Raw genomic sequence first — 56,666 nt, 5'->3', positions numbered from 1 at the left:
CAGGCGCACCGGGACGACTCCGGCCGTGTTCAGGTCCGCCAACCGCCGACCGGGTGAGTGAGTGTGCCGTCGACGCCGAACGCGCTCATGCCGTCGCCCCTGCTGCGTGACGTGGGCACGGTGGACGACTTACTTGCTCTAATAGCACCATGGAGGCCGCTCTCGCCCTGGCACGTACCGCCTATGAGCGCCACGCGTGGCGTGAGGCGCATGAGGGCTTCCTGGCACTGCACGAGAGCCTGATCGCCGATGACCTCGAGCGTCTTGGCGTCAGCGCCTACATGGTGGGGAACACTGCCGTCAGCGACGACGCGTGGGCGCGTGCCCACCAGAAGCGGCTCGGCTCCGGCGACGTTTCCGGAGCCGTACGTTGCGCCTTCTGGTTGGCCTTCCGACTCGTCAACGCCTTCGACCGGTCCGAGGGCAACGGCTGGATCGCACGCATCGAACGTCTCACCGAGCCGGGCTCGCCGGACTCGATCGAGGCGGGGCGGCTGGCCTACCTGACGGGACTCCGGGCGGCCTTCGAGAACGACCTTGAAACCGCCGCGAGGGACTTGGCAAGATCCGCGGAGATCGCCTCGTTGCGGCTCGACGACGAGCTCGCGGCCCTGGCCCGCCTCTCGCTGGGTCGGGTGCGGATCTTCCTGGGCGAGATCACGCCCGGCGTCCGACTGCTCGATGAGGCGATGCTCGCCATCCGGTGGGCGGCGATGTCGCCCATCGCCGTCGGCGACAGCTTCTGCACGGCGATCGACGCGTGTTACGACCTCTTCGACGTGCAGCGTGGACAGGCATGGACCAAGGGGCTCACGGACTGGTGCGCCCGACAACCAGACCTCGTACCCTTCGCGGGCGTCTGCCAGGTCCATCGATCGGAGTTCCTCCAGCTCGAAGGGGCTTGGGTCGAGGCGATGACCCAAGCCGGCTTGGCAAGGGCCCGTCTGGAGCAGCCGTTCCGACAGCTGCAGTACGGTGCCGCGGTCTACCAACAAGGTGAGCTGCACCGCCTGCTCGGCCAGTTCGACGCAGCGGAGGTCTGCTATCGGGAGGCGAGCAGTGCCGGGCGAGATCCACAACCTGGGCTGGCGCTGCTGCGCCTGCGCCAGGGCCGTTGTGAGGAGGCGGCCCAGGCCATCGACCGCGCCCTGGCCGAGGCCGAGGACCCCATCGGCCGCTCCTGGCTGCTGGACGCGTACGTGGAGATCATGCTGGCCAATGCCCGGGTGGCTGACGCGGCGTCAGGCGCAGCCCAGCTCGCGGAGGTGGCGTCCGGTCTCTCCTCACCGATGCTCGAGGCGGTTGCCCGACGAGCCAGTGGGGCTGTACGGCTGGCCGAGGACGACCCGAGAGGCGCGTTGGGCGACCTGCGGAAGGCGAGCGACGGTTTCCGCGAGCTGGCCGCGCCCTACGAGGTAGCCAGGTGCGGGGTCCTGATCGGTCGCGCTCGCCGGTCCTTGGGCGACGACGAGGGTGCTCGGCTGGAGACCGATGAAGCGCGGACGACGTTCGATCGTCTCGGCGCCCACCCGGATCTGGTGGCTCTCACTGGCGATCGGCCGACACAGCTCACGGCGCGGGAGCAACAGGTGCTGCGGCTGGTGGCCGCCGGCCACACCAACCGGTCCATCGGTGCCGAGCTCGGCCTGAGCGAGCGCACCATCGACCGGCACATGAGCAACATCTTCACCAAGCTGGGCGTCTCCTCGCGCGCTGCAGCGACAGCGTTGGCCTACCAGTCCGACCTGCTCTGACGGCGGTACCCACATCAGCGCGTCAAGAGTCGTGGGTGACTTCGCCGATGCCGCGATCCGCACGTAGGTCTAACGTCGCGAAAATCGGGAGAAGGCGGACTCGATGCCCACCGGGGCCATCGTCCAGCGATCGTCACCGAAGGAGATCAGCGATGAGCGTTTTCTACAAGATGTCGTACCGAGTCGGCTTCCACCCCTGGGAGGACCTCGCCGATCACAAGCCCTTCTCCGACGCGCTCATGGAGCTGTTCGAGAATGAGGAGCGGGGCAAGGAACCGCCGTACGGCAAGGCCCTGGACCTCGGCTGCGGTCGGGCGACCTGGGGCGTCCCCCTGGCTGAGCGGGGTTGGCAGGTGACCGGTGTCGACAACGTCCCGAAGGCCGTGGCACGCGCGCAGGAGTACACCCGCGAGGCCGGGGTCGGCATGCGCGTCGTGCTCGGCGATGTGACCCACGACCTCGAGTCGGCAGTCGGCTCGGGCTACGACCTGGTGGTCGACACCGGAACGTTCCACGGGCTCACCCCGGAACAGCGGCTGGCGATGGGACGTGAGGTCACTGCCATCACGTCGAATCACGCCACCGTGATCCTCGACTGCTTCTCACCGCGCAACCGTGGCCCGCTGCCTCGAGGATGCACCCGGGGTGACGTCGAGGAAGCATTCGCCGACTGGATGATCACGGACGTCGTCGACGCCGACACTGACCCGGACCCCATCGCCAAGGTCTTCAAGTTCGACGAGGTGTTCTACCGGCTCAGCCGTGCACCACAACCGGGAGATCGATGATCACGACGGCAACCTTCCGGCCCGGGGCTAGCTCGGGCTCAGGGTGCTCAGAGTGGATGCGTACGTCTTGGGGCAGGTGCTGCCCGAGCAGGCGCGATACTTCGCATCGAGTGCCTTCAGATGGGCGACGACCTTGGTGTACCTCCGGTCCCCAGCCAGGTTGCGCGTCTCGTACGGGTCGACAGCGCGGTCGTAGAGGACGGGCACACCGGTCGCGGTGACGGTGACGTAGGTGTAGCGCCCGTACCGGATGCCGCGATACTTGCTGGTCGTCCCGCCCAGGGTCGGCCAGGCAGCAACCGGGATCGGCCGGTAGAGCGTCTTACCCGCCTTCACGCTCGATGCGAGCACCCGGGTGATGTCGACCCCGTCCTGGGCCCGCCCCGGTGTCGCCCGCCCGAGCGCGGCGACGGTGGTGGCGATGTCCGGGTTGCCGACCGCGGAGCCGACCTTGATGTTCTTCGGGATCCCGGGGCCGACCATGATCAGCGGGATCCGCATCGACTGCGAGGACTCCCACAGCTTGCCCAGGCGGTTGTGGTGCCCGGTGGTGTAGCCGTTGTCGCCGGAGAAGATGATGACGGTACGCCGGTACTGCCCGCTGTTCTTCAGGTGGGCGACAGTGCGGGCGACGGCCCGGTCGACCGACTGCGCCGCCTCGATGCGCTGCTGGTAGACGTAGCGCATGACCCGCTTCTGGGCTGCCGTGTAGGGCTTCCCTGCGGTGACCTGGCCCGGCCCGGCGTAGAACATGTCGGGCGTCTTCGGCAGCTCGAGGCCGCTGAAGCGTCCCTTGTCCGCACCCATCGGCCGGGTGTTCTCCAGCCACAGCGAAGGCTGGTTGGGATAGCGCTTCTTCGGGTCACTGGCCTCGACCGGGCCGCCCGCGTGCGGCGCCACGTAGTTGACCCAGAGGAACCACGGCTTCTTGCCACCCACATTGGTCCCGGCGTTCTTGATCATCTTGATCGACCGGCTCTGCAGCGCGACCGAGCTGTAGAGACCAGGACTCTGGATCGTGCCGTTGTTGTTGAACTTCGGACTAAGGAAGTTGTAGGTCGAGGGATCGACCGTCGCCTGCCAGTTATCCCACCCGGGCTCGCCGCTGGAGTAGCGCTCGGATCCCTTGCCGTAGCCGTTGAGGTACTTCCCGAGGAACATCGTCCGATAGCCGGCCTTGTCCATCCATACCGGCAATGTGTTGCGCCGCCCCGTGAAGCCCTTGTAGCCGCCGTTGGTCCCGGAGATCGACCAGTTCTTGTGGTTGTGGGCGTACTTCCCGGTCAACAGGCTCGCCCGCGCCGGCACGCACAACGGCGTCGGCGCCACCGCATCGGTGAACGTCGTCCCCTGCTGCACCAGCAGCCTCTGCACGTTCGGCATGTACTTGATGTCGGTCGCCGCCAGGTCATCGACGTTGATCATCAACACACTCGGCCGCCCCGATTCCAAGCGTCCCGGAAGCGCCGCCGCCTCCGCCGTGGTCGCCGGACCGCAGAACACCGCCACCGTCGACAGGATTGCCGCCGTCGCGATCGACGCCCGCCTCCGCCGTACGCCCACGGGGCCATTCCCAGGCTTCATTGCCCGGCCATTTTCGGGCGCTACACGAGGGCAGGGGTGGTTCAACGAGACTCCAAGCAAAGATCGGACAGCTAGAAAACGCTTCTCCGATCCCGAGCCGGCGAGCAACACGGAACTTTACCCCTGAGGGCATCTTGCCGCAGCCATTCGGGCCCCTGTTGACCGGTTGTACACGTCAGCCAGCGTCGCTAGGCCTTGCCTGGTTCCGCGGGGAACATTCGGTCTCCTGGCGCGGTGTTCTGTGCCAAGGTTCCGGTCATGAATCAAGGTCGGATCGCCTCGAAACTGCTTGGCTGGAGCGCGCTTCTGCTGCTCGTTGCAGCAGCAGTTGCCTTCGTCGTACCGGTCACCCTGTTCGCTTTCGCGTCGGGCGATGAAGGGGTTGCGGTCACCGATACGCCCGTCGTGGTCGACGCACCGGCCCACCGGGCGTGGGGCATCTACTTCCATGACGTCGACAACTCGGGCTACAGCGGATACTGCTCGGTCAACGACAGCGCGGGACGTCCGGTCGAGATCCGCGATTCCGGCGCCACGGTCTCGTCGTCAGATACCGAGGACCTCAACCACGTATTCACCACCCCTGAGGACGGGAGGTTCACTGTCGAGTGCCAAACGGACAACGCATCGGTACGAGTTGGCCCGGTAGGCAACCTGCCTTCGGTTCTCATCGGCACTGCGATCGCGGCTGGGCTGGGAGTTACTGGATTCGCGCTGGGCATCATGTGGCTGATCAGAAGAGTGGCTCGGCCGACGTACTGACGCACGCGGCATGACGTCGACCCCGTTATGCCCGGGCGTGAGCGAGAGTTGCTGTCATCGCTCATCGAACCTCCGGAGGGCACCAGGGGGAACACATGACGAGGAGACCGGCGAATGACAGCAAGAAACCCGGCCCTCGCTGCGATGAAGATGCAGGTCAGAACCGGGTTTCAGGTGGTGGAGCTGAGGGGATTCGAACCCCTGGCCTTCTCATTGCGAACGAGACGCGCTACCAACTGCGCCACAGCCCCAAGCGATGAGAAACGTTAGCATCTCGTCGCGGGTGTTACCCAATCAGTATGGCCTCAGGAGCCCGTGGCGCGGCCGCGCGCCGCCTCGGTGGCCTCGGCCGCGGCGCGCTCGGCCTCCTCGGCCTGGCGGACGAGCTCGGAGTCGGCGGCGTTGCGACCCGAGCTCCACACGCCGGTGGCGTCCAGGTCGATGGTGCGGACTGTGCGGCGCGGCGCCGCCTCCTTGGAGACGTACGTCGGCAGCGGTGTCTCCACCGGCTTCCAGGAACCCGCGGGGAGGTGCTCGCCGGTGTCGTCGTGCTCGACGACGGCCACGAGGTCGCCGGTGTCCTGGTCGATGTCGAAGGTGACCCGGGGCGGGGCGACCGGCTCGGGCTCGGGAAGGTCCTCGGGGAACGGGATCCGTGCCCAGACCTCACGCTGGTGGCGCACACTGAACCGGCAGGTGACCAGCCAGGCGGCGACCAGCACGCCCGGGATCGCGATCCACACCGGCCCGAAGACACCGAAGCCGGCGAGCGCGCCGACCACGGCCAGACCGAGGACGAGCACACCGAGCACGATGCTGCGGCGCTTGGCCGCGGCGCGAGCCGCGCGGCGGCGTACGGCCATCGGGACGGGTCGCGGAGCAGGCTCGTCGGTCGCCTCGACCTCGGCCTCAGGCTTCTTCGGCGACTTCTCGGTCACCAGGTCGGTGGAGTCCTTGCCGGTGGCTTCTCGCCGTGCAAGGATCCGGCGGGACTTGGAGATGGCGGCGCTGGCCCGGCTCTTCGTTCCGTCCTCGGCCGTCGCCGTCTGCTCGAGCGCTTTGGGCACCAAGTACACCGCCCACGCCACGGCGAGGGCGACGAAGATGAGTGCGCTCGGGTCCACGTTAAGAAGCGTAGGAGCCATCACCAGCCCGTAGGCGGACGTGCAGTGGTGTGTCGCGTGTGACTTGTGTGATTTCAGCAGGACACGCCGAGTCAATGCCTCATTCAGGTGACAAACCGAGCCTGGCCAGCATTCCTTGGTGACATTCTTCAACCGTTATCGCGAAGATACGGTGATCTCTCCAGGCACCGTCGATATGCAGAAATCGGGGCGCATATCCGATCTCGTTGATGCCCAGTTTCTCCACGACGCGGAGCGAGTTGGAGTTCTCCGGCCGGATGCAGATCTCGATCCGGTGCAGCCGCGCGGCGGTGAAACAGTGGTCGATGACCAGCGCCACCGCCAGCGGCATCACGCCGCGGCCGGCGAAGCGCTGGTCGATCCAGTAGCCGATCGAGGCGAACTGCGCAGAACCGCGCACGATGTTGTTGACCGTGACCTGACCAGCGAAAACACCGTCGACCTCGATCGCGAACGGATAGGTCAGGCCGCGCTTGGCCTGGCGCCTGAGACGACGTACGAGGCTGGCGAACGTCGTGGGCCGCGCGCTCGATCCCGGGGGCACGGTCGCGTCCCACTGGTGCAGCCAGGCCGCCGAGCGGCGGCGAGCCTCGGTCCATGCCTTGGCGTCGAGACGGTCGAGAGGGCGTAGGGTCACCGCGCCGTGGGAGAGGACGGCGGGCCAGCCGGGATCGGTCACCGGTGGTCGCTTCCCACGGACTGTTCGACGGCGTGGGGCAGCACCGGACGCAGCACGTCGATCGCGTCCTTCACGCCACCCCGGGACCCGGGAAGGTTCACCACCACACACGCTCCGATCTGACCGGCCAGACCGCGGGACAGTAGCGCCGTCGGGATCCCTTTCGCCACTCCGGCCGCCCTGATGCCCTCGGCGATGCCGGGGATCTCGCGATCGAGCAGCGGGCGTGTGACCTCGGGGGTGCGATCGGTGGGGGTCAGCCCCGTGCCGCCGGTGGTGAGGACGACCCGCGCACCCTCCTCGGCCGCGCGGGCGATCGCCTCGCCGACCGGGTCTCCGTCGCGTACGACCTCAGGCGGGCCGACCAGAAAACCGAGCTCTTCCAGAAATGCCACCAGGAGGGGTCCGGTGGTGTCCTCGTAGACGCCTGCCGAGGCGCGGTTGGAGGCGACGACGACGGTCGCTTTGAGGCTCATCGCTGACTCTGCCCGATTTCCCAGGTGCCCGACTTTCCGCCGGTCTTTTTCTCGACGCGGATATCGGTGATGACCGCCCTCTTGTCGACGGCCTTGATCATGTCCACCACGGTGAGGCCGGCGACCGCGACCGCGGTCAGTGCCTCCATCTCGACGCCGGTGCGATCGGTGGTCTTCACGGTCGCGGTGATCTCGACGGCGTCGTCGGCGACGCTCAGCTCGACCTTGACTCCCGAGACCGCCAGCGGGTGGCACAGCGGGATCAGGTCGGGGGTCTTCTTGGCGCCCATGATCCCTGCGATGCGGGCGACGGCGAGCGCGTCACCCTTGGGTACGCCCTCGCCGCGGAGCAGCTCGATGACCTCCGGCGCTACCAGAACCCGTCCAGACGCGGTCGCCGTACGAGCCGTGACCGCCTTCTCGGAGACATCGACCATCCGGGCGGCGCCGGTCTCATCGACGTGGGTCAACCTGTCAGCCATCAGAACTCCACGTCCAGCTCGATCACGTCCACCTCGGCGTTCTTGTCCAGCGAGGTCGTCTCCGGCGGAATCACGATCAGACAGTTGGCGCCGGCGAGGTCCCCGATCAGGTGGGACCCCGGGCCACCGATGGGCGAGACGCCGGCGCGGGAGCCGTCGTACCAACCGCGGAGGTACTGCTCCTTGCCCTTCGGGGACCGCACCGGATGGGTCAGGGCGGCGCGGCGTACGGGCCTGGCCTCGGGGGTCATGCCCATCAGCCGGCGCAGCGCCGGGAGCACGAAGAGCTCGAAGGAGACGAACGAGGAGACCGGGTTGCCGGGGAGACACATGACCGGCACGCGCTCCTCACCGATCCGGCCGAACCCCTGGGGCTTGCCAGGCTGCATGTTCACGGGGCCGAACCAGACACCCTCCGGCGTCAGCGCCTCCTTGACCACGTCGTAGTCGCCCATCGAGACGCCGCCGGAGGTGACCACCAGGTCGGCACGAACGAGCTGGTCGGAGAGCGCGGTCATGAACGCCCGCGGCTCGTCGGGGACGATCCCGACGCGGTACGCGATCGCGCCGGCCCGGCGGGCAGCGGCGGCCAGCAGGAAGGAGTTGCCGTCGTAGATCGAGTCGTGGCCCAGGGTCTCGCCGGGCTCGCGCAGCTCGGTGCCGGTCGAGAGCACCACGACCCGGGGCCGAGGCCGCACTGCGACCTGGGCGCGGCCGACGGAGGCGATCAGGCCCAGATGGCGCGGGCCGAGCACCGTGCCCGCGGGGATGAGCAGGTCGCCCTTGGCGACGTCCTCGCCCGCGTAGCGGACGTGCTGAGCCTCCTCCGGCATCTGCCGGATCTCGACCTCGGCAACGCCGCGGTCCGTCCACTCGTACGGCACGACCGTGTCGGCACCCGCCGGCAGCGGAGCACCCGTCATGATCTTCGCCGCCGCGCCCGGCGGGAGCGCCAGCAGCGAGGCCTGCCCGGCACCGATCTCACCGAGCACCGGCAACCGCACCGGAGCCTCTGCCGAAGCGGTCGCGACATCGGCGTAGCGGACCGCGTAGCCGTCCATCGAAGAGTTGTCGAAGCTCGGCAGGGCGACCTCGGCATGGATGTCCTCCGCCACCGCCAGCCCGAGGCAGTCCATCAAGGGCTGCGGGTAGGCCGGCATCGGCTCGAGGTCAGCCAGGATTCGGTCGCGGTACTCGGCGGGGGTCACACGCCGAGCCTAGTCGTCACGCCCGATGGTCGAGCCGCCGGAGCCGCAAGGCGAAGGCGTGTCGAGCGATGTATCGAGCTTGTCGAGATGACCAACACAGTCCTATCGAGCCCCGAGGGGACTGTGTTGGTCTCGACACGCTCGGCCGCAGGCGGCCTCACGGCTCGGCCAGCGGCGTCAGTCGGAGAGGACGGTGGCGGGCGCGACGCGTTCGGCGTTGGCGCCGTCGAGCGAGACCGCGCCGATGACCTGGACGCCCTTGCCGAAGGTCCAGTCACCGTTGACGGTGAGCGAGGACGCCTTGCGCAGCGACGGAGCGCCCTCGGGGAAGCGCTCGTCGAAGTTCGCGACGTACTTGTAGTAGTCCCCGTCGAGGTCGATGAACGGCACCTCGTCGGCGATCTGGTCGAGCACGAAGTTTTCGCCGATGTCGTAGACGTCGGAGCGGAGGACGAGCAGGTCGTTGGTGGTCTTGACCGGCACGAACCGGTCGCGGCCGACCTCGATCAGCTGCGAGCTCTCGAAGACCTCGATCGCGGCCCCCATGGCGGTCTCGATCTGGACGACCTTCGGGGTCTTCGGGTCGGCCGGGTCGACGGTCTTCTCGTTGCGGATCAGCGGCAGACCGAGAATGCCGTCGCGCTCGGAGAGGACCTTCTTGAGCGCCTTGAGGTCGAACCAGATGTTGTTGGTCGAGCAGTACTTGTGGCGGTTGAGGTCCTGCAGCGCCACCTTGTCGTCGTCGAGCGTCTGCGCCGTCTCACGAAGGATGAGGCGGCCATCGGACTTGCGGCGCGCGAAGTGACCGCCCTTGCGGTCGCTCGGGGTGCGGCGTACGGCCTCGATGGCGAAGGGGGCACCGGACTTGGCGAACCAGCCGGCGACCTTCTCGTCGGGGACGGCGCCGAGGTTGTCGGAGTTGGAGACGAAGACGCGCTCGTAGCCCTGCTCGATGAGCAGGTCGAGGAGCCCGGTGTCGAGCAGCGCGGTGTAGATGTCGCCGTGGCCCGGCGGGCACCACTCGAGCTCAGGGTCCTTGGGCCACTCGACCGGAGTCAGGTCGTCGACGAGCAGGCGCGGCTCACGGTTCTGCAGGAACTCCAGCGGCAGGCCCTCGACCGGCAGGTCCTGGTAGCGCTCGAGCGCGGCCAGGCTGTCCTCGGAGGTGCGGAAGGAGTTCATCAGCAGCAGCGGGAGACGTACGTCGTACTTCTGGCGCATGTGCAGGATCTGACGGGCGATCACGTCCAGGAAGCTCAGGCCCTTGCGCACGCACAGCAGCGACTTCGCGCGGTCCATGCCCATCGAGGTGCCGAGGCCGCCGTTGAGCTTGATCACCGCGGTGGTCGAGATGGCGGCGTGCGCCTCCTCATCGGTGACCGCGACGTCGCTGATCGACGGGATGTCGACCGGCTCAATGGTCTCCTCCGGGATCATCCCGGTCTCACCGTGCTCGAGCTGGCGGTAGTAATGTGCGAATGTCTGCACCGCGACGTCATCTACGCCGGCATCGCGCATCTTCGCCATTGCCTTGGCCAAACCTGGGCTACCCATAGAGGAAAGCCTAGGCTGTCGTTGTGTCGGGTTCACACACCCCTCCGGGTTCTGATAGTCCAGCCCCCGCTGACTTCGTGGGGCGCAAGACTGCCTTACGCGACCAGTTGCTGACTACCCGGGGGCGCATCGGGCTCCCCCAGTTGGGCTCGCTCGCGCGTGCCCTGTCGCAGGTGGTCACTGATATTGAAGACGTACGAAGCGCCGCAACGGTTGCGCTCTACGTCTCGATCGGCACCGAACCGGGCACCGGACCTCTTATCGACGAGCTGGACGCAGCCGGGAAACGCATCCTGCTGCCCTGCCTCCTGCCGGACAACGACCTGGACTGGGCCGTCTACGACGGAGATCTGGTCCGAGCACCTCGCGGGCTGCTGGAGCCGGGCGGGGAGCGGTTGGGCACCTCCGCGATCGCCGGCGCCGACGTCGTACTCGTCCCCGGCCTGGCCGTCGACTCGCGGGGCCATCGGATGGGACGGGGCGGCGGCTCCTACGACCGCATCCTGGCTCGGGTGCCGGCAGGAACCTTTACCTGCGTACTTCTCTACCCGTGGGAAATCGGTGTCGCGGTACCGGTCGAGGCGCACGACCGGGCGGTCGGAGCGGCCGCGAGCGCGGAGGGAATGCAGCGCTTCTCCTAGGCGTTCGCTAATATTGGCAGTCGCGCCCGTCGAGTGCCAGATTCTGTTCTAGGAGAAACGTGCCCACCTATCAGTACGCCTGCACCGAGTGCGGCCACGCCTTCGACCAGTTCCAGAGCTTCAGCGACGCCTCGCTGACCGAGTGCCCCGAGTGCGGCGGCAAGCTGCGCAAGGTCTTCAGCGCCGCCGGCGTCGTCTTCAAGGGCTCCGGCTTCTACCGGACCGACTCCCGCTCCGGGTCCTCCTCGTCGACGCCCTCCACGTCCTCGACGACGTCGTCCTCGAGCACCTCCTCCCCGGCGCCCGCTGCCTCCAGTTCCTCGGACTGAGACCACCCACAGCAGCGGGTTATCCACAGGGTCATCCACAACGTGACCTGGGCTGTGGATAGCGAGATGCGGGAATCTCGCGGGCGACTTAGCGTGCCCGCATGTTCACTCGAATCACGTCCTTCTCCCGCCGCGTACGCCGCGGGGTCCTCGCCCATCGCCGCCTGCTGGCGTTCCTGCTGACCGCCTCGGCGGTCGCGATCGGGTTCTCGGCCACCCGGCCGGACCCACCCGACACCTCGACGATGGCGGTCGCCTCCCGAGATCTGCCGGTCGGCACGGTCCTCACCGCCGCCGACCTCACCGACGTCTCGACCGACCCCGCCAACATGCCCGTCGATCTTGCCGAGGCGCCGCTCGGTGAGCGCCTCGCAGCGCCCCTGCGGCGCGGCGAGCCCGTCACCGACGTACGTCTCGTGGGTCCTGCGCTGACCGAGGGCCACCCCGACCTGGTGGCCGTCCCGGTCCGGCTCCCCGACGCCGAGATGGCGGGGCTGCTCCACGTCGGCGACACCGTCGACCTCTACGCCACCGACCCCGCCACCGCCGAGACCGCCCTCGTCACCACCGACACGCTGATCCTCAGCCTCCCTCAGGCCGCTGAGCCGAGCCGGGATGATTCCATGGCACAGGGAAAGACCGAGGGGTTTGGCGTCACGAACACTTCGGCGGGGCGTCTGGTCATCGTCGGAGTCGCCGAGAACAGCGTCGAGGACGTCACATCGGCAGGGGTGGGTGGCTACCTCACCTTTGCGTACTGACGGCCAACGCACGCCACATCCGGGGTCTCCTTCACCTCACACAATGAGCAACAGGAGAAAAGCAAGAAATGAACGGTTTCAAGAAGTTCCTGCTCCAGGGCGACCTGATCAAACTAGCGGTCGCGTTCATCATGGGTGCCGCGTTCGCCTCGGTGGTGACAGCCACCGTCGCGGTGATCATGGACCTGATCGGCAAGCTCGGCGGCACGCCTGACTTCTCCAACTGGAAGCCCTATGGCATCCACTTCGGCGACTGGTTCACCGCGGTGATCTCCTTCGTCATCATGGCTGCGGTCGTCTACTTCATGATCGTCAAGCCCTACACCGCCGCCAAGGAGCGCTTCTTCCCGGAACCCGAGCCGGGCGAGACCGAGATCGACATCCTCAAGCAGATCCGCGACCGCCTCAGCGCCGCCCGCTGACCCATTCGCACCCAGGTGCCGTCTCACCCACCGTGGTGAGGCGGCACCTGCGATTTCAGCCATCGATCCGACGCCGACTCCTCCGACTCCGCCGACGAATCCCGCTCGTCGTTGGTCGTCTCGGGAAGTACGTCACCGAAGATCCGCGCCAGCCTCTGCTTGCGCTTCCACTCCGGCTCCTTCGGTTCGTCCGGCGCTTCCGGTTCGGATGAGGTGTCCTCAGCCATCAGCAGAGTCCCGCACGCTCGCGCTCAGCCTTGGCCTGCTCGGCGATCGCGGCGAGCTCCTCCTCGGTCGCTCCGCTGCTGGCATTGCCCGACGCGTCGCCCGAGGAGTCGCTCGAGGCCGCATCGTCGGAGGGCTCCGAACCAGCGGTCTCGCCGTCGGTGCCTTCGCCGGAGCCTTCGGGCTTCTTCTTGTCCTTGTCGCCCGCGGCCTGCCCGGCATCAAGCGAGCCCGCCGCGATCTTCTTGGTCAGCGGCTTGTCGTTGGCGATGGCCTTGAAGACGTTCTTCGCCTTCTCCTTATCGAGGACGACTCGGTTTTCGTTCTGCGGGTCCGTCGCCACCGGGATGGTGAGGAACTTGATGTTCTCCATCCCGATGCTCTGGAAGCCAGCACCGATCTTGGCCATCGTGTCGAGGTTGTCCTTGAGGCCTTCGTCCATCGTCAGGCCCTTCGTCGCCGCGTTCAGGAAGCCGAGCACCTTCGTCGGGCTCGACAAGGTGTCGCCGGAAAGCAGCTTCGCCGCCATCGAGCCGATGAACGCCTGCTGGCGCTTCGCCCGCAACAAATCGCTTCCGTCACCGAAGACGTGACGCATACGAACGTACTGAAGGGCTTCCTTGCCATTGAGCTTCTGGGGTCCAGCATCGAACTTCGCCCCTGAGAAACTGTCGTCGACAGCCTCGGGAAGGCAAACGTCGACACCGTCGATGGCATCGACCATCCCCTTGAAGCTTCCAAAGTCGACCACGACGAGATGATTGATGGTGATGTCGCACTTCTCACCGCACATCTCAGCGGCTACTGCCTCGACCTGCTCAACGGTGCAGGTCGGACCTCCAGTCTCGTACGCAGCGTTCCACTGCACATAGTCGGCCGGGGCGGTCTTTCCATCCTCCGTCTTGCAGGAAGGTCGGTTGACCATCGTGTCGCGCGGGATGGAGACGCCATAGGCGAACTTTCGGTTCGCCGAAAGGTGCAACAGGATGGTGGTGTCCGAGCCGCCACCGTTCTGGCCGTCCAGGCCGCAGCCCTTGCAGTCGCGGCTATCCGAACCCATCACGAGGATGTTGATCGGTTCCTTCGGGCCGACGTCAGCAGCCTTCTCGCCGAGACTGACGGTGCTGATGTTCGACCGAAGGTCGCGGTAGGTGTAGACCGCGAACAGTCCGACGATCAGCGCCAGCACGAGCAAGGTCGAGCTGAGCACCTGCCACACAACGTTGCGCGGCTTGTCGCGATCCGTGCGCTCGTCGTCCGGGTAGGGGGCGTACGGCTCCTGGTAGCCATCCTGGGGCGGATAGTCGTCGTAGGACTCGTCGTCGTAACCCGCTGCGTACGCAGCGCCTCGGCGGCCCGGGGCGGGATAGGCCTCATGGCGGGCCTCGTGCAGCTCATCGCGTGAGGCCGTACGCCCTCGGGGGCGGTCGGCCGGGTCAGGTCGGGGCGCGACGGCGGTCGCGCCGGGGTCGTTCCAGTCGAACTCGCGCGCGGCCGGCGGGGCGAGTTGCTGGTCAGGGACCTTGGGGGCGGGAGGGGCGGGGTGAGGATCCTGGCGATACCACTCCGGCGCGGGCGCGATCGCGGTCTCCTCGACCGACGGTACGGTGGCCGGCGGCGCAGGTATGCGGGGTCCGGGGCGCGGAGTCTCGCGCAACGGAGGGGCCACGGCCGTCGCGTCGGGATCCCACTCCTGAGGGGCAGGAGGGGGAGGCATCGGCGACGACCCAGGGGTCCCCCGGCCCATCGCCTGCAAGCGCTCGGCGCGGGTCGGCTCCCGCCGCACCGGTTCTGCGTGCAGCGGCTCGACGGCGGGAGGCTCAGGCTGAGCCGGCTCCTGGCGGGCCGGACGCGCAGCCCGACGGCCACCGCCCGATGAACCAGGCCCGGGAGGCGGCGGCGACACGAAGTCGGACTGCGGACGTGCGGCTCGCCGGCCACCGCCGGGCTCCGTTGACGGCTGGTCGGTCGGTACGTCCGCGACTCGAGCACCACGGCCGGCATGAGTCCCCCCAGACTCGTTGCTCTCAGACTCGTCGGCGCCGTACATCCATTCGAATCCGGACACGCCGGAGCCTGAATCCGCACCCCCACGTCGGGGAGGCATGGAGGCGTCAGGCATAGATCACCGTCACTCGTCGCTTGTCTTTAGGGGGATTCGGGTTGAGTCGACGGTGACTCAACCTACGCGAGGGCCCCAAGTTTGGCCCCTGACCGCATCGAACCCCAAACCGTAGTATCACCTGCCGCCGTGGCAAGATATTCGCGAATGCCCCAGTAGCTCAGTGGATAGAGCAGCCGCCTCCTAAGCGAAAGGTCGCAAGTTCGACTCTTGCCTGGGGCACCAATTCCAGATATTTCCCCGTCGCACCGCGCCCTATGACGCGTTGTCGATGACCTCGAACCGGATCCCGGCGGTCTGCAGGCGATCCAGGAGCGCGTCGCCCATCGCGACTGCGGTGGTCACCGAACCGGAGGTCTCGGGCAGCGTGTCGAAGGCCAGGCAGAGCGCCGACTCGGCGAGCATCTTCGCCGTCTCGGTGTAGCCGGGGTCGCCTCCGGAGACCTTGGTGTGGATCTTCCGGCCGCCGGACTCGGCGACGAAGTCGACGGTGAACCACGACTTCTCGCGACGGCCCTCGGAGGGTCCGGTGCCCTGCTTGACCCGCTCGCCGAGCTTGGCCCGCAGCGGGGGCACCTGCATCGCGAGGGCGAGGCCACCGACACCGACAGCGCCGCCGACGGCGTACCGCAGTGTCTTGGTGCCGGCGAAGTGCGAGTAGGTGAACGCGGGGCCGTAAGCCTCCAGTGCCCGCCCGGAGCGGGCGACGATGAACGGGTCGATGGTCGGCAGCGGCAGCAGCCAGTAGCCCAGCTCGCTGTCGCGGCCAAGGCTGGGCTTCGCCGGTCGAGACGTACGCCCCTCCGGCCGCTTCTCGAGCGCCCGGCGCTCGCGCGATGCCGCCGCCATCTCCCGGGGCCGCGACATCTGCCCCAGCGCGGAGTGGAAGGTGCCACCGGAGAAGGTGGCGTTGGAGCGGACGACGCCCTTCATCGTCAGCGGGCCGGTGATCTCTCCGCCGGCGGCGAGCTCGCGCACCGTGAAGAAGGCGCCGAGGTCGTGCGGGATCGAGTCGAACCCGCACGCGTGGACGATCCTGGCACCGTTGGCGCGGGCGGTGGCGTCGTACTTCACGAACATCCGGTCGACGAACTCGGGTTCTCCGGTCAGGTCGACGTAGTCGGTGCCGGCCTCGGCGCAGGCCTTGACGAGCGGCTCCCCGTACTCCAGGTAGGGCCCGACCGTCGTGATCACGACGCGAGCACGAGCCGCCAGCGCGGCCAGCGACGAGGAATCGTGCACGTCGGCCTGGAGGAGCTCGACGTCGGCGGAGCCGAGCCCGTCACGCACGCCCTCGAGCCGCGACAGGGAGCGGCCGGCGAGCGCCCACCGCAGTCCCTCAGGCGCGTGCTCGGCGAGATATCCGGCCACCAGACCGCCCGTGAATCCGGTCGCGCCGAACAGAACGATGTCGAGATCGCGAGAAGACGTCATAACCGCTACCTTTCCAGAAGCAACGAAATCCGAGACGGCACGGGTCTCTCAGTGATCAAATGTTGCATCAATAGGGATACTCTTGAGCGGTTTCTTTCGGTGAATCAGCATTTGAGTGAACGACCAGGCACCATCCCCAACCACGAGATGAGTGAGACGAGCCTGTGGGCGACGCGGTGATCAGCGTTCTGCTGGCCGACGGTCACGACGTTGTGCGTGTCGGCGTGCGTACGGTCCTGCTGCCCGAACCCGACATCGAGGTCGTCGGCGAGGCCCGCACCGCCGCCGAGGCACGGCCCCTGATCGCGACGCTCCGTCCTGACGTACTCATCCTCGACGCCCACCTGCCCGACGCCTCCGGCGTGGCGCTGTGTCGCGAGGCGCTGGCGATCAAGAGCGACATCCGCTGCTTGATCCTGGCCACCGACGCCGACGACGAGGTGATGAGCCAGGCGATCATGGCTGGGGCAGCCGGTTACGTGCTCAAGCAGATCGAGGCGACGAGCCTGGTCTCCGGCGTACGCCTGGTGGCCAGCGGCCACACCCTCTTCGACCCCGAGGCGGCCGCCAAGGTCGTCCACAACGTCGAGGAGCGCCGTCGGATGCACGAGGTGGTCGCCGACCTGACTCCGCAGCAGCGCCGGATCCTGGTCCTGCTCGCCGAAGGCATCTCCAACCGGCAGATCGCCGACCGCCTGGTGCTGGCGGAGAAGACCGTGAAGAACCACATCACCGGTCTGCTCGCCAAGCTCGGCGTCAGCCACCGCACCCAGGCCGCGCTGATGGCGAGCCAGCTGCTCGAGGACGGCGTCGTGCCGCGGCCGGCTCCCCCGGCCGACGACGTGAGGCAGGCCAAGGGCGCCACGCCCAACGGCGGGCCGATCCCCCCGCATCCGCGCGGCCAGGCCCCCTCCCACACCCCTGGCCGATCGCGATAACCATCGCCTCGATCCAGGTACCGTTGAAGGCATGTGCCGCAACATCCGCCCGCTCCACAACTTCGAGCCGCCTGCCACCAACGACGAGGTCACCGCTGCCGCCCTGCAGTTCGTACGCAAGGTGAGCGGCACGACCAAGCCTTCTGCCGCCAACCAGGAGGCCTTCGACCAGGCCGTCGCCGAGATCGCCCACATCACCCGGCATCTCCTCGACGATCTCGTCACCAACGCCCCCAAGAAGAACCGTGAGGTCGAGGCCGCGAAGCGCAAGGCTCGCGCCGAGGGCAGGTACGCCTCGTGACCCTCGCCTCGGAGGCGAGCAACACCGATTCGTACGCCGCGGCGCTGGCCCTCCTCCAGGACCGGCGCCTCGTGGTGCTGACCGGGGCCGGCGTCTCGACCGACTCGGGGATCCCCGACTACCGCAGCCCGGGCAGCCCGTCACGGCAGCCGATGACGTACCAGCAGTTCATCTCGGGCCCGCAGGAGCGGCAGCGCTACTGGGCGCGCAGCCACCTCGGCTGGCGGCGGATGGGCAGCGCGGTGCCGAACGCCGGCCATCGCGCCCTGGCCGCGATCGACCCAGAGCTGCTGATCACCCAGAACGTCGACGGTCTGCACGAGCAGGCGGCACCCGAGCTCGCCAGCAGCGGCCGGATCGTCACGCTGCACGGCCGGGTGGCCGACGTGATCTGTCTGTCCTGTCGCACGCTGAGCCCGCGCCGCGACCTGCAGGAGCGGATGGAGGCGCTCAATGCGGGATGGGCCGAGGTGCACGCGGACGTGGAGACCCGCCCGGACGGTGACGTCGCGCTCGAGGAGACGCAGGACTTCGTCGTGCCCGACTGCGAGATCTGCGGTGGCATCCTCAAGCCGGACGTCGTCTTCTTCGGCGAGAACGTGCCCAAGGATCGGGTCGCCCGGTGCATGGCGGCGGTCGATGCCCTCGCCGGGCCGGAGAGCCTCGAGTTCCGCGACGAGCGGCACGAGGGGAAGGGCGTGCTGCTCGTCGCGGGCTCGAGTCTGGCTGTGATGAGTGGCTATCGGTTCGTACGCAGGGCGGCGAAGGCCGGGATCCCGGTCGTCATCGTCAACCGCGGCGCCACCAGGGGCGATGGGGAGGCTGCGTACAAGCTGGAGGTCGGGACCAGCGAGTTCCTCACCACCTTGGCACAGCGCAGGTTCAGAGGCTCAGGCAGAGCGTGACTGCGGCAGGTCGGCCATGCGGCCGGCGGCCTCGTCGACGGAGAGTCTGGCGCCGATGAAGAAGTGGTAGACCGGGCCTTCGTCGATCAGCAGCACCTTGGCGCTGTGGTAGTCGCCACCGAGGTCGGTGAGCACGATCTCCTCGCCGCGCTCGAGGTGACGGGTCAGGCCGGTGTCGGTGTGGTGGACGGCGACTGGGCGGAACGTCTCATCCAGCTCGCGACCGCGAGCGGGCAGATGAACGACCTCCATAGAGCTCTCCCCTCCGGAGACCCCCGCAAGTCTCGACATGACAACTGCTGAACGTCTCCCTTCAGCAGGCCTTGCACGTCAAACATAAGCATCTATGACGTAATCGGTCCAGAGTCATGTGCCAGAATCTGCCGACGTCGAGAGAATTTCACCCGCGGTTACAAAAGTGGGCGCGAAGTAGGCGCAGCGTTGCCACACCGAAGCCGACTCGTGGAGCCGACCGGCGGTGAATCTGCGGGTCAGAGGGCCTTCACGAAGATATGGTCCGCGGCCTCGGGGATGATCTCCGCGGTCTCCCCACCGGAGCCGAGCAGGACGCCGTCGGGGGTCGCCTTGATCGCGACGGTCTGGTCCGGGGTCGCCCCGACCCGGCGCAGGGCGCTCATCAGCGACTCGTCCTTCTGCATCTCCTCGGAGATGCGGCGCACCAGGACGGTGGCACGATCGGAGCCCGCCGCGGCGGTGAGCGACTGGACGCCGGCCATGAAGTCCTCGTCGGCGGGCTTGCCGCCGAGCTCGTCGAGACCGGGGATCGGGTTGCCGTAGGGCGACTCGGTCGGGTCGCCGAGCAGGTCGAGCAGTCGCTTCTCGACGGTGTCCGACATGACGTGCTCCCAGCGGCACGCCTCCTCGTGAACGAGCTCCCAGTCGAGGCCGATGACGTCGGTGAGCAGCCGCTCGGCAAGACGGTGCTTGCGCATCACTCGGGTGGCCAGGCGAAGGCCCTCGTCGGTGAGCTGCAGGTGGCGGTCGCCCTCGACGGTGAGCAGACCGTCGCGCTCCATCCGGGCGACGGTCTGGGAGACCGTGGGGCCGGACTGGTGGAGGCGTTCGGCGATGCGGGCGCGCAGCGGAACGATTCCCTCTTCGACCAGCTCGTAGATGGTGCGGAGGTACATCTCGGTGGTGTCGATGAGATCGCTCACGGGCTAATCCTACATCCTTGAATCAGTCAGAAAAACCGAACCCAGCAGGGTGTGTCCCGAACGACGTCGGCCTGCAGGAGAGATCACGACGTGATCCCCTAGGAGCCCTGGCGTTCTAGGGCCTCGTTGTATCTGGACAGCATAGCGCTGAGCCGGTCGATCTCGTCGGGACTCCAGTCGGCCAGCCGGTCGTTGAAACGTACGCGACGCTCCTGTGCCACCCGGTCGAGCCCGTCGCGCGCCTCGGCGGTCACCGAGACCAGGCTGGCCCGCCCGTCCTCGGGATCGGGGTGGCGCTCGAGCAGGCCCAGGTCGATCATGGCCTGCACCATCCGGCTGACCGCTCCCTTGTCGATCCCGAGTCCGTCGACCAGCGCGGAGGCGCGTACGGGGCCACGCTCGGCGATCCAGGTCAGCATCATGTAGCCGCCGGGCGGAAGATCCGGGTGAAGCATCCGGCCGCGTGCCTTCATCGCCCGCTTGGCCCTCCACACGAGCACACCGACCTCGGCCTCGAGCCGGCTGAGCGACTCACCGCGAGGGCCGTCCTCGATCTGCTCGCCCTGGGCGGCGTCGTCCATCGCTGTCATCCCTGTCATCTCCGGCCCGCTCCCCCCGCCTCGAGCTCCGCAGCGACCTCAGGAGCGATCTCATCGTCGGCGAGGTCCTCGATCGTAGTCTTGAGCGGAACCTCCTTGATACCCAGGATCGCCACCAGCGCGATGACCGCGCACGGGATGGCCACCAGGAAGAGATCGGCGGTGGCGACGGCGAAGGCGTGCTCGTAGAGGGCCTGCACCGCGCTCGGCATGCTCGCCGGGTCGGCGAGCCCGCCGCCCTGCAGGCTCCGGAGCTCCTCGGGGGTGACCTTTCCGCTGGCCACCAGCTCGGGGATGCCGTCGGTGATGACGTCCTCGACGCGGTGGGAGAGCACGGCGCCGAGCGCGGCGATGCCCATCGAGCCGCCCATCGACCGGAAGAAGGCGACGACCGAGGAGCCGGCACCCATGTCCTTGCTGTCGAGGTTGTTCTGCACCGCGAGGACGAGGTTCTGGTTGGTGGCACCGACTCCGAGACCGAGGATGGCCATGAAGGCGCCGACCAGGGCCAGGTTGGTGTGCTCGTCGATCGTGCTGAGCAGGTAGAGCCCGATCGGCAGCATGATGCCGCCGAAGATCAGGTAGCGCTTCCAGCGTCCGGTGGAGCTGATCAGGCGTCCGGTGACCATTCCAGCACTGGAGAGCCCGAGCACCATGCAGATCGACATCAGGCCGGCGTGGGTCGGTGTCATCCCGCGGGCGGTCTGGAAGTACTGCTGCAGGTAGACCGTCGCGCCGAACATCCCGGCACCGACGAAGAACGAGGCGAGGGTGGAGAGGACCATCGTGCGGTCGCGGAAGAGGCGCAGCGGGATGATCGGTTCCTTGGCGAACCTGCCCTCGACCAGGATCGCGAGGGCCAGCACGACGATGCTGCCGGTGACGAGGGCGTACGACATCAGCGAGGTCCACGCGAAGGAGTCGCCGCCCAGAGTGACCCAGATCAGCAGGGTGGAGACGCCGGCGACCAGCAGGAACGCGCCGAGGTAGTCGATGCTGACGTCACGGCGTACGTGCGGGAGGTGCAGGGTCTTCTGGAGCAGGATGAAGGCGACCACCGCGAACGGCACACCGACGTAGAAGACACCGGGCCAGCCCAGCGGAGAGTCGACGATCACGCCGCCGACGAGCGGCCCAATGACCGTGGCCAGGGCGAAGACCGCGCCGATGTAACCCGAGTAGCGACCGCGCTCACGCGGGGAGACGATCGTCGCGATGATCACCTGGATCAATGCGATGATGCCGCCCATGCCGAGGCCGGCGATGACCCGGCCGGTGATGATCACCGGCATCGACGGCGCCAGACCACAGATCGCCGAGCCGACGATGAACAGGCCGAGCGCGGCCTGGACCAGCACCTTCTTGTTGTAGAGGTCGGCGAGCTTGCCCCAGATCGGCATCGTCGCGGTCATCGCCAGCATGCTCGAGACGACGATCCAGGTGTAGCCACCCTGGGTGCCGCCGAGGTCGGTGACGATCCGCGGCAGGGCGTTGGCGACCGACGTACCGGACAGCATGGCGACGAAGAGCGCCATCAGAAGGCCCGAGAGGACCTCCATGATCTGGCGGTGGGTCATCTGCGGCGCCGCGATGGCCTGCGAAGACTGCTGGGACTCTGACAAGTGGGACTCGGCTCTCACGCGAATTGGTTGAACATCGACAACCAATGTACGTCGGATTAGTTGCTAAACGCAACTTGTCGCCGGTCACCAAAACGGGGCGACCCGCAGGCGGGCCTGGTGGCCAACCCGGTGGATGAGTCCGGTACGCCTGCGGGTCGGGTGGCTGCTTGTGAATTGCCAGCCCCCATCCGTAGTTGGGGAAGCTGCTAGCGAGCAGCCACCTCACGCATCCAATCGTTCTTCATCTGATCGGATCACCTCCTTTCCCGTGTGGCTCAACGGTAGGCGCCGGGCCATCGCGGGTTCAAAGGGTTTATTTCTCAGGCCGGCTCCTCGACTAGCGCGTGGCTGAACTGCGACTGGTAGAGCTCGGCGTACGCCCCCTTGGCCTCGAGCAGCTCGGCATGGCTGCCCTGCTCGACGATCGCGCCGTCACGCATGACCAGGATCAGGTCGGCGTCGCGGATCGTGGAAAGCCGGTGGGCGATCACGAAGGACGTACGGTCCGAGCGCAGCGCCGCCATGGCGTGCTGCAGGAGCAGCTCGGTGCGAGTGTCGACCGAGGAGGTCGCCTCGTCGAGGATCAGCAGCGACGGCTCGGCGAGGAAGGCCCTCGCGATGGTGATCAGCTGCCGCTCGCCCGCCGAGAGGTTGCCGCCCTCGTCGGTGATCAGGGTGTCGTAGCCGTCCGGCAGCGAGTGCACGAACCTGTCGACGTACGTCGCCCGGGCCGCCTCGAGGAGCTCCTCCTCGGTCGCGTCCGGCCGGCCGTAGCGGATGTTGTCGCGGATGGTGCCCTCGAAGAGCCAGGTGTCCTGGAGCACCATGCCGGTGCGTTCGCGCAGGTCGGATCGGGGAACCGAGGCGATGTCGACGCCGTCGAGGGTGATCTGGCCGGCATCGAGCTCGTAGAACCTCATGATCAGGTTGACCAGAGTGGTCTTGCCGGCACCGGTGGGGCCGACGATCGCGACGGTCTGCCCGGGACGGGCCACCAGGGACAGGTCCTCGATGAGCGGCCTGTCCTTGTCGTAGGAGAAGCTCACGTGCTCGAACCGGACCTCGCCGGCTCCGGCGCCGTTGCGGGGAGTGCCGACATCGGCCGACTGCTCCTCGGCGTCGAGCAGCTCGAAGACCCGCTCGGCCGAGGCCACGCCCGACTGGAGCAGGTTCATCATCGAGGCGAGGGTGGTGATGGGCTGGGTGAACTGACGCGAGTACTGGATGAAGGCCTGCAGCTCACCCAGGCTCAGGGCACCGCTGGCGACCCGGAGCGATCCGACCACGCAGACCACCACGAACATCAGGTTGCCGACGAACATCATCAGCGGCATCAGGATCCCGCTGATGAACTGTGCCTTGAAGGACGCGGCGAAGAGCTTGTCGTTCTCCTCGGCGAAGGTCTTCTCGACCTCCTCCTGACGCCCGAAGACCTTGACCAGGTCGTGACCGGAGAAGGTCTCCTCGATGTGACCGTTGAGCTTGCCGGTGTGACGCCACTGGGCCACGAACTGACCCTGAGACCGCTTCATCACCGCACCGGTCACCACCAGTGAGACCGGTACGGCGAGCAGCGCGATCAGGGCCAGTACCGGGCTGATCCAGAACATCATGAACAGCACCGTGACCAGCGTGAACAGAGCGGTCAGCACCTGGCTGAAGGTCTGCTGCAAGGTCTGGCTGATGTTGTCGATGTCGTTGGTGACCCGGCTGAGCAGCTCGCCTCGCGGCTGCTTGTCGAAGTAGGACAGCGGGACGCTGTGGACCTTCTTCTCGACGTCCTCGCGCAGGCCCTTCACGGTGCCCTGGACGACCGAGTTGAGGATCCAGCCCTGCACGAAGGAGAGCAGCGAGGCGACGAGGTAGACGGCGAGCACCACAAGCAGCGCGCTGCGCAGCGCGTCGAAGTCGACGCCCTGGCCCGGGGTGACGTACTCCATCCCGGAGAGCATGTCGGCGAGCTTGTCGTCGCCCTGCGCACGGAGACCCTCGACGGCCTCCTCCTGGGTGACTCCCGCCGGCAGCTCCCTGGAGAAGACGCCGCCGAAGATGATGTTGGTGGCCCTGCCCAGCAGCCACGGGCCCAGCGACATCAAGGTGACGCTGATCGCGGCCAGGCCGATGGTGGCGTAGGCGTGGAGCTTGTAGGGCGCCATCCGGCGTAGCAGCCGCTTGGCCGAGGGGACGAAGTTCATCGCCTTGTCGCCCACCGCGCCGCCCGCGCCCATCGGGCCGGGGCCGCCCTGGGGACGTACGATCCGCTCGGTCTTCTTCATCTGGCCATCGGTCTGACCGGCCTTCTGGTCGCTCATGCCGCGGCCTCCTCTGCACTGAGCTGGGAGGAGACGATCTCCTGGTAGGTGGCGTTGGCGGCGAGGAGCTCCTCGTGGGTGCCCTCGCCGACGATGGCGCCGTCCTCGAGCACGAGGATCTTGTCGGCGTCGCGGATCGTGGAGACCCGCTGCGCGACCACGATGACCGTGGCGTTGCGTGTCTCGGGGGCGAGCGCGGCGCGGAGCCGGGCGTCGGTGGCGACGTCGAGCGCGGAGAAGGAGTCGTCGAAGAGATAGATGTCGGGCCTCCTCACCAGCGCCCGGGCGATGGCCAGACGTTGCCGCTGACCACCGGAGACGTTGGTGCCGCCCTGGTCGATCTCGGCGTCGAGTCCGGTGCCGTCCTCGGGGGCCATCCGCTCGACGAAGTCACGCGCCTGGGCGACCTCGAGCGCATGCCAGAGCTCCTCGTCGGTGGCGTCCGGCTTGCCGTGGAGCAGGTTGGAGCGGACGGTGCCGGTGAAGAGGAACGCCTTCTGCGGCACCAGCCCGAGTGAGCTGCGCAGCGTGGCCGGGTCGAGGTCGCGTACGTCGATCCCACCCACGCGAACGACACCGGCCGTCGCGTCGAAGAGCCGTGGGATGAGGCCCAGCAGGGTCGTCTTGCCGGCGCCGGTGGAGCCGATGATCGCGACGGTCTGCCCGGGGCGGGCCTCGAAGGTGAGGTCGTGGAGGACGGGGTGGTCGGCGCCGGGGTAGGTGAAGCCGGCTCCGGTCAGGTCGACGTACCCGTGCCGGGAGATCTCGGTGACGCCCGCCGTCGGCGGGGTCACGCTGGTCTCGGTGTCGAGGACCTCGGCGATGCGGTCGGCGCAGACGGCGGCGCGCGGCACCTGCATGAGCATGAAGGTGCCCATCATGATCGACATCAGGATCTGCATCAGGTACTGCAGGAAGGCGGTCAGCGGGCCGACTTGCATCAACCCGTTGTCGACCCGGATGCCGCCGAACCAGATCACCGCGACGCTGGCGACGTTGATGACCAGCATCATCAGGGGGAACATCGTCGACATCCAGCGCCCGGCTCGCAGCGCGACGTCGGTGAGGTCGTCGTTGGCCTTCGCGAAGCGCTCGGTCTCCTGACGCTCGCGTACGAACGCGCGGATCACCCGGATGCCGGTGATCTGCTCGCGCAGGATGCGGTTGACCGCGTCGATGCGCTCCTGAACCTTGCGGAAGTTGGGGACCATGCCGCGTACGACCACGGTCATGGAGATGAGCAGCACGGGGATGACGACCGCGAGCAGCCAGGAGAGCCCGGCGTCCACGCGGATCGCCATCGCGACGCCGCCGACCATCATCATCGGCACCATCACCGCGAGCGTGCAGGTGAGCACGGCGAGCATCTGGACCTGCTGGACGTCGTTCGTGGTCCGGGTGATCAGCGACGGGGCACCGAAGCGGCCGACCTCGCGAGCGCTGAAGGAGCCGACCTTCGCGAAGATCGCCGCCCGCAGGTCCCGGCCGAAGCTCATCGAGCTGCGTGCGGCGAAGTAGACGCTGACGATCGAGGCGAGGATCTGCACGAGCGCGACGCCGAGCATGATCGCGCCGATCCTCATGATGTAACCGGTGTCGCCCTCGGCCACGCCCTTGTCGATGATGTCGGCGTTCAGGCTGGGCAGCAGCATGAACGCCGAGGTCGAGATGAGCTGCAGGATCGCGATGACGACCAGGAATCTCTTGTACGGGAGCAGGTAGTCCCGAAGGAGTCGGAGAAGCATTCAGGGGGTCTCTCTGGTCAGGATGCCGCCGAGCAGTACGTCGATGACGTCGTCGCTGCTCAGCGGCTGGTTCGTTCGGTTCAGACCAGGGAGCCAGGCCCCGATCGTGAGGCTGCGCAGCACCAGCGCGGCCTTGCGCGGCGGCAGCCGCAGCTCGTTCACGTGCGGCTCGAAGACGAGCCTGGTCAGGTTGTCGACGAGGGCTCTGTTGGCATCGATGATGAACTTCGGGGGTCCGTGCTGCTGACGTACGTCTTCAGGGTCTGGCTGCTCGAGCACGGCCGAACGCACCGCCATCATCACGAGGAGATTGCGCTGCGAGGATGCCGCGAGCAGGTCGATGACCGCACGGAGCTTGTCCTCGATCTCGGCCTTGCCCTTCACGACCTCCGTGATCGACTCGTCGGCTCGGACCGGGTCGAAGATGTTCTCGGCCACTGCCCGGTAGAGCTCCCGCTTGTCGCGGAAGTGTCTGAAGATCGTGCCTTCGGCGACTCCGGCCGCCTCGGCGATGAGCCTGGTCGTTGTCGACGTGCCGTGCTCGATCAGCAGCGTCTCGGTCGCCGCGATGATCGCTGCGCGCCGGTCGGCTGCGGGAATCGGCTTGGCCCGCGTACGTCGTTCGTCCACGAGGAACAGCCTAAGTGAGTGAGCACTCACTCACAAACCTAATTATGGGTGGATGCTGCCTCCAAACCCTGTTCGACACGATGCCGACTAGGGCATGCTGGGCCCACTGTCGGGCTGACAAGGGCCGTGACAGCTGGTGGTCCCGACAATCTCGACCACCGAATCCGGAATGGAGACAGCATGCGTAGGTTGTTGACAGGCGCGGCCGCAGTCGCGCTGGGGGTCACCGGCACCCTCGTCATGGCGAACTCGGGCAACGCCACCTCTGACCAGGAGGTTCGCTATGTCGTGGCATATGCCGAGGGATCCTCGGCCGCCAGCGCCCGTGCCGCGGTGAAGGCCGCGGGGGGCGAGATCGTCTCGGAGAACAGTGCCATCGGAGTCGCAACGGTCACCGCGGGTGAGGGATTCGCCGAGGCGGCCAACGCCTCGAACGCCCTCGTCGGCGCGGCCCAGGACAGGATCGTGGGCGCCACGACCCCTGACGCGGCCAGCGAGGCCCGCAAGCAGGAGGTGTCGAAGGTCGAGACCGAGTTCCGCAGCGGCGCCAAGGGCACCGCACCCAAGACGCCGAAGCCCAAGGGCTCCACGGAGCCGCTCTCCGGTCTGCAGTGGGACATGAAGCAGATCGACGCCGCCGAGGCCAACCGCACCGAGCGTGGCAAGGGTGTCCGCGTCGGCATCCTGGACACCGGTGTCGACGGGTCGCACCCCGACATCGCGCCCAACTTCGACGCGAACCTGAGCCGCAACTTCACCACCGACATCCCCGTCGACGCCAACGGCGCCGTGGTCGACGGCCCGTGTGAGGACGAGCCCGACGCATCCTGCTCGGACGCGGCCGACGTCGACGAGAACGGCCACGGCACCCACGTCGCCTCGACCATCGCCTCGCCGGTCAACGGCGTCGGCATCACCGGCGTCGCCCCGCAGGCCGACATCGTCAACCTCCGCGCCGGCCAGGACTCCGGCTACTTCTTCCTGCAGCCGTCGGTCGACGCGCTGACCTACGCCGGCCGCAACGGCATCGACGTGGTCAACATGAGCTACTACGTCGACCCGTGGCTGTTCAACTGCACCAACCACCCGGCCGACTCGGCCGCGGACCAGGCCGAGCAGGTCACGATCATCACCGCGATGCAGCGTGCCCTCGACTACGCCCGCTCCCGTGGCGTCACCCTCGTCGCGGCCGCCGGCAACCAGGCGATCGACTACACCAAGCCGCAGACCGACGCGAGCAGCCCCGACTACGCCAGCGAGCCCGGCGAGGCCGCCTACGTCCGTGACCTGCTCGACCCGGAGTCGTGCGTCTCGATGCCGACCGAGGGCAACGGGGTCATCGCGGTCAGCTCCACCGGCCCGTCCGAGCGCAAGTCCTACTACTCCAGCTACGGCGACGGCTTCGTCGACGTCGCGGCGCCTGGTGGGGATGCGTACGACACGGCCGACGGCACGCGTGACTTCGCCGCCAACATCCTGGCCGCCTACCCGTACGACCTCGGTGTGGCCGAGGGCGCGATCGACCCGGCGACCGGCGACGTGCTGGTGCCCTGGGCCGTCGCGGACTGCTCCAGCGGTGAGTGCTCCTACTACCAGTACCTGCAGGGCACCTCGATGGCATCCCCGCACGCTGCTGGTGTGGCCGCGCTGATCGTCGGTGAGTTCGGAAACCGCGACTTCTCCGGCAAGACCCTCTCGCCCAACAAGGTCGAGAAGATCCTGCTCAAGTCGGCCACCGACAAGGCCTGCCCGGTCCCGGCGGACTTCACCTACGTACGCCACCTGCCCAACGGCAACACGGCGACCTCGACCCACACCTGTGAGGGTGGCGAGGCGCCGAACGGCTTCTACGGCAGCGGCATCGTGAACGCGAAGGCTGCGGTCAGCCACTGAGGTGCTGCAGGAATACCCGGTTAACCGGGTATTCCTGCACTTCTCTGGCATTGCAACACCTGAGAAGTGCAGGTTTCCCCGGTTAACCGGGGATTCCTACCACCGCGAAGGGCCCGGATGCTCAACCCGAGCATCCGGGCCCTTCGCGTCCCATAGGGTTCGGCCATGCAGAGTTGGTTGGTGGCGCACTGGGTCGAGATCGCGGGGGTCGTCACCGGGGCGGCATGCGTGATCCTGGCGGCGCGGCGGAGCATGTGGACGTACCCGATCGGGATCGCGAACACCGCGCTCTACCTGGTCGTCTTCGCCGAAAGCGCGCTCTACGCCGACGCGGCGCTGCAGATCATGTTCATGGTGCTCTCGGTGACCGGTTGGGTCGACTGGTCGCTGGCCCGGCGACGGGAGTCGGAGGCGCACCTGCGCCGTGACGAGGCGTTCGTCGGGGTCGCCTCGGCCCGGACGTTGCTGCTCCTGGCGCTCGGGTTCGTGGTGGCGCTGGCGGCGATCGCGTACGTCCTGTTCGCCTTCACCGACTCCACGACCGAGCTCCCCGACGCCACTGTGACCGCTGGCAGCGTGATCGCGCAGATCATGCTCAACCGGCGCTGGTGGCAGTGCTGGCTGGTCTGGCTGGCGGTCGATGTCGTCTCCGTCGGTCTGTACGCCTACAAGGGGCTGTGGCCGACGGCCGTGCTCTATCTCGGCTTCTGTGTGATCGTCCTCGTTGCGCTGCGGGACTGGCGCCGGGTCCTGGTCTCCCCGCGCGAACCGGAGGTCGCGGGTGTCTGAGACCTACCGGCACGGCCTGGTGCTCGGGAAGTTCTACCCGTTCCACGCCGGCCACCAGGCGCTCATCCGCGCGGCGCTGCGGGCCTGCGACCGGGTCACCGTCGAGCTCCTCGGCTCGCAGGTGGAGACCATTCCGCTCGAGGTGCGCGCGGAGTGGCTGCGCGAGGAACACCCGACCGCCCACGTGGTCGCCGCGATGGACGAGGCCCGGGTCGACTTCGACGACCCGGCTGCCTGGGACGAGCACATGGTCGTCATCTCCGAACTGCTCCCGGGCCCGGTCGACGCGGTCTTCTCCTCGGACGCCTACGGCGAAGAGCTCGCCCGACGGCTGGACGCGACCTGGGTCCAGGTCGATCCCGGCCGGGTGTTCAACGAGATCTCCGGCACCGCGATCCGCCTCGACCCGACCACCCACTGGGCCGAGCTGCCCGCCCCGGTCCGCGCCTGGCTCACCGAGCGGGTCGTGGTGCTCGGCGCGGAGTCGACCGGGACCACGACGCTGGCCGAGAAACTGGCCACTGACCTGGGCACTCACTGCGTCCCGGAGTACGGCCGACTCTGGTCGGAGATCCGCCCCGGCGGGCTCTTCGCCCCGTGGCGCAGCGATGAGTTCGACCTCATCGTGGACCGGCAGATCGTCTGGGAGGACGCCGCCCGGCGGCGGGTTCCGAGGCCGGTCCTGGTCTGTGACACCGACGTGCTGGCGACGACGCTGTGGCACGAGCGCTACGTCGGCCCGACCCCGGACCACCTGCTCGCGCGCGCCGCCGCGCACCAGCCGGTCGCATACGTCCTGACCGGGGACGAGATCCCGTTCGTGCAGGATGGGATGCGCGACGGCGAGCACGTCCGGCACGGGATGCAGGAGCGGTTCCGCGAGGTGCTGGCCGAGCAGCCGGTGCCGTGGATCGAGGTCCGCGGCAGCGTGCAGGAGCGGCTCGCCGCCACCTTGGAGTTCCTCGAGCCGCTGCTCGGGCGAAGCAACCGGATCGGCCCGTCATTGGAGGAATTGGGTAGATGAGTGATCGCTGGCAGAAGACGTCGGCGTCGCCGACCGTGCCGCACGTCCAGCACGGCGGGCCGCGCGACGGGCTCACCGCCGCCGACCTCTTCAGGTCCCCGGACGAGACCGTCGAGCTGGACGAGAAGCTGCGGCGTACGTATTTCTGGCTGGTCAACAAGGCGGTGATCTCGCCGTTCTACGACGTCGAGTTCGACGCTGCGAAGGCCAACCGGTTCCCGCTGGGCGACGCCGGCGCGGAGATCACGCTGCCGACCCAGCCGGCCTACTCCTCCAACGTGCTGCTGCCGCTGCTCACCTTCGCGGTCGGCGGGAAGTGCCTGATGATCGGCGGGCCGGGCCGCGGCAAGACGACGCTCGCGGTGCTGATGGGGGTGCTGTCCGGGGCGACCCCGGAGGACGTACGCCGCCACCTCCAGCAGGGGCAGCCGCAGCTGACCGTGTCTGATCTGGTCGGGCTGCCGCTGCCGCGAGACCTCGTCGCCGCGGGGTCGCTGGCGGAGATCACGATCGCCTGGAAGTCGTGGCTGACCGAGAAGGTCAAGATCGTCGACGAGTACAACCGCATCCCCACCAAGACCCAGTCGGCGCTGCTCACCATGGTCGCCGAGGGCTACGTGGAGAGCCACGACCAGCTGCGCCGGACGGCCCCGGACGCGGGTGTCGAGAGCTGGTTCTTCACCGCCAACGACGACTCCGGCGGCGGGACCTTCCAGGTCATCCAGGCCCTCAAGGACCGGCTCGACGTCACCGTGCAGGCGTTCGGCTTCAACGGCCGCTTCTTCGACGAGCTGGTCACCCGGGTCGAGGCCGGTGAGCGGCCGGAGGAGCACGTGCCGTCCTCGCTGGTCTTCTCTCCCGACGAGCAGTCGACGATGCTGGCCGCCATCCGGGCGGTGCCGCTGCCCGCGGACGTACGCCGGAAGCTGGAGTACTTCACCGGGCAGTTCGAGTTCGTGCAGCACGGCGGGCGGCGGTTCGAGTACCGCACCAAGGACGTCGTCGCGACCGCCGGCGGGGACGTGAGCGCGGTCATCGACGCCAACTCCGGCGCCGACCTGGTCGTCGACCTCGGCGCGCAGACTCTGAACGGCCTCTCGGTTAGGGCGCTGCAGACCCTGATCCTGTACGCCAAGGCGTCGGCGTGGTTCCGCGGCGCCTCGTCCGTCGCACTCGACGACGTGCGCGCCATGGTGCCGTTCGTGCTCCGCGGCAAGCTGCTGCCCAACCCGCAGCACCCGCGCTTCGAGGCCGGCGACAAGGAGCTCGCCCACGACCCGGCGTCCTGGCTCGTCGACCTCTTCGACACCGCGATGAAGCAGTTCGTCGCCCTCGGCCTCGAAGCCTCCGACCCGGTCGGCGACCTGCTCGCAGAGCTCGGGGGCGGGCTGGACGGGCTCGACCGGCTGACCGTCTCGCAGCGGCTGACCCGAATCGAGTCGGAGGTCGGGCGGATCTCGAAGGTCGGCAAGATCTACGGCCGCGACTACGACGACCTGGTCGCGCTGAAGTATCTCCACCAGCGCTACTCCAACTACCTCCACTGGCTGGAGGGCGCGTGATCCGGCGTCCTGGGCACTCCGTGAACGCCTCGGTGGCTCGCGAGCCGGTCGCGCTGCCTGCCGTCCTCGGGCTGGACCTGGATCTGGCCGTCGCCAACGTCGCCCGCTGGGGCGGGGACACCGGGCTCTTCGGTACGTCCCTGGGGGCCGGCCTGGCGGCCGCGCCGAACGCGACCGAGACCGCGGCGGTCCAGGATCTTGCCGCCGTCGCCGCCTGGCGCGCCGGGGTCATCGGGCTGCGCACTGACGCCCTCCGAGCGGCCTCGTCCTGTCTCGACGCCGGGCTGGCGGACGCGGTCGGCGCGACGCTCGGGATGCCGGGCCCCGACGTGGCCGGATTCGTCGAGGGGCAGCGTACGGACCGGTTCTTCTGGCCCGCCTGGCAACACCTCGGCCGCGCCTATCTGCTCGCCCGGATCGGCGGTTTCGCCGGGCTCGGCGGGCCTTGGCTGGCGCATCCGGGTGACGTCATCGCGGCAGGTGATGGACGGTGGCTGGTGGAGGTCGGCGAGGAGCTGTGGGAGGTCGACGCCGACCTGTTCGGCCACTCGGTCTCGCTGGCCGCCGACGATCCGGCAGGCACCGGCGACCCTGTCGGCACCCCCGGCGTCCGGGTGGTCAGCGTGCCCACGTCCTACCTGCTCGAGGTCGTGCGGGAGGCCGCGTGAGGGCGCCGACCGCGGCCGAGCGCGAGGCCTGGGAGGCGGCCCTCGACCTGTGGGGCGTGGACCTCCACGACCCGGTCGTGCACACCCGTTCCGACGAGAAGAGCTTCGCCTGGTTCGGGTTTCCACCGGAGGTCAACGTCGACCCCGGCGAGCTCGCCCGCCACGGCGGAGAAGGGCACCTGACCAGCGTCTTCGCTCACGAGATCGGCCACCACGTGCTCTCCCCGAGCACCCGTGTCGACTCGCTGAAGATCCGTCAGCAGATGGCGCGGGTGATCGATCTCTACGACCGGCAGCACCGCCTCGACCTGGTCGCCGCGAGCGGGTTCTGCGCCAACCTGTGGTCCGACATGCTGATCAACGACCGGGTGATGCAGCTGCAGCGCGCCCGGCTCGCCCCGGACGAGACCCCCGACATGGTGCAGCTCACCCGCGCCCTCGCCGCACCCACGCTGGCCAAGGGCCTGCGCGGCGCCGAGGACAACGAGCTGTGGTGGGTGGTCCAGCGGGCGTACGAGCTCCTCTGGCGCCTCCCCGAGGGCGACCTCGCCTGGCCCGAGCCGCCGACCCGGTGGAAGACGGACTACGAGCAACAGCTCAGCAATGCCCGGCGCCGCGTGCGCAGCTCGAAGTCGAAGCAGCGCAACGAGACCTACCAGCTCAAGCGGGAGGTCGCCGAGCTCGAGTACGACCCGCGAGCAGGCCTCGACCCGGCTCATGACGCGACGACGGTGGCCGACGTGGTGCGTACGCTCGCCGCCGACCCGGTCAGCGGGGCGGTGCCGTGGGCGATGGTGATGGCGCCCTACCTGCTGCTGGGCTTCAGGAGCAGCGGGTGCCACGAGGACTCACCGGGCGCACCGAGCGCGGCCGAGCTCGCCGGAGCGATCGGCGACCCACGCCTGCAGACGCCGTTGGTGCACCCCGACGACGCCGAGGTAGTCCTCGCGGACGGCGACGTCGCAGCCGCCGCCGACGCCAGCGGGCAGGCGCTCGGGCTGGCCCGGACGCTGGAGCTGATGGCCGGCGCCGACCCCAACGCGGTGATGGCGGCCTGGTACGAGGCCGAGGCCCGCCCACACGTCGCACCCCTCGTGCAGCGCGGGCTCACTCCTGCCGGGCCCGCAATCCCCGGTCCGCTGGAGGAGTGGGAGCTCGGCGACGACCTCTCCGACCTGGACTGGCCGGCGACGCTGACCACGGGCGCGGTCTTCGTGCCGGGGGTGACCACGCGGCGGCGTACGTTCATCGCGGACGAGCCCGAGCCGGCGTACGAACCGGTCCTGCTCGACCTCTACCTCGACTCCTCCGGGTCGATGACCAACCCGCAGCGAGGCTCGGCCGCGATCGTCGCCGGGACGATCCTGTCGCTCTCGGTGCTGCGCGGCGGCGGGCGGGTGCGGGTCACCTCGTGGAGCTCGGCCGGCCAGGTCGCCGGCGACAGCGCCTACACGCGCGACCGGGTCGAGATCATGCGCCAGCTGACCACCTACTTCGGCGGCGGCACGACCTTCCCCTTGGACCTCTTGCGTGCCCGCTATTGCGAGAACCAGCGGCCGGCCGAGGGCCAGCGCCACCTCGTGGTTCTCTCCGACGCCGGGCTGGACACGTTCCTGGGCCGCGGCCAGGAGGAGTACGCCGATGTCGCCCCCGCCGTGCGGCGCGTGATCGACACCGGGTCACTGATGATCATCGGACACTGGCGCGGGCAGGCGCGTGAGCAGGCCGAGCGGCTCGGCTACGACGTCGCCGAGATCCCGGACGTGGCACAGGCGCCCGCGGCCTGCGCGGCACTCGCCGCGAGGATCGCCGTCTACACCCCAGAAGGAGCAACCCGTGGCTGACGAGGAGCTGTTCGAGGCCTGGCTCGACGAGGAGCTCGAGCTCGACGCCGCCTGGAACGGGCTGGCGCCGGGACCGTCGGTCGACGAGGTGATGGCCCGGATCTCGACCACGCCGTCGTGGTTCCTCGACGACGCCGTCGACATCGTCGCGCTGGCCGGAGATGTCCTCGACACCTCCGACGGGCGGTTCATCGCGGCCGCGCGAAGGGTGGCCGCGACCGGGAAGACGGTCGCGCGCCAGGGAGCCGGGGTCGTCCTGTGGCTGGTCGCCTCGCAGGAACTGGCCGGGCCGTTCTCGGCCACGCTGCGCGAGGACCGGTTCGACCGGGCGCTGGTGACGCTGTCGCTGCGCCTGGCCGCGGTCGTCGAACCGTCGCGATGGGTCGAGGAGGCCGAGCGCCGCGAGGAGGCGGCGCGGACCTTCCTGCTGTGGAACGGGCAGCTGCCCGCGCGCGAGGACGAGCGCAACGCCCGGGCGCTGTTGTCGCGCATCGACTCCGCCGCCCGCGCCGAAGCGCTCGAACGGGCACGGCGCGACCGTGAGCACCGCTCGGAGATCCGGCGGCGCCTGGAGGACGCGCGAGCGCGCGAGGCCGCCAGCCGCTACAGCCCGGAGTGACCGTGAGCGAGACACAGGACCCGCTTGACCTGGCCGAATACACTCCGATGGCATCGGCCGCCCTCACCGACGCCGAACGCTGGCCGGGTCTCTCGGCCGCCGGATCCGCCCGGCTGGTTGCCGCGGACGGTCATCCCGCCGCGCCGGTCTGGCGGCACCGAGTCGGCCACCGGCTCACTCCGGCCGAGCAGGAGGCGGCCCGGTCACAGCTTCCGCGCACGGGCTGGCTCGAGCAGCACCTGGCGGTGGCGCGGTCCCTGCCTGCGTACCGTCGGCATCGCGGGCCGCTCGACACCCTCGCCGAGTTTCCGCTGATCAGCCGGCAGAACCTGGTCGACGACATCGGCGGGTTCGTGCCGCTGGATGCCGACTACGGGCGGATGCTGCACGGCACCTCCTCGGGGAGCACCGGGGCGGCGCTGGTGATGCCGGACGATCCTGACGAGCTGGCCCGCGGGTTCCACTGGCTCCGCGACCTGATCGCCGGGCTGACCGGCGGCTGGGCACCGGATCCGGCTCGCTTCGGCGTGGTGCAGGTCGTGTGGCAGCGCCAGGCATTCACGTACGTCTCGGTCGCTCCCGGCTTCGGCGAGAGCCTCGTCGCACGTGTGAACCTGCACCCGGGCGAGTGGCCTCTCGAGAGCCAACGGACGTTCCTGCGCGACGCCGACCCGCAGGTGATCTCCGGCCATCCCACGTCCCTGGAGCACCTCCTCGACCTCCGCGACGTCGTACGCCCGATCGCGATCATCTCCTCCGCGATGGCGTTGAGCGCGACCCTGCGCGCCGATCTGGAGCGGACCTTCGAGTGCCCGGTGATCGACGTCTACGGCCTGCACGAGACCCGGCCGGTGGCGGTCAGCACCGACGGCGGCCCGTTCGTCGTCGCCGACCGCCGGGTGCACGTCGAGATCCTCGGTCCCTACGGCTCCGCGCTCCCCGAGGGCGAGATCGGCGAGATCGTCGTCACCGCTGGCGAGAACGCCTTTCTTCCCCTGGTCCGCTACCGCACAGGAGACACCGGCCGGCTGGTACGCGTCGACGGCAGGCTCGCGATCGATGCCCTCGAAGGGCGCGAGGCCACCGTCTTCACCACCCCGGCCGGCACCCTGGTCCCCTGCGTCGACCTCACCCAGCACCTCCAGGACGCCGGCGCCCGCGGCTGGTCCGTCGAGCAGGCCGCCGATGGCACGGTCGTCGCGACCATCGCCGGCGGCGACGCCGACGCGGTCGCCGCCCGTCTCGGCACCATGCTCGCCCGCGACATCACCGTCCACCGCGTCCACACCCTCGCCGACCTGGGCGAGGGCAAACCCCGTCGCTACCGGTCCCTTCATCAAGGTATGTAGGGAAAGGGACACATCCCTAGCGGACCTCCACAGGGGATGTGTTCCTTCGTCTGCATACCTTGACGAAGGAACACCCTCACCCTTCGCGGATGACCGCGACCTGACCGGCGCGGACCAGGTGCGGGCCGCCCTCGTTGCCGGAGAGCAGGTCGGTGCCGCGGACGGGGACAATGACTGCCTCGTGGGTGTGGTTGATGACGAAGACGTACGTCCCCTGCTCACCCACCCGCCGGATCGCCTCGACGCCTTCGGGAAGGCCCCCGACGACCGGCTTGGTGGTGGTGAAGATCTGGGTGGCCAGGGTGTCGAGGGAATCGGCGGTGAGCTCGGTGCCGACGTACCAGGCCGTGCCCTTGCCGACGCGGCGACGCGTGACGGCCGGGTCGCCGGCGCAGTCGCCGGTGGCGTACGCAGCCAGGACATCGGCCCCGACCGCGCGGCCGCGCTCGCTCCAGATCGTGCCGGAGCCGTAGGCGGTCAGCGGGATCTCGTCGCCCTCGGGAAGCGGACAGAACTCCTCGATCCGCACGCCGAGAAGATCGGACAGCGCGCCCGGATAGCCGCCGAGCCGGATGTGGTCGTGCTCGTCGACGATCCCACTGAAGTAGGTGGCGATCAGGGTGCCGCCGGCCTCGACGAAGTCGGTGAGGCGGTCGACGGTCTCGTCGGAGAGCAGGTACTGCACGGGCAGCACCACCACGTCGTAGCCGTCGAGCGGATCGATGACCCCGATGATGTCGACGCCGAGGTTGCGGGCCCAGCAAGCCCTGTGCCAGGCCCGGGCGGTCGCCATCGGGTCGACGTCGACCGACGGGTGCGAGTCGAAGGTCGCCGCCCACCACGAGTCCCAGTCGAAGACGATCGCGACGCTGGCCTGCTCCACCCGGGTGCCCGCGACCTCCGCGATCGCGGAGAGATCCGCCCCGAGGCGTACGACATCTCGCCACAGCCGGCTCTCGGTGCCGGCGTGCGGGACCATCGCGGAGTGGAACTTCTCCGCGCCACCGCGCGAGGCACGCCACTGGAAGAACAGGGCGCCGTCCGCACCGCGCGCGACGTGCTGGAAGGAGTTGCGGCGCATCTCGCCGGCGGCCTTGGCGATGTTGCGCGGCTGCCAGTTGACCGCGGAGGTGGAGTGCTCCATCAGCAGCCACGGTTCTCCGTGGGCCAGCGAGCGGGTGAGGTCGGCGGTCATCGCGAGCTGCGGGGTGCGGTCCTCGTCGGCGGCGATGAGGTAGTGGTCGTTGGAGACCAGGTCCTCGACGTCGACCCAGCTCCGGTAGTCGAGCGACTTGCGGAACCCCATGAAGTTGGTGGTCAGGGGCTTGTCGGAGTGCGCCCGCACCGCCGCCGCCTCGACCCGGAAGATGTCGCGGATCTCGTCGGAGCAGAACCGCCACCAGTCCAGCTGCTGGCCGGGGTTGGCGAAGTTGCCGTAGGAGACCTGTCGCGGCGGCCCGATCTGCTCCCAGCTGGTGTAGCGCTGGCTCCAGAAGGCCGTCGCCCATGCGTCGTTGAGCTTCTCGACCGAGCCATGGCGATCCTGAAGCCAGCGCCGGAAGGCCACCGCGCTGGCGTCGCAGAAGCAGTGGTCGTTGTGGCAGCCGTACTCGTTGTTGACGTGCCACATCACCACCGCCGGGTGGTCGTCGTACCGCTTGACCAGCTCGGTGATGAGGGTCGTGGCGGCGTCGCGGTAGGCGACCGACGAGGGACAGTACGCCTGGCGCGCACCGAACGCGCGCGGAGTGCCGATCTGGTCGACGAGGGTCGCCTCAGGGTGGCGCTCGAGGAACCACGGCGGCGGGCTCGCGGTCGCCGTTGCCAGGTCCACCGCGATCCCGCCCTCGTGGAGCTTGTCGAGCACCCGGTCGAGCCAGCCGAAGTCGTACGTCCCCGGCTCAGGCTCGAGCAGGGCCCAGGAGAAGATCCCCACGCTGACCAGGTTGACCCCGGCCTCCCGCATGAGGCGTACGTCCTCGTCCCAGACCTCCTCCGGCCACTGCTCCGGGTTGTAGTCGGCGCCGTAGGCGATCCGCCCGCCGAGCGCCTGGGTGACCCGCTCCATCCCGGTCGGACCCGTCACGGGGCCAGCCGCTCGGTGCGCCACTTGTCGCCCTCGCGGAGGTAGACGAGCCGGTCGTGCATCCGCCCCGGCCGGCCCTGCCAGAACTCCACCCGCTCCGGCTCGACCCGGTAGCCGCCCCACTCCTCGGGCACCGGGACCGGCTGGCCTTCGAACTGCGCCTCGATCCGTTCGTAGGCCTCCTCCAGCTCCTCGCGCCCGGAGACGACCCGGCTCTGGTGGGAGGCGTGCGCACCCAACTGGGAGCCGCGCGGGCGCTGGGAGAAGTAGGCCTCGACGGCTTCGTGCGAGACCTCGTGGGCGCGCCCGTCGATGCGTACCTGCCTCTCCAGCGGGTGCCATGGGAAGAGCACCGCGCAGCGCGGGTTGTGCGCGAGGTCGGAGCCCTTGCGGGAGGCGGTGTTGGTGAAGAAGGTGAAGCCCTCGGTCGAGAAGCCCTTCAGCAGCACGGTCCGCGACGAGGGCGCGCCGTCCGGCGAGACGGTCGAGACCACCATCGCGTTGGGCTCGACGATGCCCGCGTCCCGAGCCTCGGCGTACCACCTCTCGAACATCAGGAACGGGTCGCTCGCGAGGTCGTCCTCGTGCAGCCCGCTGCGGGTGTAGTTCTCTCGTGCTGCCGCCAGCTCAGCCGCCAGATCCATGCCGTCGAGCCTATCTTCTGGGCGGGTGGGGCAGAATGCGGAGCGACACTAGGAGAATGGGAGACGGCAGTGAGCCAGGTACAGCACGGTCTCGAGGGCGTCGTGGCCTTCGAGACCCAGATCGCGGAGCCCGACAAAGAGGGTTCGGCCCTTCGCTACCGCGGGGTCGACATCGAGGACATCGTCGGCCGAGTGCCGTTCGAGAACGTCTGGGGCCTGCTGATCGACGGCTCATACGGCCCCGGCCTGCCGCCCGCAGAGGCCTACAACCTGCCGGTGCACACCGGTGACGTGCGCGTCGACGTCCAAGCCGCCATCCCCATGCTCGCGCCCGCCTTCGGGTTCGGGCAGACCTACGACATCTCCGACGAGCAGGCCCGCGAGGACCTCGCCCGCGTGGCCGTCATGGTCCTCTCGTACGCCGGCCAGTCGGCCCGCGACATCCACCTGCCGATCGTGCCGCAGCGCGAGGTCGACAAGGGCAAGACCCTCGCCGAGCGCTTCCTGATCCGCTGGCGCGGCGAGGCCGACCCGGCCCACGCCCACGCGATCGACGCGTACTGGTCCTCGGCCGCCGAGCACGGCATGAACGCCTCCACCTTCACCGCCCGGGTGATCACCTCCACCGGCGCCGACGTGGCCGCGGCCTTCTCCGGCGCGATCGGCGCGATGAGTGGCCCGCTGCACGGCGGCGCCCCCTCGCGCGTGCTCGGCATGATCGAGGACGTCGAGAAGACGGGCGACGCCTCCGCCTATGTGAAGGGGCTGCTCGACTCCGGCGAGCGACTGATGGGCTTCGGCCACCGCGTCTACCGCGCCGAGGACCCCCGTGCGCGCGTCCTGCGCCGCACCGCCCGCGAGCTCAACGCACCCCGCTTCGAGGTCGCCGAGGCCCTCGAGAAGGCCGCGCTCGAGGAGCTTCGCGCCCGCCGCCCCGACCGCGTCCTGGAGACCAACGTCGAGTTCTGGGCCGCCATCGTCCTCGACTTCGCTCAGATCCCGGCCAACATGTTCACCTCGATGTTCACCTGCGCCCGCACGGGTGGCTGGTCCGCCCACATCCTGGAGCAGAAGAAGACCGGGCGGTTGATCCGTCCGAGCGCCATCTACACCGGCCCCTCCCCCCGCCCCGCCGACGCGGTCGAGGGCTGGAACGCCGACTGGGCGAAGTAGACACCTGTCACTCAAGGAACCGACCGGCTTCAGCCGGTCGGTTCCTGCGTTATGAGGGTCGCTAGAGGGTCAGCCGTCGAGGCGCTTGGCCATGCAGACCACGAGGTCGTCGTCCTTGTAGAAGCCGAAGGGCTCGACGTCGACATAGCCGTTGGCGGCGTAGAGCCCGATGGCCTCGTGCTGGAGGCCGCCGGTGGTGAGGACCATGGCCTCGAAGCCGGCGCTGCGGGCCGAGGCCTCGACGTGGGCGAGCATCCGCTTGGCGAGGCCTTGGCCCTGGGCCTCGGGCACGACGTACATCCGCTTGATCTCGGCGGTCACCACGGTCCCGAGGGCGGGCTCGCCGGAGCGTCGCCAGGCGCCGGAAGCGACCGGGACGTCGTCGAGGTAGCCCAGGAAGTACGCGCCCGCGGGCGGCTCGAACATCTCCGGCAAGGTCGGGTCGTAGTCGGGTTCGCCGTAGCGTTCGACGTAGAACTCCTGGACCCGGTCGACCAGCTTCTGCGCATCAGGGTGGTCGTACGCGACCCGGCGAATCTCAACAGACACGTCGGTATTCTGGCCGATGCCCGCAACTTGCGAGAATGGGTTTATGACGCTGCAGATCCCCGCCGACCTCCTGCCCGCCGACGGACGTTTCGGGTCCGGGCCGTCCAAGGTGCCCACCGGCCGCCTGGAGGCGCTCGCCGCGACCGGGGTTTCGGTCATGGGGACCTCTCACCGGCAGCAGCCGGTGAAGGATCTCGTACGCCGCGTCCAGACCGGGCTGGCCGACCTGTTCTCGCTGCCGGAGGGCTACGAGGTCGTCATCGGCAACGGTGGCTCGGTGGCGTTCTTCGACCTGGTGACGTACGCCCTGGTGCGCGAGTGCAGCCAGCACGCCGTCTTCGGGGCGTTCGGCAGGAAGTTCCTCTCCGCAGCCAAGGCGGCGCCGTGGCTGGCCGACCCGTCGGTGATCTCGGCCGATCCGGGGTCCCTGGCCGCGCCGGCGTACGAGTACGACGTCGATGTCTACGCCTGGACACATAACGAGACCTCGACGGGTGTGATGGCTCCGGTCGTACGTCCCGCCGGAGCGGGCGCGGACCAGCTCACCGTCGTCGACGCGACCTCGGCCGCCGGTGGGCTGCCGCTCGACGTCACCCAGAGCGACGTCTACTACTTCGCGCCGCAGAAGTCGTTCGCCTCCGACGGCGGCCTGTGGCTGACCCTGCTTTCCCCCGCCGCGATCGCGCGCGCCGAGGAGATCGCGGCGAGCGGCCGGCACATCCCGTCGTTCTTCTCGCTGACCGAGGCGATCAAGCAGTCCCGCAGCGCGCAGACCGTCAACACCCCGGCCGTCGCGACGCTCTTCCTGATGGCCGAGCAGCTCGACTGGATGAACTCCTCCGGCGGGCTGGACGCGATGGTCGCCCGCACCACCGCCTCCTCGGATGCGCTCTACGCGTGGGCAGAGAAGGCGCCGTACGTCCGGCCGTTCGTCGAGGATCCCACCCACCGCTCCCTCGTCGTCGGCACCGTCGAGCTCGACACCGGCATCGACAAGGACGAGCTGCGCCGCGTGCTCGCCGAGAACGGCGTCGTCGACCTCGACGCCTACCGCGGGGTCGGCACCAACCAGCTCCGGATCGCGATGTACCCCTCCGTCGACGCCGCCGACATCGAGGCCCTCACCGCCTGCATCGACTGGGTCGTCGAGCGCCTCTGATCGCCGAGTCGGCTCGTCATGACGAGCCGAGTCGGCGTCAGTTGCGCTTGCGGAAGATGAAGTACGCAGCGACAGCGAGCGCCACCAGGGCGATCGGGCCGGCGGAACCGCCGTCGTCGCCACCCTTGTCCCCACCCTCGTCCTCAGTCGCCGGCTCGGCCTCATCCGGGGCCGGGTCGGCGGTCGGGGACGGCTCGTCGCCGAGCACCTCACCCACCAGCTCGGGGTCGGCCCGGATCACCTCGGCACGGATGCCCTCGCTGGTCACGACGACCTCACCCTTCGGCGTGACACCGATAGCCTCGCCCTGCTCTTGGTCCGGGGTCCGGAACGAGCCCACGCGGTCCATCGAGGGCCAGTCGTAGATCGTGGCGGAGTAGTAGCCGCGTACGACCAGGTGCTTGCCGTCGGGGAAGAAGGCGCCGTCGGTGGCCATCGGGATGACCGGGGCGACCTCCTTCAACCGGTTGGGTCCGTCGGGGTCGAGGCGCTTCGGTACGGCATAGAGCCGCCCGCCTCCCCAGTCCTTCGTGGCGACGAAGACGCGGCCGTCGGGGTGGGCCAGCAGGGACTCAGCGTTGTGCGGCCCGTCGGGATAGACGAGGTCGTACACGGTCGGCGAGACCGTGCGCTCGCCTCGACCGACGCGCACCTTCGCGATCCTTATCGAGTCCCAGACGCTGTTGTTGTCGCCGATGTCGCCGACCCAGACGTGGTTGCCGCCGGCGGGCGCGAGACCTTCGACGTCGACCGGGTCGGCAGCCCAGTGGGTCACCCCGACCGTGTCACCGCTCGAGTCGACGGTGAAGACGCGTCCGCTGTCCCCGGAGTCGTTGGTGGTGGCGTACAGACCCTTGCCGAGCGGCGTCAGCGCGCTGGCCTCGCTGATCGTCGGATCGGAGAAGGCGAAGAGCACGTCGTCGCCGGCGGCGCTCGCGGGCACGGACGTGATCAGCACCAGCCCGAGCGCGCCCGCGGCGACAACCGCCCTCATCGCTGGGAGAGCAGCTCGCCGAGCTTCGGACGTACGCCCCACTCGGCCACCAGCTCGTCGTACTCCTTCTTCACCGAGCCGCCCTTGACCGGCGAGCCGGTGCGGATCGCGCGGAGCATCGTGTTGCGCGGGGTGTGCTGGCTCTCCACGAACTGCACCACCTCGACGCGGTAGCCGGACAGGCGCAGCAGGCTCGCCCGCAGGGCGTCGGTCAGCGTGTCGGCGAAGCGCTCGCGGAGGATGCCGTGACGGGTGAGCATGGAGTAGGGCGCCGGGGTCGGGGCCTTGCGCAGCTGGGCGGCGATGTCGTGGTGGCAGCACGGCGCGGCCAGCACCAGCGGCGCCTCCCACTCGATCGCCCGGGCGAGGGCGTCGTCGGTGGCGGTGTCGCAGGCGTGCAGGGCGAGCACCACGTCGGGCTTCTCGTCGAGCTGTACGCCATCGATCGTCCCGGCCACGAACTCGGCGTGCACTCCCAGCTCATCAGCGATCTTCGAGTTGTGCTCCCGCGACTGCTCCTTGACGTCGACGCCGGTGACGACGACGGGCAGCTCGCGGACCTCGGTGAGATAGCGCTGGGCGGCGAAGGTGAGATAGCCGTTGCCGGCACCCAGGTCGATGATCCGAAGCGGCTCCTCGGCGGTCGGCTTGCGGACCTTGCCGGACTTCATCGCGTCGGTCAGAGCGGCGTCGAGCTGGCGCAGGAACTCCTCGACCTGGCGGTACTTCGCCTGTCGCGACGGCTTCAGCTTCCCGTCCTTGTCCGAGAGCCCGAGCACCCGGAAGACCGGGTCCGACTCCGGCAGCAGCCGCTCTTTCGCCTGGTCATGGCCGCGTTCGACCTCGACCGGCGCGGTCAGCTCGGTGGTCGACACCAGCGCCGTGGTCGGGGTCTTGGCCTGGATCTGGGTCTGCTCGGTCGCGGTCGTCACGACCCAGTTGGCGAACGGTACGTCGAGCAGGTCGTCGAGCGCCGTGGGGTCTCCGGCCGGGTGGTTCGCGGTGAACGCCTGGGTCGCGTCGTACGTCGTGATCTGCAGGTGTCGCCCGGCCTTCAGGTCGACGTAACGGATCTCGGCGCGACGCCACTTCGGTTCGCTGCCACGCTGCTTGCCCGACGCGACCGCCTTGACCAGCTGATCGGGATCGAGGATCACCGATCGCATCCGGTTCAGCGCCCGCAACAGCGGCTCGGATTCCCTGCTCAACTCAGCACCCCGGCAATGACGACCAGCAGCAAAAGGGCGACCAGCGCGCCGGGAATGATCATTCGGCGGTAACGCGGGTTCACCGCTTCAGTCTAGGCGCGGCCCGGGCGTCAACACCCATCGCCGCAGCCCTCTCGCGCGGCAAGCATCCTGATGACCCGGGCCTCCGCAGCAAAAATCTAGCAGCGCTAGACGAAAGCAGGTTCGTGATCTAGCATTGCTAGAAAATCTTGCATGGCTAATCAGAGGAGCAGAAAGTGCTGTACACCATCGGAATGGTCCTGATCTGGATCGTCGCCCTGGGGATCATCTACATCGGCGTGATGTACCTGCTGAGAAACGAGGCCAACGCAGCCGGCTTCGGCCTGCCGATCCTGCCCTCGCCCGAGGCCCGCGCCTGGTGGCAGCTCAAGGGCGTACGCGACATCGCCAGCGGCCTCGTCCTGATCCCGCTGATCTTCGTGGAACCCGACGCCGTGCCCTGGGTGGTCCTCGTCGAGGCCATGATCCCGATCGGCGACATGCTCGTCATTCTCGGCAACCGAGGGAGCAAGGCGCGCGCCTTCGGGGTCCACGGACTCACCGCGGCGATGATGCTCATCGCCGTGGCGCTGCTCTGGCTGGGTTGATCCAGGTCAGACGCGTGAGGCGAAGAGCTCGGCGAGGTGCATCGTGGGCACCGAGGCGAGGTCGTCGAGCTGGACCCGACACGACATCCCGTCAGCGAGGATGACGGCGTCGGGGTGGGACCGGACAGCCGGGAGCAGATGGGTCTCCGCGACCGCGACCGACACCTCGTAGTGCCCCTCCTCGACCCCGAAGTTGCCGGCCAGGCCACAGCAGCCGGAGACCCGGGTGACCTTCGCACCGGCCTGGGTCAGCAGCGCCTCGTCGTCGACCCAGCCCAGGACGGCGTGCTGATGGCAGTGCGGCTGGGCGACGACCTCGACACCGGTCAGATCGGGCAGCGTCGCCCGACCCTCGCCCACCAGCCGCTTCACCAGCTCGGCGAAGGTGAGCATCCCGTCACGTACGACCTCGGCCTCGGGCAGCGCCGAGAGCTCCACCGAGTCCGACCGCAGCGTCGCGGTGCACGACGGTTCCAGTCCGACGACGGGGACGCCGGAGGCGACATAGGGGGCGAGCGTACGCACGGTCTTCTCCATGATCTTCCGCGCGTCGTCGAGCTGGCCGGTGGTGATCCAGGTGAGCCCGCAGCAGGCCTTCTCGCCGATGACGCGGACGCTCAGGCCCTGCGACTCGAGCCAGGCGATCGCGCCGTGGCCGGACTGGGCGAAGAAGTGGTCGGTGAAGGAGTCGGCCCAGATCCACACGTCCGGGGTCTCGGGGAGCTTCGCGGTCGGCGCCGATCGCCTCAGCGTCTTCGGTGCGAACGCAGGGATCGAGCGCCGCTGGTCGATGCCGGCGGTCTTCTTGGCGATCTTGGCCAGCGGCGAGATCTTCAGCGACGCGTTGGCCATGCCGGTGAACGGCGCCGCGAGGCGCGCCCACTTCGGCAGCTGCCCGAGAAGAGCGTGCGAGCGCGGCCGGCGCTCCCCGAGGACATCGTGCTTCTGGTAGAGCGCCTCGGACTTGTACGTCGCCATGTCGATGCCCGTGGGGCAGTCGGACGCACACCCCTTGCAGGCCAGGCACAGGTCGAGCGCCTCGCTCACCGCCGGATCGCCGAGACCACCGACGAGCGACCCGTCGAGCGCCTCCTGCAGCACCCGCGCGCGTCCGCGAGTGGCGTCCTTCTCCTCGCGGGTCGCGAGGTAGGAGGGGCACATCACTCCGGCAGTCTTCGGGGCCACGCACTTGCCGACACCGGTGCAGCGGTGCACGGCAGCGCCGAGGTCACCGGAGTCGTGGATCAGCCGCAGGCCGGTCCGGGGAAGGGCTCGGGGCCGCACCGGACGGAGGTCGTCGGTGATCGACGCGGGCCGCACGATGTTGCCCGGGTTGAGCAGCTCCGAGGGGTCACAGATGCCCTTGACCTGCTCGAAGAGGTCGATGGAGGTCGAGTCGTACATGAGCGGAAGCAGCTCCGAGCGCACCCGCCCGTCGCCGTGCTCGCCCGACAGCGAGCCGCCGTAGGTCACCAGCTGCGTCGCGCACGCGGTCATGAACTCCCGGAACACCTGGGCCGACTCCGGCGCGTCCGGCGCGAACGGGAAGTCGATGCGGCAGTGGATGCAGCCGTCGCCGAAGTGGCCGTAGGGGTAGCCGTGCAGACCGAATGACTCCAGGATCCCCTCGAAGTCGCGCAGCCAGGCACCGAGGTGCTCCGGCGGGACCGCGGCGTCCTCCCAGCCGGAGTGGGCCGGCGTGGGCAGCGAGACCCCGGCGAGCCCGGCACCGTCCTCGCGGATCCGCCACAGCGCGGCCGCTTCGAGGGGATCGATGACCACCCGTGACTCGAGCGCGCCCGACTCGGCGGCGATACGTTTCACCAGGTCAGGAGCGTCCTGTCCGGCAACCTCGACCATCAGCCAGCCGGCTCCCTTGGGGAGCTCCGGGACCGCGCGGCCCTTGGCGCGGACCAGGTCGGCGATCCGGGCGTCCATCCCCTCACACGCGATCAGCCGCCCCGGCGCCACCTGCAGGAGCGCAGGCACCGCGTCGGCAGCATCAGCCATCGTCGGGTAGCCGAGCACCAGCAGCAGCCGCCCGGGCGAGTCCTCGACGAGCCGCACGGTCGTCTCCAGGATGGTCGCCAGGGTGCCCTCGGTGCCGGCCAGGAACCGGTCGACCCGACCGCCCTTCTCGGGCAGCAGGTGCTCGAGCGAGTAGCCCGAGACCTGGCGCCCGAACCGGCCGAACTCAGTCCGTACGTGCCCGAGATTGGCGCCGACGAGCGCCTGCAGCCGCTCCGCCGTCTCCCCGGTGGAGACGCCATCCGCATAGGCCACCTGCTCGCCGTTGCCGAAGAGCACGGTCAGCGCCTCGATGTTGTCGACGGTGCGGCCGTATCCGAGCGCACGGTTGCCGCAGGCGTTGTTGCCGATCATGCCGCCGATGGTGCAGCGGGTGTGGGTCGACGGGTCGGGCCCGAAGCGCAACCCGTGCGGTGCCGCCGCCCGCTGCAGGTCGGCGTGCACGACACCCGGGTCGATCCGCGCGGTGCGCGCCTCCGGGTCGATCTCGTAGATGGTCCGCAGGTCCCGCGTGTCCACGACGATCCCGGACCCGACGGCGTTGCCGGCGATCGAGGTGCCCGCACCTCGCATCGTCACCGGCGCCCCGGTCGCACGGGACACCGCGTGCACCGCGAGCAGCTCGTCGCGGGACTGCGGCCGTACGACGACGGAGGGCACGACCCGATAGAGGCTCGCGTCGCTGGAGTAGAGCGCCCGGGCCAGCGGCGAGTCGTCGACCCTGCTGATCCCCTGGTTGCGCAGCTCATTCGCCAGATCCGAGGCAGTCGCATTCACCCGCTCATTGTCACAGACCTCGGCGCGGTCAGCGGTCAGCGCCCACCGTCGACGACCACAACGCGAACCCGTCTCAGTGAGCGATATTAGACTCTCATATAATGGGACGTCCCGCGAGAGCGCGGGCACTTCCAGACCTCGGAGAGAGACCATGTCCGCCACCCCCGCACCGGCCAACCCGCGCTCGCGCGTGCTCGTCGCCAGTCTCATCGGGACGACGATCGAGTTCTACGACTTCTACGCGTACGCGACCGCAGCCGTCCTCGTCTTCCCCGCCCTCTTCTTCCCGGCCGGCGACCCGACCACCGCGCTCCTGGCGAGCTTCGCGGTCTTCGGCGCCGCGATGGTCGCCCGCCCGGTCGGCGCGATCTTCTTCGGCCACCTCGGCGACCGACTCGGCCGCAAGACGACCCTGGTCATCTCGCTGCTCACCATGGGCATCGCGACCTTCCTGATCGGTGCGCTCCCGACGTACGAGACCGTCGGCTGGGTCGCCACCGCGCTGCTCGTGCTGATGCGCCTGGCCCAGGGCTTCGCGCTCGGCGGCGAGTGGAGCGGTGCCGCCCTGGTCGCGACCGAGAACGCCCCCGAGGGCAAGCGCGCGATCTTCGGTACGTTCCCGCAGCTCGGCGCACCGCTGGGCTTCATCCTCTCCAACGGCCTGTTCCTGGCCATCGCGGCGTTGCTCTCCGCCGAGGGCGCCGACCCGACCAAGCCCTCCGACGCCTTCCTGGCGTGGGGCTGGCGGGTTCCGTTCCTCTTCTCCGCGGTCATGGTCATCGTCGGTCTGTGGGTCCGGCTGCGCCTGGTCGAGAGCGACGTGTTCACCAAGAGCCAGGACGCCGGTCTGGTCCGCAAGGTCCCGCTGGCCTCGGTCGTGCGCAACCAGGGCAAGCAGCTCGTCCTCGGCACCTTCTTCATGCTGGCGACGTACGTCCTCTTCTACCTGATGACCGCGTTCTCGCTGTCGTTCGGCACCGCCGCCAAGGATCTCCCGGTGCCCGGCCTGGGCTACGGCTACACGACCTTCGTGCTGATGCTGATCTTCGGCGTGATCTTCTTCGGCATCTTCACCATGGTCTCCGGGCCACTGGCCGAGCGCTACGGCCGCCGCCGGCTGCTGATCGCGGTCACCCTCGGGATCATCGTCTTCGGCCTGGCCTGGGTGCCACTGGTCAACGCCGGCACCGTCGGCGTACTCCTCTGGCTCGTCCTCGGCTTCTCCCTGATGGGCCTCACCTTCGGCCCGATGGGCGCGCTGCTGCCGGAGCTGTTCCCGACCAGCGTCCGCTACACCGGCTCCGGCATCTCCTACAACGTCGCCTCGATCCTCGGCGCCGCGGTCGCACCCTTCATCGCGGTCGCGCTGTGGAAGCAGGCCGACGGCTCGCCGGTCCTGGTCGGCGTCTACCTCTCCGTGATGGCCGTGATCACTCTGATCTCGCTGGTGATCGGCAAGGAGACCAAGGACGTGGCGCTCGATGAGACCCCGGAGAAGACCTCCGTCTGACCGTCTACGGTGGCGGGGTGACCGTCAGGATCCTCTCCGCCACAGACGTACGCAGCATCTTCACGCCGCAGCTCGCGCTGGAGTCCCAGCGCGAGGCGTTCACCCGACTGGGAGCCGGGGAGGCCGTCCAGCCTCCCCGGCTGCTGGTTCCGGGACCGGATTCGTCGGTCTCGTTCTGCTACTCCTCCCGGATCGCTACTAACGCTCCCGCGGTGAGCAAGTTCGGCAGCGTCAACCCGGCCAACGCGACGCGCGGCCTCGGCGCCGTGCACTCGGTCATCACGGTGCTCGACGCCGAGACCGGCGCACCGCGCGCGATCATCAACGGCGACAGCGTCACCGGCCTGCGTACGTCGGCCGCGACCACTCTCGCGATGCAGCAGGTCGCCCCCGAGGCCCGGAGCGTGCTCGTCGTCGGCACCGGCGCCCAGGCCCGGGCCCATCTCGCGGCCTTCGCTGTGACCCACCCCGAAGCCGACCTCTGGGTCTTCGGCCGGAACCCCGCCGCCGCCACCGAGGTCGCCGCCGCACACGGCGCCACCGCGAAAGCCGACCTGGAACAGGCCGTACGCAGCGCCGACATCGTCGTCCTCTGCACCTCGTCACTCACTCCGGTGATCGACGACGCCTGGGTCACCGACGGCACCACCGTGGCCAGCGTCGGCTCCTTCGCTCCCGACCGCGTCGAACTACCACCGTCGCTGCTCGCGCGCTCCACGGTGGTGGTCGACTACCGCCCCTCGGCGCTGACCGACTCCGGCCCCGTCGTCGAGGCCGTCGCCTCCGGGTTGGTCGACCCGGACCGGATCACCGACCTCGGCGCCCTACTCACCGGCGCGTCCCGCCTGAACCGCGCCCAGACCGACATCGTCACCTACCTCACGGTGGGCGTAGGCGCCCAAGACGCAGCCGCCGCAGAGGTAATCCTGGCCACAGCCGAAGAGCAAGGCATAGGCACCCAGACCGCCCTGGACTAACCGTCGAGAAGTCGATTTATGCCGTCGATAAGTCGATTTTCGTACGCCACATCGGCGACAAAAACTGGCCCTTCACCGTCAGAAATCGACGCTTCGGCGTCAGATTTCGACTACTCGGCGCCAGATTTCGACGCTTCGGCGGCTAGGGCTGCCTGCACCACGTCCAGGAGGGGGAGGCTCGCCAACTCCTCACGGGACACCCAACGTACGTCGTCGGTGGTGCCGTTCTGCTCGACCACCGAGGGGCTGGCGCCGTCGGGGACGGTCGCGGCGAAGATCAGGTGGACGCCGTGGAACTCCTCGTGACGACCGCTGGGAGCCGTGCCGGTGATGTTCACGTCGTGCACGTCGAGCAGAGCACCGACCTCGCAGGTCAGGCCACACTCCTCGACCACCTCGCGCATCAGCGCCTCGCGCGGCTGCTCGCCGAAGTCGACCCCGCCACCGGGCAGCGTCCATGTGCCCGAGTGGTAGCCGAGCGGCGAGATCCGGGTGAGCAGGATCGCGTCGTCGGAGGGGCGGGTGATGAAGGCGTACGCGGCCAACCGCTGCATCCGCGATGGCTTGTGCACCTCGAGGGCATCGGTGACCAGCGGAGACGTCGGGATCTCGCCGCTCGTCACAGCGGCGAGGGGCAGCCAGGCCGCCTCCGCGGTGGACCCGTCGACCTCCATGGTCTGCGGCTCCGGGGCGTCGTGGGGCACCCAACCGTCATAGACGATCCGGATCGCGTGGGAGTTGACCCGCCGACCCAGCCGCCAGGCCTTGGCCTGATGGACGGAGTAGACCCGCGCCTCGATGCCGACCTCGACCGGCACCCCGGCCTCCTCGTAGACCTCGCGCACGACCGCGTCGCGCGGATCCTCGCCGTGGTCGATCCCGCCACCGGGCAGCGTCCAGCGCTCCTCCGGCGTGACCTTCTCCGAGAGCCGGCTGAGCAGGATCTCCGGCTCGGCGGCCGCGCCGGCCCGGATGATGACGGCGTACGCCCCCACCCGCTGCACCTTCGGAAGCTTGCGACGCCGCCCACTGCGGCCCCGATTCCGCGTCGCCATCAGCTGAACGGGGGTCGGGAGTCGAGAGCCAGCGAGCGGCGACCGGCCCAGCGCCACACCTTGGCGGCCCGGTCGCGGTCGTCGTCGGTGACCAGGTTGCCCATCCACCGCAGGGCCAGCGTCATCAGCCAGTCGGAGCGCATTCCCGCAGGTCCGAGGGTGGACACCAGGCGCGGACGGGTCGCGATCCCGGCCAGACGGCGGGCGATGGAGAACGCCTCGCCGTAGTGCTCACGCAGGGTCGCCGGCCAGGCGGTGGCCAGGTCCTCACCCGCGATCAGCGCGTCGGCGACCATCCGTCCGGTCTCCAGGCCGTAGTCGATCCCCTCGCCGTTGAGCGGGTTCACACATCCGGCGGCATCGCCGATCAGCGCCCAGTTGGCGCCGGCGACACCGGAGACCGCACCACCCATCGGCAGCAGCGCGGACTTCTCCGCCCGCAGCTCGCCCGTGAGCCCGAACTGCTCGCGGCACTGCTCGGTGTAGTGCCTCATCAGCGGCTTGATCGCGACATCAGCAGGCCGCTTCGAGGTGGCCAGCGCACCCGCGCCGATGTTCACCTCGCCCGATCCGAGCGGGAAGATCCAGCCGTATCCCGGCAGCGCCGCACCGGACTCGTCACGCAGCTCGAGATGGGAGGAGATCCACTCGTCGTCGGCCTGGTCGGAGGCGATGTAGGCCCGCCCGGCTACGCCGTAGACGGTGTCGCGGTGCCACTCCCGTCCCAGCACCTTGCCGAGCGGCGAGCGCACACCGTCGGCGACCACGACGGACCTGCAGACGACCTCGTGGCCGCCCTCGAAGACGACAGCCGCGATCCGCTCGCCCTCCCACCGCACGTCGACGGCACGCGCGCCGTCGACCGCGGTCGCGCCGGACTTGATCGCGACGGTGCGCAAGTGATCGTCGAGCTCGGTCCGCGGCACCGCTGAGCCCCACGACGGCAACGTCCCACCGGGCCACGGCAGGTGCAGCGTCTGTCCGAAGCCGTGCGCACGCAGGCCCTTGGAGACCGGGTGCGCGCGCAGCCAGTCCTCCAGCCCGAGCCGGACCAGCTCGTGGGTCGCACGCGGTGTCAGGCCGTCGCCGCAGGTCTTGTCACGCGGGAAGACGGCCGCGTCGGTCAGCAGGACATCGACCCCGGCGCGCGCCAGCCAGGCCGCCGCGGCCGAGCCCGCAGGTCCTGCCCCCACGACGAGCACGTCAGCTGACTGCGGAAGGGACGACGTCATGCGCATATCTTCCCAGAACCGGCCAACGGCCCGCGAAAGAACCCCACCTCCGGCCGAAGCCGGCCTCTGCTAGGTTATTGCAAGTTCTTCGCATTAGTCCCGGCGCAGTCTCGGAAGGCCCCCACGTGCACGACCCTCTCGGCGTACGCCGTCGCCGCCGGCGCGCCGTCATCTGGCTCTTGGGCCTCCTCGCAGCAGCCGTGGTGACAGTCGTCGTCGCGGTCGGGCTGGGTGCTGCGTACGTCGCTCCGGGGACGGTCGCCCAGATCCTCGGCCACCACCTCCTCGGCCTGCCCGAGGCCGGTTGGAAGGCGACCGAGGAGGCGATCGTGTGGAAGGTACGCCTCCCCCGCGTGCTCCTCGGTGCCCTGGTCGGCGCGGGCCTGGCCATCACCGGCATGGCGCTGCAGGCGATGGTCCGCAACATGCTCGCCGACCCCTACCTGCTCGGGATCAACTCCGGCGCCTCCAGCGGCGCCGCGGCGGCGATCCTCTTCGGCGCGGGCACCGGCCTGGGGGCGTACGCCCTGCCCGGCTCCGCCTTCCTCGGCGCCCTCGCGGCCTCGTTCCTGGTGTTCGCCCTCGCCCGCAGCGGCGGCCGGGTCACCTCGCTGCGGCTGCTGCTCTCCGGCGTCGCGGTCGGCTACCTGCTCTACGGCCTGACCAGCTTCCTCATCTTCGCCTCGGGCTCGGCAGAGGGCGCGCGGTCGGTGATGTTCTGGCTGCTCGGCTCGCTCGGCCTGGCCCAGTGGGACGGCCTGCTCGCGGTGGTGGCCGTCGCCGTGCTCGCCACCACCGTGCTGCTGACCCTGTCCGGACGCGGCCTCGACGCGCTCGCGATCGGCGACGAGACCGCCCACACCCTCGGCATCTCCCCCGACCGCTTCCGCACCCTGCTGCTGATCCTCGTGGCGCTGACCGTGGGCGTGGTCGTCTCGGCGGCCGGCAGCATCGGCTTCGTCGGCCTGGTCGTGCCGCACCTGGCCCGGCGGGCTGTCGGCTCCGCCCACTCCGTGGCCGTCCCGGCCGCCGCCCTCATGGGCGCGATCCTGCTGGTCTGGGCCGACGTGCTCGCCCGGGTGCTCCTCCAGCCGCAGGAGATCCCGATCGGGATCGTCACCGCGCTCCTGGGCGCCCCGTTCCTCATCGTCCTCATCCGGCGCTTCTCGGCGCGCGACGTCTGACCATCAAGGAGCCGAAATGATCCGCCCCATGCTCGCCACCGCCGCCCTCGTGCTGGCCACGACCACCGCGTGCGGCGCCGACGCCGCCGGCGACGAGGCCACCGCGGACGGCTTCCCGGTCACCATCGAGAACTGCGGCGCCGAGGTCACCTTCGACGCTCCGCCGGAGCGCGTCGTGATGCTGAAGAGCTCCTCGGTGCCCTACCTGCACGCGCTCGGCGTGATGGACCAGGTCGTGGCCAGGGCCGGCGAGTATCCCGCCGACTACTACGACGCCAAGACGCAGACCGAGCTCGACGACATTCCGCTGCTCACCGACGAGATGGACACCAGTGGCCACCTGCAGATCTCCAAGGAGATCGTGATCGCCGAGGAGCCCGACCTGGTCCTCGGCGAGGTCGACAACCTCTCCCGGGACACCCTCGACGCCGTCGACATCGATCTCCTCGAGGAGCCGGCGATGTGCCCCGAGGGCGTCGACGACCCCGGCTTCGACGACGTCTACAGCCAGCTGGAGGCCTACGGCAAGGTCTTCGACCGCGAGGACGAGGCCGCCAAGGCTGTCGCTGACCTGCGCAAACGCGTCACGGACCTGGAGAACGAGAAGGTCGGCGAGGGACGTACGGCGGCGGTGCTCTACCCGACCGTCGGCGGCGGCGTGACCTACGCCTACGGCACCAGGTCGATGGCCCACCCACAGCTGGAGGCGGCCGGGTTCGAGGACGTCTTCGCCGACGTCGACGAGCGCGTCTTCGAGGTCTCGACCGAGGATCTCCTCGAGCGCGACCCCGACGTGATCATCCTGCTCCACAACGCCGGCGACCCGAAGGCGGTCGAGGAGTCGATCACCCAGCTCGCCGGTGCCGAGGACCTCACCGCGGTCAAGAACGGCGACGTGATGGCGCAGCTGTTCAACTTCACCGAGCCGCCCTCGGCCCTCTCCGTCGACGGCCTCGAGCGGATCATCGACAGGTTCGGCCGGTGATCGAGGCGGCGGGCCTGTCGTGGACGTACGGCACCACGACGATCCTCGAGGACGTCGACGTCGCCTCCCACGAGGGCCGGGTGCTGGGTCTGATCGGCCCGAACGGGAGCGGCAAGACGACCCTGCTCCGGCTGCTCTACGGCGCGCTGCGAGGCAGTGGCACCGTGGAGATCGACGGCGACGACCTCGCCGGGCTTCCCGCCAAGCAGGTCGCCCGGCGCCTGGCGGTCGTCGTCCAGGAGTCCGGCACCGACACGACGCTGACCGCCGGCGAGATGGTCCTGCTGGGACGTACGCCGCACCTGTCCGCCTTCGCCAGGGCCGGTGAGAACGACCTGGCCGTCGCGGCGGAGTGTCTGGAGCGGGTCGGCGGAACTCACCTCGGTCCGCGCTCGTTCGCCGCCCTCTCCGGGGGCGAGCGGCAGCGGGTTCTCATCGCCCGGGCGCTGGCCCAGGAGGCGACCCACCTGCTCCTCGACGAGCCGACCAACCACCTCGACATCCGCTACCAGCACGAGATCCTCTCCCTGGTCCGGAAACTGGGGACGACGGCGATCGTCGTGCTCCACGACCTCAACCTGGCCGCCCGCTACTGCGACGACCTGGTGCTGCTCGACCGATGCCGCGTCGCCGCACGCGGCACCGTCGACGAGGTGCTCCGCCCCGAGATCCTGGAGCCGGTCTACGACATCGGCATCGAGCGGCTCGAGCTGCGCGAGGAGATCCATCTCCTCTTCCGCCCGTCCACCTGAACCGGCCCTCAGACCTCGGGGTCGACCTCGACCCTGGTCTCGGGCGCGGTCTCGTCGTCGGGGTCGACGCCGGGAAGATGCGCCTCCCAGAGCTCGACGTCCATCACGTAGAGCCGCAGCGACGCCTCACCGCGCAACTGCTCGGGCTTGAACGCCCGAGCCGTCCCGACCAGCCGGTGGAACGCCACCTCGCAGCGCTTCTCGAGCTCGAAGTCGGGCACCTGCCGAGCCATCCCGGTGACGTACGCAGCGCTCGCCCCCGACCCCGGCGGCACCGAGGAGTCGAAGATGACCCCGGCCACGCGCGGGTCGCGGATGAGGTTGCGGGAGTGCTGCGCATCGGGCGCCGAGACCCAGTAGAGGTCTCGGTAGCCGTCGTGGGAGAAGTAGACCGGCGACGTACGCGGCCGGCCGTCGGGATCCGAGGTCGCCAGCACCAGGTAGGCGACACCGTCGACGATCCCGCGGACGTGTCTGTCCAGATCAGCTGCCATACCCCTGAGGGTAAACGACTTTTCTAGTCGTGACCTGGGTATATGCGCGGCAGCTTGTAGCCGTGCTCGGCCAGCACCTCGCGCAGCACGTCCGGCCTGTCGGTGATCAGCCCGTCGACGCCGAGCCCGATCAGGTGCTCCATCGTGGCGACGTCGTCCACCGTCCACGGCACGACCGCGATCCCGCGCGCGTGCGCGGTGTCGACCAACTCCCGGGTCGTGAACGGCACGTAGCCCGGGTCCGACACCGAGCCGCCCTGCGGGTCACCGTGGACCGGCGAGACGGCATCCGCGCCGAACGAGTCCGCGGCCGCGACGTACCGCTCCTGCAGCGACCCCTCGAAGTCGTCGATGTCGATCCCGCCCAGCCACGGCGAGGCGCCCGGCCGTCCCTCCTGGAGGAACTGCTGCCCGTTGGTCAGCGCGACGATCGGCAGCCGCGGCTCGACCTCGCGGAACCGCTTCAGCGCACCCCAGTCGAAGCTCTGGATCGTGACCTGGTTGCGGATGTGCGCCCGCCTGATCTCGGCCAGGACGACGTGGACGAACTGCTCGCGCGGCGCGGTCTGCTCCGGCGCTCCAGCCTCGACCTTCGTCTCCACGTTCAGCTGGACCTGGCCGGCGTGGTAGCTGTTGACCAGCGCAAACACCTCCGAGAGCAGCGGCATCCGCTCGCCCGGCGAGAGCACTTGGTCAGGGAACTGCGGCTGTCGCAGCGACCCGCAGTCGATCGTGCGCACCTGCGCGAGCGTCAGGTCCTTGATGTAGGTCCGGTTCGGCACGTACGGGAACTCCGGGTCACCGGGGAACGCCGGCGCGGTGTCGATGCACTTGGCCGGGTTCGGGTCCCGGTCGTGTGTCACGACCGCATGGCCGTCCTCGGTGA

54 protein-coding genes and 2 tRNA genes (2 of these 56 cut by a window edge) are annotated in these 56,666 nt (G+C 69.1%); 28 read left to right on the top strand and 28 right to left on the bottom strand.

The window, feature by feature from the left end:
• The 3 genes from ABTW65_RS20540 to ABTW65_RS20530 all read left to right on the top strand — a co-directional run.
• On the top strand, positions 1 to 61 hold the final stretch of the coding sequence (locus ABTW65_RS20540) for a helix-turn-helix domain-containing protein (protein ID WP_350663474.1). The gene continues 824 nt to the left of window position 1, outside the view; 61 of the gene's 885 nt are visible here — the last part of the coding sequence; its start codon lies off the left edge, out of view; its stop codon occupies positions 59 to 61.
• A gap of 88 nt (positions 62 to 149) precedes the next feature.
• Entirely contained in the window at positions 150 to 1,754 is a 1,605-nt protein-coding gene (locus ABTW65_RS20535; protein ID WP_350663472.1) for a LuxR C-terminal-related transcriptional regulator, read from the top strand.
• A 152-nt stretch (positions 1,755 to 1,906) separates the two neighbouring features.
• Positions 1,907 to 2,542, top strand: coding sequence for a class I SAM-dependent methyltransferase (locus ABTW65_RS20530; RefSeq protein WP_350663470.1), 636 nt, complete (start codon positions 1,907 to 1,909; stop codon positions 2,540 to 2,542).
• A gap of 27 nt (positions 2,543 to 2,569) precedes the next feature.
• Here the strand turns inward: ABTW65_RS20530 and ABTW65_RS20525 are convergent, their stop codons facing one another.
• Positions 2,570 to 3,967, bottom strand: coding sequence for a sulfatase-like hydrolase/transferase (locus ABTW65_RS20525; RefSeq protein ID WP_350663469.1), 1,398 nt, complete (start codon positions 3,965 to 3,967; stop codon positions 2,570 to 2,572).
• Between the two features lie 417 nt (positions 3,968 to 4,384).
• Between ABTW65_RS20525 and ABTW65_RS20520 the strand changes: the two genes are divergently transcribed.
• On the top strand, positions 4,385 to 4,888 hold the full coding sequence (locus tag ABTW65_RS20520) for a hypothetical protein (protein WP_350663466.1): 504 nt from the start codon (positions 4,385 to 4,387) through the stop codon (positions 4,886 to 4,888).
• A 175-nt stretch (positions 4,889 to 5,063) separates the two neighbouring features.
• Here the strand turns inward: ABTW65_RS20520 and ABTW65_RS20515 are convergent.
• The 7 genes from ABTW65_RS20515 to ABTW65_RS20485 all read right to left on the bottom strand — a co-directional run bounded on the left by ABTW65_RS20515 (position 5,064) and on the right by ABTW65_RS20485 (position 10,432).
• A tRNA-Ala gene (locus ABTW65_RS20515) sits at positions 5,064 to 5,139 on the bottom strand.
• A gap of 54 nt (positions 5,140 to 5,193) precedes the next feature.
• On the bottom strand, positions 5,194 to 6,012 hold the full coding sequence (sepX, locus tag ABTW65_RS20510; RefSeq protein WP_350663464.1) for a divisome protein SepX/GlpR: 819 nt from the start codon (positions 6,010 to 6,012) through the stop codon (positions 5,194 to 5,196).
• Positions 6,013 to 6,112: 100 nt separating this feature from the next.
• A complete protein-coding gene (locus ABTW65_RS20505; RefSeq protein ID WP_350663463.1) occupies positions 6,113 to 6,712 on the bottom strand; it encodes a GNAT family N-acetyltransferase in 600 nt (199 codons plus the stop codon).
• A complete protein-coding gene (locus ABTW65_RS20500) occupies positions 6,709 to 7,188 on the bottom strand; it encodes a MogA/MoaB family molybdenum cofactor biosynthesis protein (protein ID WP_350663461.1) in 480 nt (159 codons plus the stop codon). The genes ABTW65_RS20505 and ABTW65_RS20500 overlap by 4 nt, the downstream gene beginning before the upstream one ends.
• A complete protein-coding gene (moaC, locus tag ABTW65_RS20495; protein ID WP_350663459.1) occupies positions 7,185 to 7,670 on the bottom strand; it encodes a cyclic pyranopterin monophosphate synthase MoaC in 486 nt (161 codons plus the stop codon). The genes ABTW65_RS20500 and moaC overlap by 4 nt, the downstream gene beginning before the upstream one ends.
• A complete protein-coding gene (gene glp, locus ABTW65_RS20490; RefSeq protein WP_350663457.1) occupies positions 7,670 to 8,878 on the bottom strand; it encodes a molybdotransferase-like divisome protein Glp in 1,209 nt (402 codons plus the stop codon). Before glp ends, moaC begins: the two co-directional genes overlap by 1 nt.
• A gap of 177 nt (positions 8,879 to 9,055) precedes the next feature.
• Entirely contained in the window at positions 9,056 to 10,432 is a 1,377-nt protein-coding gene (locus ABTW65_RS20485; RefSeq protein ID WP_350663454.1) for a UTP--glucose-1-phosphate uridylyltransferase, read from the bottom strand.
• Between the two features lie 23 nt (positions 10,433 to 10,455).
• Here ABTW65_RS20485 and ABTW65_RS20480 point away from each other — a divergent pair, with 23 nt between their 5' ends.
• The 4 genes from ABTW65_RS20480 to ABTW65_RS20465 all read left to right on the top strand — a co-directional run bounded on the left by ABTW65_RS20480 (position 10,456) and on the right by ABTW65_RS20465 (position 12,585).
• Positions 10,456 to 11,073 (top strand): 5-formyltetrahydrofolate cyclo-ligase, encoded by a 618-nt coding sequence (locus ABTW65_RS20480; protein ID WP_350663453.1) that lies wholly within the window; start codon positions 10,456 to 10,458, stop codon positions 11,071 to 11,073.
• Between the two features lie 59 nt (positions 11,074 to 11,132).
• On the top strand, positions 11,133 to 11,402 hold the full coding sequence (locus tag ABTW65_RS20475; RefSeq protein ID WP_350663451.1) for an FmdB family zinc ribbon protein: 270 nt from the start codon (positions 11,133 to 11,135) through the stop codon (positions 11,400 to 11,402).
• A gap of 101 nt (positions 11,403 to 11,503) precedes the next feature.
• Positions 11,504 to 12,163 (top strand): SAF domain-containing protein, encoded by a 660-nt coding sequence (locus ABTW65_RS20470; protein ID WP_350663449.1) that lies wholly within the window; start codon positions 11,504 to 11,506, stop codon positions 12,161 to 12,163.
• Between the two features lie 68 nt (positions 12,164 to 12,231).
• Entirely contained in the window at positions 12,232 to 12,585 is a 354-nt protein-coding gene (locus ABTW65_RS20465) for an MscL family protein (RefSeq protein WP_350663447.1), read from the top strand.
• A 23-nt stretch (positions 12,586 to 12,608) separates the two neighbouring features.
• Here the strand turns inward: ABTW65_RS20465 and ABTW65_RS20460 are convergent, their stop codons facing one another.
• Together ABTW65_RS20460 and ABTW65_RS20455 are read right to left on the bottom strand one after the other, a co-directional pair.
• Positions 12,609 to 12,812, bottom strand: a complete 204-nt coding sequence (locus tag ABTW65_RS20460) for a hypothetical protein (protein ID WP_350663445.1) — start codon at positions 12,810 to 12,812, stop codon at positions 12,609 to 12,611.
• Entirely contained in the window at positions 12,812 to 14,527 is a 1,716-nt protein-coding gene (locus ABTW65_RS20455; protein ID WP_350663443.1) for an LCP family protein, read from the bottom strand. The genes ABTW65_RS20460 and ABTW65_RS20455 overlap by 1 nt, the downstream gene beginning before the upstream one ends.
• 554 nt (positions 14,528 to 15,081) lie before the next feature.
• Between ABTW65_RS20455 and ABTW65_RS20450 the strand changes: the two genes are divergently transcribed.
• Positions 15,082 to 15,157 (top strand) — tRNA-Arg (locus ABTW65_RS20450).
• A gap of 30 nt (positions 15,158 to 15,187) precedes the next feature.
• Here ABTW65_RS20450 and ABTW65_RS20445 read toward each other — a convergent pair.
• Positions 15,188 to 16,366, bottom strand: a complete 1,179-nt coding sequence (locus tag ABTW65_RS20445; RefSeq protein WP_350663440.1) for a saccharopine dehydrogenase family protein — start codon at positions 16,364 to 16,366, stop codon at positions 15,188 to 15,190.
• 176 nt (positions 16,367 to 16,542) lie between these two features.
• Here ABTW65_RS20445 and ABTW65_RS20440 point away from each other — a divergent pair, with 176 nt between their 5' ends.
• The 3 genes from ABTW65_RS20440 to ABTW65_RS20430 are packed head-to-tail and all read left to right on the top strand — an operon-like array spanning position 16,543 to position 18,510.
• Positions 16,543 to 17,304 carry a LuxR C-terminal-related transcriptional regulator gene (locus ABTW65_RS20440; RefSeq protein WP_350663438.1) on the top strand — a complete coding sequence of 254 codons (762 nt, stop codon included), beginning with the start codon at positions 16,543 to 16,545 and terminating at the stop codon, positions 17,302 to 17,304.
• A 31-nt stretch (positions 17,305 to 17,335) separates the two neighbouring features.
• A complete protein-coding gene (locus ABTW65_RS20435; protein ID WP_183542027.1) occupies positions 17,336 to 17,605 on the top strand; it encodes a DUF2277 domain-containing protein in 270 nt (89 codons plus the stop codon).
• Complete coding sequence (locus ABTW65_RS20430; RefSeq protein ID WP_350663435.1) at positions 17,602 to 18,510, top strand: Sir2 family NAD-dependent protein deacetylase; 909 nt, start codon at positions 17,602 to 17,604, stop codon at positions 18,508 to 18,510. The genes ABTW65_RS20435 and ABTW65_RS20430 overlap by 4 nt, the downstream gene beginning before the upstream one ends.
• Here the strand turns inward: ABTW65_RS20430 and ABTW65_RS20425 are convergent.
• The 7 genes from ABTW65_RS20425 to ABTW65_RS20395 form a co-directional block, all read right to left on the bottom strand.
• Complete coding sequence (locus ABTW65_RS20425; RefSeq protein WP_091042652.1) at positions 18,496 to 18,762, bottom strand: hypothetical protein; 267 nt, start codon at positions 18,760 to 18,762, stop codon at positions 18,496 to 18,498. The two genes, ABTW65_RS20430 and ABTW65_RS20425, sit on opposite strands and share 15 nt — an antisense overlap.
• 239 nt (positions 18,763 to 19,001) lie before the next feature.
• Positions 19,002 to 19,688, bottom strand: a complete 687-nt coding sequence (locus ABTW65_RS20420) for an iron-dependent transcriptional repressor DtxR (protein WP_350663433.1) — start codon at positions 19,686 to 19,688, stop codon at positions 19,002 to 19,004.
• Between the two features lie 98 nt (positions 19,689 to 19,786).
• Entirely contained in the window at positions 19,787 to 20,278 is a 492-nt protein-coding gene (locus ABTW65_RS20415; RefSeq protein WP_350663431.1) for a MarR family winged helix-turn-helix transcriptional regulator, read from the bottom strand.
• 5 nt (positions 20,279 to 20,283) lie between these two features.
• Entirely contained in the window at positions 20,284 to 21,864 is a 1,581-nt protein-coding gene (locus ABTW65_RS20410) for an MDR family MFS transporter (RefSeq protein WP_350663429.1), read from the bottom strand.
• A gap of 365 nt (positions 21,865 to 22,229) precedes the next feature.
• Entirely contained in the window at positions 22,230 to 24,221 is a 1,992-nt protein-coding gene (locus ABTW65_RS20405; protein ID WP_350663427.1) for an ABC transporter ATP-binding protein, read from the bottom strand.
• Complete coding sequence (locus ABTW65_RS20400; protein WP_350663425.1) at positions 24,218 to 25,966, bottom strand: ABC transporter ATP-binding protein; 1,749 nt, start codon at positions 25,964 to 25,966, stop codon at positions 24,218 to 24,220. The genes ABTW65_RS20405 and ABTW65_RS20400 overlap by 4 nt, the downstream gene beginning before the upstream one ends.
• Positions 25,967 to 26,596 carry a TetR/AcrR family transcriptional regulator gene (locus tag ABTW65_RS20395; RefSeq protein WP_350663422.1) on the bottom strand — a complete coding sequence of 210 codons (630 nt, stop codon included), beginning with the start codon at positions 26,594 to 26,596 and terminating at the stop codon, positions 25,967 to 25,969. It abuts the gene before it with no gap.
• Between the two features lie 180 nt (positions 26,597 to 26,776).
• Between ABTW65_RS20395 and ABTW65_RS20390 the strand changes: the two genes are divergently transcribed.
• From ABTW65_RS20390 to ABTW65_RS20355, 8 genes are all read left to right on the top strand, one after another.
• Complete coding sequence (locus ABTW65_RS20390) at positions 26,777 to 28,489, top strand: S8 family peptidase (protein WP_350663420.1); 1,713 nt, start codon at positions 26,777 to 26,779, stop codon at positions 28,487 to 28,489.
• A gap of 165 nt (positions 28,490 to 28,654) precedes the next feature.
• A complete protein-coding gene (gene pnuC, locus ABTW65_RS20385) occupies positions 28,655 to 29,278 on the top strand; it encodes a nicotinamide riboside transporter PnuC (RefSeq protein ID WP_350663418.1) in 624 nt (207 codons plus the stop codon).
• Positions 29,271 to 30,302, top strand: coding sequence for an AAA family ATPase (locus ABTW65_RS20380; protein ID WP_350663417.1), 1,032 nt, complete (start codon positions 29,271 to 29,273; stop codon positions 30,300 to 30,302). Before pnuC ends, ABTW65_RS20380 begins: the two co-directional genes overlap by 8 nt.
• Complete coding sequence (locus tag ABTW65_RS20375; RefSeq protein ID WP_350663415.1) at positions 30,299 to 31,864, top strand: MoxR family ATPase; 1,566 nt, start codon at positions 30,299 to 30,301, stop codon at positions 31,862 to 31,864. The genes ABTW65_RS20380 and ABTW65_RS20375 overlap by 4 nt, the downstream gene beginning before the upstream one ends.
• Positions 31,861 to 32,532, top strand: coding sequence for a hypothetical protein (locus ABTW65_RS20370; protein WP_350663413.1), 672 nt, complete (start codon positions 31,861 to 31,863; stop codon positions 32,530 to 32,532). Before ABTW65_RS20375 ends, ABTW65_RS20370 begins: the two co-directional genes overlap by 4 nt.
• Positions 32,529 to 34,376, top strand: a complete 1,848-nt coding sequence (locus tag ABTW65_RS20365; protein ID WP_350663411.1) for a vWA domain-containing protein — start codon at positions 32,529 to 32,531, stop codon at positions 34,374 to 34,376. The genes ABTW65_RS20370 and ABTW65_RS20365 overlap by 4 nt, the downstream gene beginning before the upstream one ends.
• Positions 34,369 to 34,995: a hypothetical protein gene (locus ABTW65_RS20360; RefSeq protein WP_350663409.1), complete on the top strand. Its 627-nt coding sequence runs from the start codon at positions 34,369 to 34,371 to the stop codon at positions 34,993 to 34,995. Before ABTW65_RS20365 ends, ABTW65_RS20360 begins: the two co-directional genes overlap by 8 nt.
• Before the next feature lie 2 nt (positions 34,996 to 34,997).
• A complete protein-coding gene (locus ABTW65_RS20355; protein ID WP_350663407.1) occupies positions 34,998 to 36,344 on the top strand; it encodes a phenylacetate--CoA ligase family protein in 1,347 nt (448 codons plus the stop codon).
• A gap of 76 nt (positions 36,345 to 36,420) precedes the next feature.
• Here the strand turns inward: ABTW65_RS20355 and ABTW65_RS20350 are convergent, their stop codons facing one another.
• Positions 36,421 to 38,430 carry a beta-galactosidase gene (locus ABTW65_RS20350; RefSeq protein WP_350663405.1) on the bottom strand — a complete coding sequence of 670 codons (2,010 nt, stop codon included), beginning with the start codon at positions 38,428 to 38,430 and terminating at the stop codon, positions 36,421 to 36,423.
• The gene (gene pdxH / locus ABTW65_RS20345) at positions 38,427 to 39,074 is read right to left on the bottom strand and encodes a pyridoxamine 5'-phosphate oxidase (protein WP_350663402.1); all 648 of its coding nucleotides are present in this window, start codon (positions 39,072 to 39,074) and stop codon (positions 38,427 to 38,429) included. Before pdxH ends, ABTW65_RS20350 begins: the two co-directional genes overlap by 4 nt.
• 69 nt (positions 39,075 to 39,143) lie before the next feature.
• Between pdxH and ABTW65_RS20340 the strand changes: the two genes are divergently transcribed.
• The gene (locus ABTW65_RS20340) at positions 39,144 to 40,247 is read left to right on the top strand and encodes a citrate synthase 2 (RefSeq protein ID WP_350663400.1); all 1,104 of its coding nucleotides are present in this window, start codon (positions 39,144 to 39,146) and stop codon (positions 40,245 to 40,247) included.
• Between the two features lie 69 nt (positions 40,248 to 40,316).
• On the opposite strand, the gene ABTW65_RS20335 is transcribed toward ABTW65_RS20340, so the two are convergent.
• Positions 40,317 to 40,796, bottom strand: coding sequence for a GNAT family N-acetyltransferase (locus tag ABTW65_RS20335; RefSeq protein ID WP_350663398.1), 480 nt, complete (start codon positions 40,794 to 40,796; stop codon positions 40,317 to 40,319).
• Between the two features lie 43 nt (positions 40,797 to 40,839).
• Here ABTW65_RS20335 and serC point away from each other — a divergent pair, with 43 nt between their 5' ends.
• Positions 40,840 to 41,955 carry a phosphoserine transaminase gene (gene serC / locus ABTW65_RS20330; protein ID WP_350663396.1) on the top strand — a complete coding sequence of 372 codons (1,116 nt, stop codon included), beginning with the start codon at positions 40,840 to 40,842 and terminating at the stop codon, positions 41,953 to 41,955.
• A gap of 37 nt (positions 41,956 to 41,992) precedes the next feature.
• Here serC and ABTW65_RS20325 read toward each other — a convergent pair whose 3' ends face one another.
• Positions 41,993 to 42,949: a hypothetical protein gene (locus ABTW65_RS20325; RefSeq protein WP_350663394.1), complete on the bottom strand. Its 957-nt coding sequence runs from the start codon at positions 42,947 to 42,949 to the stop codon at positions 41,993 to 41,995.
• Positions 42,946 to 44,157 carry a class I SAM-dependent methyltransferase gene (locus ABTW65_RS20320; RefSeq protein ID WP_350663391.1) on the bottom strand — a complete coding sequence of 404 codons (1,212 nt, stop codon included), beginning with the start codon at positions 44,155 to 44,157 and terminating at the stop codon, positions 42,946 to 42,948. The genes ABTW65_RS20325 and ABTW65_RS20320 overlap by 4 nt, the downstream gene beginning before the upstream one ends.
• 257 nt (positions 44,158 to 44,414) lie before the next feature.
• Here ABTW65_RS20320 and ABTW65_RS20315 point away from each other — a divergent pair, with 257 nt between their 5' ends.
• A complete protein-coding gene (locus ABTW65_RS20315; RefSeq protein WP_350663389.1) occupies positions 44,415 to 44,786 on the top strand; it encodes a DUF4267 domain-containing protein in 372 nt (123 codons plus the stop codon).
• 6 nt (positions 44,787 to 44,792) lie between these two features.
• Here the strand turns inward: ABTW65_RS20315 and ABTW65_RS20310 are convergent, their stop codons facing one another.
• Positions 44,793 to 47,591, bottom strand: a complete 2,799-nt coding sequence (locus tag ABTW65_RS20310; RefSeq protein WP_350663387.1) for an FAD-binding and (Fe-S)-binding domain-containing protein — start codon at positions 47,589 to 47,591, stop codon at positions 44,793 to 44,795.
• 151 nt (positions 47,592 to 47,742) lie between these two features.
• Between ABTW65_RS20310 and ABTW65_RS20305 the strand changes: the two genes are divergently transcribed.
• Complete coding sequence (locus tag ABTW65_RS20305; protein WP_350663385.1) at positions 47,743 to 49,101, top strand: MFS transporter; 1,359 nt, start codon at positions 47,743 to 47,745, stop codon at positions 49,099 to 49,101.
• A 17-nt stretch (positions 49,102 to 49,118) separates the two neighbouring features.
• On the top strand, positions 49,119 to 50,078 hold the full coding sequence (locus ABTW65_RS20300; protein WP_350663383.1) for an ornithine cyclodeaminase family protein: 960 nt from the start codon (positions 49,119 to 49,121) through the stop codon (positions 50,076 to 50,078).
• A gap of 110 nt (positions 50,079 to 50,188) precedes the next feature.
• On the opposite strand, the gene ABTW65_RS20295 is transcribed toward ABTW65_RS20300, so the two are convergent.
• Positions 50,189 to 51,073 carry an NUDIX domain-containing protein gene (locus ABTW65_RS20295; RefSeq protein ID WP_350663381.1) on the bottom strand — a complete coding sequence of 295 codons (885 nt, stop codon included), beginning with the start codon at positions 51,071 to 51,073 and terminating at the stop codon, positions 50,189 to 50,191.
• A gap of 59 nt (positions 51,074 to 51,132) precedes the next feature.
• Positions 51,133 to 52,365 carry a geranylgeranyl reductase family protein gene (locus ABTW65_RS20290; RefSeq protein ID WP_350663379.1) on the bottom strand — a complete coding sequence of 411 codons (1,233 nt, stop codon included), beginning with the start codon at positions 52,363 to 52,365 and terminating at the stop codon, positions 51,133 to 51,135.
• A 125-nt stretch (positions 52,366 to 52,490) separates the two neighbouring features.
• Between ABTW65_RS20290 and ABTW65_RS20285 the strand changes: the two genes are divergently transcribed.
• From ABTW65_RS20285 to ABTW65_RS20275, 3 genes are read left to right on the top strand one after another with little or no spacing between them, the layout of a single operon-like run.
• The gene (locus ABTW65_RS20285; RefSeq protein WP_350663376.1) at positions 52,491 to 53,549 is read left to right on the top strand and encodes a FecCD family ABC transporter permease; all 1,059 of its coding nucleotides are present in this window, start codon (positions 52,491 to 52,493) and stop codon (positions 53,547 to 53,549) included.
• 16 nt (positions 53,550 to 53,565) lie between these two features.
• The gene (locus ABTW65_RS20280) at positions 53,566 to 54,534 is read left to right on the top strand and encodes an ABC transporter substrate-binding protein (RefSeq protein WP_350663374.1); all 969 of its coding nucleotides are present in this window, start codon (positions 53,566 to 53,568) and stop codon (positions 54,532 to 54,534) included.
• Complete coding sequence (locus ABTW65_RS20275; protein WP_350663372.1) at positions 54,531 to 55,286, top strand: ABC transporter ATP-binding protein; 756 nt, start codon at positions 54,531 to 54,533, stop codon at positions 55,284 to 55,286. Before ABTW65_RS20280 ends, ABTW65_RS20275 begins: the two co-directional genes overlap by 4 nt.
• Before the next feature lie 8 nt (positions 55,287 to 55,294).
• Here the strand turns inward: ABTW65_RS20275 and ABTW65_RS20270 are convergent, their stop codons facing one another.
• Both ABTW65_RS20270 and ABTW65_RS20265 read right to left on the bottom strand, forming a co-directional pair.
• Positions 55,295 to 55,780, bottom strand: a complete 486-nt coding sequence (locus tag ABTW65_RS20270) for a pyridoxamine 5'-phosphate oxidase family protein (protein ID WP_350663370.1) — start codon at positions 55,778 to 55,780, stop codon at positions 55,295 to 55,297.
• A gap of 23 nt (positions 55,781 to 55,803) precedes the next feature.
• On the bottom strand, positions 55,804 to 56,666 hold the 3' portion of the coding sequence (locus ABTW65_RS20265) for a glycerophosphodiester phosphodiesterase family protein (RefSeq protein WP_350663368.1). Its footprint extends 205 nt past the window's final position; the window shows 863 of its 1,068 coding nt (coding positions 206-1,068); its start codon lies off the right edge, out of view; the stop codon is at positions 55,804 to 55,806.

It is taken from the genome of Nocardioides sp. NPDC127503 (genome assembly GCF_040302165.1).
Lineage (GTDB): Bacteria > Actinomycetota > Actinomycetes > Propionibacteriales > Nocardioidaceae > Nocardioides.
Note: the sequence above shows the minus strand (reverse complement) of the source record. Positions and strands in the feature narration are given on the sequence as shown.

Coding starts and splice junctions, on each gene's coding strand:
- ABTW65_RS20535 (WP_350663472.1), top strand. CDS start 150: ATGGAGGCCGCTCTCGCCCTGGCACGTACCGCCTATGAGCGCCACGCG.
- ABTW65_RS20530 (WP_350663470.1), top strand. CDS start 1,907: ATGAGCGTTTTCTACAAGATGTCGTACCGAGTCGGCTTCCACCCCTGG.
- ABTW65_RS20525 (WP_350663469.1), bottom strand. CDS start 3,967: ATGATCAACGTCGATGACCTGGCGGCGACCGACATCAAGTACATGCCG.
- ABTW65_RS20520 (WP_350663466.1), top strand. CDS start 4,385: ATGAATCAAGGTCGGATCGCCTCGAAACTGCTTGGCTGGAGCGCGCTT.
- ABTW65_RS20500 (WP_350663461.1), bottom strand. CDS start 7,188: ATGAGCCTCAAAGCGACCGTCGTCGTCGCCTCCAACCGCGCCTCGGCA.
- moaC (WP_350663459.1), bottom strand. CDS start 7,670: ATGGCTGACAGGTTGACCCACGTCGATGAGACCGGCGCCGCCCGGATG.
- ABTW65_RS20485 (WP_350663454.1), bottom strand. CDS start 10,432: ATGGGTAGCCCAGGTTTGGCCAAGGCAATGGCGAAGATGCGCGATGCC.
- ABTW65_RS20470 (WP_350663449.1), top strand. CDS start 11,504: ATGTTCACTCGAATCACGTCCTTCTCCCGCCGCGTACGCCGCGGGGTC.
- ABTW65_RS20465 (WP_350663447.1), top strand. CDS start 12,232: ATGAACGGTTTCAAGAAGTTCCTGCTCCAGGGCGACCTGATCAAACTA.
- ABTW65_RS20460 (WP_350663445.1), bottom strand. CDS start 12,812: ATGGCTGAGGACACCTCATCCGAACCGGAAGCGCCGGACGAACCGAAG.
- ABTW65_RS20455 (WP_350663443.1), bottom strand. CDS start 14,527: ATGCCTCCCCCTCCTGCCCCTCAGGAGTGGGATCCCGACGCGACGGCC.
- ABTW65_RS20445 (WP_350663440.1), bottom strand. CDS start 16,366: ATGACGTCTTCTCGCGATCTCGACATCGTTCTGTTCGGCGCGACCGGA.
- ABTW65_RS20435 (WP_183542027.1), top strand. CDS start 17,336: ATGTGCCGCAACATCCGCCCGCTCCACAACTTCGAGCCGCCTGCCACC.
- ABTW65_RS20425 (WP_091042652.1), bottom strand. CDS start 18,762: ATGGAGGTCGTTCATCTGCCCGCTCGCGGTCGCGAGCTGGATGAGACG.
- ABTW65_RS20415 (WP_350663431.1), bottom strand. CDS start 20,278: ATGACAGCGATGGACGACGCCGCCCAGGGCGAGCAGATCGAGGACGGC.
- ABTW65_RS20410 (WP_350663429.1), bottom strand. CDS start 21,864: ATGACCCACCGCCAGATCATGGAGGTCCTCTCGGGCCTTCTGATGGCG.
- ABTW65_RS20405 (WP_350663427.1), bottom strand. CDS start 24,221: ATGAGCGACCAGAAGGCCGGTCAGACCGATGGCCAGATGAAGAAGACC.
- ABTW65_RS20400 (WP_350663425.1), bottom strand. CDS start 25,966: ATGCTTCTCCGACTCCTTCGGGACTACCTGCTCCCGTACAAGAGATTC.
- ABTW65_RS20390 (WP_350663420.1), top strand. CDS start 26,777: ATGCGTAGGTTGTTGACAGGCGCGGCCGCAGTCGCGCTGGGGGTCACC.
- pnuC (WP_350663418.1), top strand. CDS start 28,655: ATGCAGAGTTGGTTGGTGGCGCACTGGGTCGAGATCGCGGGGGTCGTC.
- ABTW65_RS20375 (WP_350663415.1), top strand. CDS start 30,299: ATGAGTGATCGCTGGCAGAAGACGTCGGCGTCGCCGACCGTGCCGCAC.
- pdxH (WP_350663402.1), bottom strand. CDS start 39,074: ATGGATCTGGCGGCTGAGCTGGCGGCAGCACGAGAGAACTACACCCGC.
- serC (WP_350663396.1), top strand. CDS start 40,840: ATGACGCTGCAGATCCCCGCCGACCTCCTGCCCGCCGACGGACGTTTC.
- ABTW65_RS20325 (WP_350663394.1), bottom strand. CDS start 42,949: ATGAGGGCGGTTGTCGCCGCGGGCGCGCTCGGGCTGGTGCTGATCACG.
- ABTW65_RS20305 (WP_350663385.1), top strand. CDS start 47,743: ATGTCCGCCACCCCCGCACCGGCCAACCCGCGCTCGCGCGTGCTCGTC.
- ABTW65_RS20290 (WP_350663379.1), bottom strand. CDS start 52,365: ATGACGTCGTCCCTTCCGCAGTCAGCTGACGTGCTCGTCGTGGGGGCA.
- ABTW65_RS20280 (WP_350663374.1), top strand. CDS start 53,566: ATGATCCGCCCCATGCTCGCCACCGCCGCCCTCGTGCTGGCCACGACC.
- ABTW65_RS20270 (WP_350663370.1), bottom strand. CDS start 55,780: ATGGCAGCTGATCTGGACAGACACGTCCGCGGGATCGTCGACGGTGTC.